The 57,671-nt window shown below is 53.7% G+C and carries 41 protein-coding genes and 1 pseudogene (1 of these 42 running past the window's edge); 20 read left to right on the plus strand and 22 right to left on the minus strand.

What is annotated here, in order from left to right; genetic code table 11:
- Positions 1–261: 261 nt before the first annotated feature.
- On the minus strand, positions 262–2,787 hold the full coding sequence (gene priA, locus CLV58_RS06650; RefSeq protein ID WP_106137018.1) for a replication restart helicase PriA: 2,526 nt from the start codon (positions 2,785–2,787) through the stop codon (positions 262–264).
- Between the two features lie 282 nt (positions 2,788–3,069).
- Between priA and CLV58_RS06655 the strand changes: the two genes are divergently transcribed.
- Together CLV58_RS06655 and CLV58_RS06660 are read left to right on the plus strand one after the other, a co-directional pair.
- Positions 3,070–4,083, plus strand: a complete 1,014-nt coding sequence (locus CLV58_RS06655; RefSeq protein WP_106137019.1) for a YpdA family putative bacillithiol disulfide reductase — start codon at positions 3,070–3,072, stop codon at positions 4,081–4,083.
- Positions 4,084–4,268: 185 nt separating this feature from the next.
- Positions 4,269–6,644 carry a family 78 glycoside hydrolase catalytic domain gene (locus tag CLV58_RS06660; protein ID WP_106137020.1) on the plus strand — a complete coding sequence of 792 codons (2,376 nt, stop codon included), beginning with the start codon at positions 4,269–4,271 and terminating at the stop codon, positions 6,642–6,644.
- 655 nt (positions 6,645–7,299) lie between these two features.
- Here CLV58_RS06660 and CLV58_RS06670 read toward each other — a convergent pair.
- From CLV58_RS06670 to CLV58_RS06680, 3 genes are all read right to left on the minus strand, one after another.
- The gene (locus tag CLV58_RS06670; protein WP_106137022.1) at positions 7,300–8,865 is read right to left on the minus strand and encodes an ADP-ribosylglycohydrolase family protein; all 1,566 of its coding nucleotides are present in this window, start codon (positions 8,863–8,865) and stop codon (positions 7,300–7,302) included.
- 519 nt (positions 8,866–9,384) lie between these two features.
- Entirely contained in the window at positions 9,385–10,185 is an 801-nt protein-coding gene (locus CLV58_RS06675) for a molybdopterin-dependent oxidoreductase (RefSeq protein ID WP_106137023.1), read from the minus strand.
- Positions 10,182–10,919, minus strand: coding sequence for a cytochrome b/b6 domain-containing protein (locus CLV58_RS06680; RefSeq protein ID WP_106137024.1), 738 nt, complete (start codon positions 10,917–10,919; stop codon positions 10,182–10,184). The genes CLV58_RS06675 and CLV58_RS06680 overlap by 4 nt, the downstream gene beginning before the upstream one ends.
- Before the next feature lie 124 nt (positions 10,920–11,043).
- Between CLV58_RS06680 and CLV58_RS06685 the strand changes: the two genes are divergently transcribed.
- From CLV58_RS06685 to CLV58_RS06745, 13 genes are all read left to right on the plus strand, one after another.
- Entirely contained in the window at positions 11,044–11,889 is an 846-nt protein-coding gene (locus CLV58_RS06685) for an MBL fold metallo-hydrolase (RefSeq protein WP_106137025.1), read from the plus strand.
- 42 nt (positions 11,890–11,931) lie between these two features.
- Positions 11,932–12,702, plus strand: coding sequence for a patatin-like phospholipase family protein (locus tag CLV58_RS06690; RefSeq protein ID WP_106137026.1), 771 nt, complete (start codon positions 11,932–11,934; stop codon positions 12,700–12,702).
- A gap of 289 nt (positions 12,703–12,991) precedes the next feature.
- Positions 12,992–16,279 carry a SusC/RagA family TonB-linked outer membrane protein gene (locus CLV58_RS06695; protein ID WP_106137027.1) on the plus strand — a complete coding sequence of 1,096 codons (3,288 nt, stop codon included), beginning with the start codon at positions 12,992–12,994 and terminating at the stop codon, positions 16,277–16,279.
- A gap of 38 nt (positions 16,280–16,317) precedes the next feature.
- Entirely contained in the window at positions 16,318–18,039 is a 1,722-nt protein-coding gene (locus CLV58_RS06700) for a SusD/RagB family nutrient-binding outer membrane lipoprotein (RefSeq protein ID WP_106137028.1), read from the plus strand.
- 59 nt (positions 18,040–18,098) lie between these two features.
- Positions 18,099–18,764 carry a hypothetical protein gene (locus CLV58_RS06705; RefSeq protein WP_106137029.1) on the plus strand — a complete coding sequence of 222 codons (666 nt, stop codon included), beginning with the start codon at positions 18,099–18,101 and terminating at the stop codon, positions 18,762–18,764.
- Positions 18,765–18,850: 86 nt separating this feature from the next.
- Positions 18,851–20,098, plus strand: coding sequence for a hypothetical protein (locus tag CLV58_RS06710; RefSeq protein ID WP_106137245.1), 1,248 nt, complete (start codon positions 18,851–18,853; stop codon positions 20,096–20,098).
- A 227-nt stretch (positions 20,099–20,325) separates the two neighbouring features.
- Positions 20,326–20,961: a hypothetical protein gene (locus CLV58_RS06715; protein ID WP_106137030.1), complete on the plus strand. Its 636-nt coding sequence runs from the start codon at positions 20,326–20,328 to the stop codon at positions 20,959–20,961.
- A gap of 439 nt (positions 20,962–21,400) precedes the next feature.
- Positions 21,401–24,661 (plus strand): SusC/RagA family TonB-linked outer membrane protein, encoded by a 3,261-nt coding sequence (locus CLV58_RS06720; protein WP_106137031.1) that lies wholly within the window; start codon positions 21,401–21,403, stop codon positions 24,659–24,661.
- Between the two features lie 19 nt (positions 24,662–24,680).
- A complete protein-coding gene (locus tag CLV58_RS06725; RefSeq protein ID WP_106137032.1) occupies positions 24,681–26,363 on the plus strand; it encodes a RagB/SusD family nutrient uptake outer membrane protein in 1,683 nt (560 codons plus the stop codon).
- A gap of 202 nt (positions 26,364–26,565) precedes the next feature.
- Positions 26,566–29,652 (plus strand): SusC/RagA family TonB-linked outer membrane protein, encoded by a 3,087-nt coding sequence (locus CLV58_RS06730; protein ID WP_106137033.1) that lies wholly within the window; start codon positions 26,566–26,568, stop codon positions 29,650–29,652.
- 21 nt (positions 29,653–29,673) lie between these two features.
- Positions 29,674–31,047 carry a RagB/SusD family nutrient uptake outer membrane protein gene (locus CLV58_RS06735; RefSeq protein ID WP_106137034.1) on the plus strand — a complete coding sequence of 458 codons (1,374 nt, stop codon included), beginning with the start codon at positions 29,674–29,676 and terminating at the stop codon, positions 31,045–31,047.
- 139 nt (positions 31,048–31,186) lie between these two features.
- Positions 31,187–32,437 (plus strand): OmpA family protein, encoded by a 1,251-nt coding sequence (locus CLV58_RS06740; RefSeq protein ID WP_106137246.1) that lies wholly within the window; start codon positions 31,187–31,189, stop codon positions 32,435–32,437.
- 45 nt (positions 32,438–32,482) lie between these two features.
- Positions 32,483–33,145, plus strand: coding sequence for an endonuclease III domain-containing protein (locus CLV58_RS06745; protein WP_106137035.1), 663 nt, complete (start codon positions 32,483–32,485; stop codon positions 33,143–33,145).
- A 249-nt stretch (positions 33,146–33,394) separates the two neighbouring features.
- Here CLV58_RS06745 and CLV58_RS06750 read toward each other — a convergent pair whose 3' ends face one another.
- From CLV58_RS06750 to CLV58_RS06775, 6 genes are all read right to left on the minus strand, one after another.
- Positions 33,395–34,276 (minus strand): flavin reductase family protein, encoded by an 882-nt coding sequence (locus CLV58_RS06750; protein WP_106137036.1) that lies wholly within the window; start codon positions 34,274–34,276, stop codon positions 33,395–33,397.
- Between the two features lie 9 nt (positions 34,277–34,285).
- Complete coding sequence (gene fahA / locus CLV58_RS06755) at positions 34,286–35,467, minus strand: fumarylacetoacetase (RefSeq protein ID WP_106137037.1); 1,182 nt, start codon at positions 35,465–35,467, stop codon at positions 34,286–34,288.
- 120 nt (positions 35,468–35,587) lie between these two features.
- Positions 35,588–36,025: a MarR family winged helix-turn-helix transcriptional regulator gene (locus tag CLV58_RS06760; RefSeq protein ID WP_106137038.1), complete on the minus strand. Its 438-nt coding sequence runs from the start codon at positions 36,023–36,025 to the stop codon at positions 35,588–35,590.
- Between the two features lie 47 nt (positions 36,026–36,072).
- Positions 36,073–36,867, minus strand: coding sequence for a phenylalanine 4-monooxygenase (locus CLV58_RS06765; RefSeq protein ID WP_281257892.1), 795 nt, complete (start codon positions 36,865–36,867; stop codon positions 36,073–36,075).
- 37 nt (positions 36,868–36,904) lie between these two features.
- Positions 36,905–38,026, minus strand: a complete 1,122-nt coding sequence (hppD, locus tag CLV58_RS06770) for a 4-hydroxyphenylpyruvate dioxygenase (protein WP_106137040.1) — start codon at positions 38,024–38,026, stop codon at positions 36,905–36,907.
- Between the two features lie 151 nt (positions 38,027–38,177).
- Positions 38,178–39,353 (minus strand): homogentisate 1,2-dioxygenase, encoded by a 1,176-nt coding sequence (locus CLV58_RS06775; RefSeq protein WP_106137041.1) that lies wholly within the window; start codon positions 39,351–39,353, stop codon positions 38,178–38,180.
- A gap of 313 nt (positions 39,354–39,666) precedes the next feature.
- On the opposite strand from CLV58_RS06775, the gene CLV58_RS06780 reads away from it, so the two are divergent.
- Positions 39,667–40,578 (plus strand): nucleotidyltransferase family protein, encoded by a 912-nt coding sequence (locus CLV58_RS06780; RefSeq protein WP_106137042.1) that lies wholly within the window; start codon positions 39,667–39,669, stop codon positions 40,576–40,578.
- 194 nt (positions 40,579–40,772) lie between these two features.
- On the opposite strand, the gene CLV58_RS06785 is transcribed toward CLV58_RS06780, so the two are convergent.
- From CLV58_RS06785 to CLV58_RS06800, 4 genes are all read right to left on the minus strand, one after another.
- On the minus strand, positions 40,773–41,345 hold the full coding sequence (locus tag CLV58_RS06785; RefSeq protein WP_106137043.1) for a DUF4136 domain-containing protein: 573 nt from the start codon (positions 41,343–41,345) through the stop codon (positions 40,773–40,775).
- A 75-nt stretch (positions 41,346–41,420) separates the two neighbouring features.
- Positions 41,421–43,091: an amidase gene (locus CLV58_RS06790; protein ID WP_106137044.1), complete on the minus strand. Its 1,671-nt coding sequence runs from the start codon at positions 43,089–43,091 to the stop codon at positions 41,421–41,423.
- Between the two features lie 103 nt (positions 43,092–43,194).
- Positions 43,195–43,809, minus strand: a complete 615-nt coding sequence (coaE, locus tag CLV58_RS06795; protein ID WP_106137247.1) for a dephospho-CoA kinase — start codon at positions 43,807–43,809, stop codon at positions 43,195–43,197.
- Between the two features lie 103 nt (positions 43,810–43,912).
- Positions 43,913–45,340, minus strand: a complete 1,428-nt coding sequence (locus CLV58_RS06800) for a TlpA family protein disulfide reductase (RefSeq protein WP_106137045.1) — start codon at positions 45,338–45,340, stop codon at positions 43,913–43,915.
- 512 nt (positions 45,341–45,852) lie between these two features.
- Here CLV58_RS06800 and CLV58_RS06805 point away from each other — a divergent pair.
- Positions 45,853–47,184, plus strand: coding sequence for a WG repeat-containing protein (locus CLV58_RS06805; RefSeq protein ID WP_106137248.1), 1,332 nt, complete (start codon positions 45,853–45,855; stop codon positions 47,182–47,184).
- Between the two features lie 41 nt (positions 47,185–47,225).
- On the opposite strand, the gene CLV58_RS06810 is transcribed toward CLV58_RS06805, so the two are convergent.
- Positions 47,226–48,071 carry an alpha/beta hydrolase gene (locus CLV58_RS06810; protein WP_106137046.1) on the minus strand — a complete coding sequence of 282 codons (846 nt, stop codon included), beginning with the start codon at positions 48,069–48,071 and terminating at the stop codon, positions 47,226–47,228.
- Between the two features lie 34 nt (positions 48,072–48,105).
- Positions 48,106–48,153 (minus strand): annotated as a pseudogene (locus tag CLV58_RS29100) (H-X9-DG-CTERM domain-containing protein); the annotation flags it as partial.
- A 201-nt stretch (positions 48,154–48,354) separates the two neighbouring features.
- Between CLV58_RS29100 and CLV58_RS06815 the strand changes: the two are divergent.
- Positions 48,355–48,966, plus strand: a complete 612-nt coding sequence (locus CLV58_RS06815; protein ID WP_106137047.1) for a trimeric intracellular cation channel family protein — start codon at positions 48,355–48,357, stop codon at positions 48,964–48,966.
- A gap of 9 nt (positions 48,967–48,975) precedes the next feature.
- On the opposite strand, the gene CLV58_RS06820 is transcribed toward CLV58_RS06815, so the two are convergent.
- The 5 genes from CLV58_RS06820 to nusB form a co-directional block, all read right to left on the minus strand.
- The gene (locus tag CLV58_RS06820; RefSeq protein ID WP_106137048.1) at positions 48,976–49,683 is read right to left on the minus strand and encodes a YbbR-like domain-containing protein; all 708 of its coding nucleotides are present in this window, start codon (positions 49,681–49,683) and stop codon (positions 48,976–48,978) included.
- A gap of 23 nt (positions 49,684–49,706) precedes the next feature.
- Positions 49,707–50,027, minus strand: a complete 321-nt coding sequence (gene yajC, locus CLV58_RS06825) for a preprotein translocase subunit YajC (protein ID WP_106137049.1) — start codon at positions 50,025–50,027, stop codon at positions 49,707–49,709.
- Between the two features lie 14 nt (positions 50,028–50,041).
- On the minus strand, positions 50,042–50,491 hold the full coding sequence (locus tag CLV58_RS06830; RefSeq protein ID WP_106137050.1) for a DUF1573 domain-containing protein: 450 nt from the start codon (positions 50,489–50,491) through the stop codon (positions 50,042–50,044).
- 59 nt (positions 50,492–50,550) lie between these two features.
- Complete coding sequence (locus tag CLV58_RS06835; protein WP_106137051.1) at positions 50,551–50,853, minus strand: YtxH domain-containing protein; 303 nt, start codon at positions 50,851–50,853, stop codon at positions 50,551–50,553.
- Between the two features lie 93 nt (positions 50,854–50,946).
- The gene (gene nusB / locus CLV58_RS06840) at positions 50,947–52,083 is read right to left on the minus strand and encodes a transcription antitermination factor NusB (RefSeq protein WP_106137052.1); all 1,137 of its coding nucleotides are present in this window, start codon (positions 52,081–52,083) and stop codon (positions 50,947–50,949) included.
- 330 nt (positions 52,084–52,413) lie between these two features.
- Between nusB and CLV58_RS06845 the strand changes: the two genes are divergently transcribed.
- Positions 52,414–54,195 (plus strand): ABC transporter ATP-binding protein, encoded by a 1,782-nt coding sequence (locus CLV58_RS06845; RefSeq protein WP_106137053.1) that lies wholly within the window; start codon positions 52,414–52,416, stop codon positions 54,193–54,195.
- Positions 54,196–54,321: 126 nt separating this feature from the next.
- Here CLV58_RS06845 and CLV58_RS06850 read toward each other — a convergent pair whose 3' ends face one another.
- Positions 54,322–54,861 (minus strand): transposase, encoded by a 540-nt coding sequence (locus CLV58_RS06850; protein WP_211300823.1) that lies wholly within the window; start codon positions 54,859–54,861, stop codon positions 54,322–54,324.
- Positions 54,862–55,096: 235 nt separating this feature from the next.
- Here CLV58_RS06850 and uvrA point away from each other — a divergent pair, with 235 nt between their 5' ends.
- Positions 55,097–57,671: the 5' portion of an excinuclease ABC subunit UvrA gene (gene uvrA / locus CLV58_RS06855; protein ID WP_106137054.1), read on the plus strand. The gene runs 287 nt beyond the window's last position; only the first 2,575 of its 2,862 coding nucleotides appear in the window; its start codon is at positions 55,097–55,099; its stop codon lies beyond the right edge, outside the window.

Genomic DNA, 57,671 nt, shown 5'->3' on the forward strand with positions numbered 1-57,671 from the left:
GCAGCGGCCGACCGCCCTTCAGGGGATTTAGGGGTAAAAAAGCTCCTTTGCGAAGTGCTCGGTTTTGAAGGCTCAAAACCCCTACAAGGTTAGCCTTTAGGGGGCGGGGGGTATTGTTAGCCGAAGGAAATTTGGCTTCTGGTAGTATTAAATCAAGAACTTAACAACTCTGCCCTTTAGAGGATTTAGGGGTGGAAGTGGCCTGCAAATTACACGAGCAAGACCCGGAAAAAGCAGTCCCAACGCGCTGCCGTGGGGTTATTACAGACAATCAACATCGGCGACGATACTGACCTGGCGTAAGCCTTTGTCTGTCAGAATGTCGTTGATGCGTTCCTGGATGAAGGCTTTCACCGCTTTGACGTTCACTTTGTCGCGTTCGAGCTTGATCAGAATGTCGTACAGAAACTGGTTTCGGATACGCTCGATCAGTGGCTCTTCCGGGCCTAGTACACGACTACTGCCGAGCGCGTCGGTTAGTTCGGCCGCGAGCCGGTCGGCGGCCTGCTGACTGATGCGCTTGTCGGTATGCCGAATCGTGAGTTTGATTAATCTGGAGAAGGGCGGGTAATTGAAATTCTGTCGCTCCTGAATCTCTTCTTCGTACAGCCCGATGTAGTCGTTCTGAATGATGCGCTGCAGTATCGACTGCTGCGGATTGGCCGTCTGAATCAGTACGGTTCCCTGCCGCCCCGCCCGACGCCCCGCCCGGCCACTGACCTGCGTGAGCATCTGAAACGAGCGCTCTGTTGCCCGGAAATCGGGGAAACGAATCAGCCGGTCGGCGTCGAAAATACCGACCAGACTCACGTTGTCGAAGTCGAGTCCTTTGGTAATCATCTGCGTACCGACCAGAATATCGATGCCCCCCGTTTCGAACTCCTGAATGATCTGCTGGTAGGCGTTCTTGGCGCGGGTGGTGTCGAGGTCCATCCGCAGAATTTTTGAGTCGGGAAAGAAAATCTGGAGTTGATCTTCCAGCTTCTCGGTGCCGAACCCAATCGTTTTCACCTTCGTAGAGCCGCAGGCCGGGCAGGTGCGCGGTACCTGTTCCTTGTGGCCGCAGTAATGGCACCGCAGTTCGGCGTCGCGTTGGTGGTAGGTCAGGCTGACGGCACAGTTGTCACATTCGGCGGTCCAGTCGCAGTCTTCGCATTGCATGTAGGGCGAATAACCCCGGCGGTTCTGAAACAGAATACTCTGCTCCCGACGCTCCATGTTCTGGCCCAGCGATTCCAGCAGCACCGACGAAAACTCCTGTTTCATGCTTTTCTGCTGCTTCTCCCGCTTCGTGTCGACCAGCCGGATGTCGGGTAGGGTCGCGTTGCCGAAGCGATTGAATAGCTCAACCAGTCCATAGCGCCCCTGTTTGGCCTGGTAGTAGGTTTCCAGCGCGGGCGTGGCCGAGCCCAGCAGTACCTTGGCCTGTTGCCAGTGCGCCAGCATAATCGCCACGTCGCGGGCGTGGTAGCGGGGGGCGGGGTCGTGCTGCTTGTAGGACGTCTCGTGTTCTTCGTCGACGATAAGCAGGCCCAGGTTGTCGAACGGCAGAAACACCGACGACCGAACCCCGACCACAAACTGATAGCGGCCCGATATGACACCTTTCCAGACTTCGACGCGTTCGTTGTCGGAAAACTTGGAGTGGTAAATGCCCATCTTGTCGCCGAATACGCGTTGCAACCGCACGACGATCTGCGTGGTCAGGGCAATTTCGGGCAGGAGGTAGAGTACCTGCGAACCCCCGCTCAGCGCCTGCTGAATGAGGTTGATGTACACCTCTGTTTTACCGCTACCCGTGATACCATGCAGCAAGACAACATTGCGGCTTTCGAACTGGGCCATGATGTCGTCCGACGCGCGCTGCTGGTATTCCGTCAGGCGGATTTCGGCTTGCGGTACGTGGGCGTCGGCGAAGCGCGGCTGGATGACCTCGAACGTTTCGAAGACCTGGTTTTTGACGAGCGTCGCCAGCGATGACTGCGACAGTTCGTCGTCCTGATTCAGAATCGTTTTGTCGAGTCCTTTCTGGTTCAATTCGGGGCTGCGCTGCATCGGTACGTGGCTGAGGTACCGCATCACTACTTCCTGCTGCTTCGGCAGTTTTTCGAGCCGTTGCAGCAGTACCAGCAGTTGCTCGCGCTCTTCGTAGTTGCGGTGCAGCCGGATCTTGCGCACCATTTTCGGGATGTACTTTTCCTTGACTTCCTCGAATACGATCACGGCCTGCTTCCCAACCAGCGACTTGATCAGCGCCGGTACGTTGGTGCCTTCGCCCGCCAGTCGACCCAGTTCGTCGTAGGAGAGGGCGGGCTGTTTTTTTAGCTCGGCCAGCAACACGGCTTCGAAGTCGGTGAGCAGTTCGGGATAATCGAAATCGGGGTTGTACTGCACCTTCGACTGACTCGAAATTTTCAGGCCCGACGGTAGCGCGATGTTCATCACCTCGCCAATCGTGCACATATAGTACTCGGCCATCCACCGAAACAGCTCGAGCTGATACCCCGTCACGAGCGGATATTCGTCGAGCACTTCGCTGATGTAGCGGGCCTGATAGGCGGTCGGGGGCGAATTGTGCAGTTTGGCAACGATCGCGGTCAGGACGCGGCTGTTCTTCTTGCCGAACGGTACGATTACCCGCGCGCCGATGCGGAGCAGGTCGGCCATGCCGCGTGGGACGCGGTAGGTAAACAGCCGGGGAACGGGTATCGGCAGAATCAGGTCGGCGAAAACCGTGACTTCGTCGGTATCTAGGGTTGAAAAAAGTGAGTAATCGGCGGTTTCCACAAGTTGAGTGCGGGCGGTACGTCAGGTAAATATACAAAACCCCATCCGCCCCCCGCTAATTCCGATCCGTAGAAAAAAGGCGAGGTTGTAGCCCGAACCAGCCTGTAGCCCAGACGTCCACGTCTGGTAGCCGTTAGGCTAGCTTCTGTATGCGGCAGCTGTGTTGGCCTGACGGCCTCCAGACGTAGACGTCTGGGTTACAAAATTTACGCCTTGAAAAACCTTTGTAAATAGACCGACTGTTATCAGTTTGTAGAATGACGCGAATGCGCTGAATTGACCATGGAAAACGAGCAACTATACGACGTACTAATTGTGGGGGGAGGCCCCTGCGGCCTGGCTGCGGGCATCGAAGCGCAGAAGGCAGGCCTGTCGCATCTGATTCTGGAAATGGGTAGCCTGACCGAGTCGATTCGGCAGTACCCGCGTCGGATGCGTTTTTTCTCGACGGCCGAAAACATCGAAATCGGTGGATTGCCGTTCCCTATTTCGGGCGTAAAAGCCGGGCGCGACGAAGCCCTGCAATACTACCGCAAAGTGGCGGCTTACTATAAACTGAACTTCAAGCTGTTCCAGAAGGTCGACACCGTCACGAAAGAAGGTGATGTTTTTACCGTGACGACAGCGATGGGCGACTCGTTTCTTGCCCGTAAGGTCATCATGGCGACGGGCTATTTTACCCGTCCCCGCTGGCTGGGTATTCCCGGCGAAGAGCAGGACCACGTATCGCATTACTACGACGAGCCGTTTAAATACTCGTTCACAAACGTAGTGATCATTGGCGCGTCGAACTCGGCGGTCGAAGCGGCCCTGGAGCTGTATCGGCACGACGTCAACATCACGGTTGTACACCGGGGGGAAGACTTCCGTAGCACGGTAAAATACTGGCTGGTACCCGACGTGAAAAACCGAGTGAAGGAAGGCAAGATCAAGACGATGTTCGACTCGGTCGTGACGGCGATCGGAACGGATACGGTAACGGTTAACAACCTGAAAACGGGCGACGAAACCCAACTCCCCGCCGATTTCGTGCTGGTCCTGACGGGGTACATCCCCGACGCAGATCTGTTGCGCCGATGCGGTATCGAACTGGACCCCGACACGCAGGTACCGGTTTACAACAAAGAAACCTTTGAGACAACCGTGCCGGGGCTGTACGTCTGCGGAACGGTGATGGCGGGAATTCACACGGAGAAGGTGTTTATCGAGAACGGTCGCGAACATGCGCAGGCCATCATCGACCATATCGTCGGCCGCGAAATTCACCAGGTCAAAGAGCTGATCCAGCGGATTTAATTGTCGACGGGATTATCATTTTTTTGACAGGATTACAGGATTAGCCTGATTTCGATTGGCTGCACAAACCGATAAGACGGATATTGCAGTGTCAAGCGAGGTTTTGATAGTCGGATCGAAACGTCAGTTTGATCCGATATAGCGGAAAAGAGAAATCCCGTCAATCCTGTAATCCTGTCAAAAAAATGCCCATTCGCCTGCTTGTTGCCTGCCTGCTGCTGTCGCTGACCACGTTTGCTCAAACGCCCGCCAACGACTGGACAAACCGCTACTGGACAGCAAAATGGATTGCCTGTCCGGGGGCACCTGCCAGGCAGTACGGCGTCTATCACTTTCGCAAGACGATCAGCTTGCCGCAGAAGCCGACACGTTTTCTGGTGCACGTATCGGCCGACAACCGGTATCAGCTATTCGTCAACGGCAAACGCGTAGCCCTCGGTCCGGCCCGCAGCGACCCGCAACACTGGTACTATGACAGCATCGATCTGGCTCCCTTCTTACAGGCGGGGTCGAACACGCTGGCGGCACTGGTCTGGAACATGGGCGAGGGAATGCCGGTGTCGCAGACAAGCTACCAGACGGGTTTTATCGTGCAGGGCGATACCGATGCGGAGAAGCTGGTTAACACCGACAACAGTTGGAAAAGCTACCAGAACCGGGCCTACGCACCCATCAAAAACGACATACCCAAACTGCGGACCTATATCGTCGTTGGCGAGGGTGATCGGGTCGATGCCGTGCAGTATCCGTGGGGCTGGGAACAGGCTACGTACAGCGATGCGGACTGGAAACCGGCGCAGCAACTGTGGTTTCAGGCTAAACCGCGTGGCTTCGGTACCGACGGTAACTGGCAGTTGATGCCCCGCCCGATTCCGATGATGGCCGAGCGGCCGATTCGTCTGCAAACCGTCCGGCGCACAGCGGGCGTAGCGATGACAAACGCTTTTTTACAGGGCAAGGCCCCCGTTACCGTCCCCGCCAGTACGACGGCGACCTTCCTGCTCGATCAGGACCACCTGACCAACGCCTATCCCGAACTGACGGTCAGCGGTGGGAAAGGCGCTACCGTGACGCTATCGTATGCCGAAGCCCTGATCGATCAGGCGGGTAAGAAAGGAAATCGCAATGAGGTCGACGGGCGGCATGTGCTGGGTTTCGACGATCAGTTTATCGCCGATGGGTCGGCCCGCCGTATGTTCCGGCCGGTTTGGTTTCGCACGTATCGCTATGTGCAGCTAACGGTCGAAACAAAGGAGGAGCCGCTGGTGCTGGAAGACTTGAGCGGCCAGTTTACGGGCTACCCGTTTGTCGAGAACGCACAGGTGACGACCAGTGATTCGACGCTGAAGACTATCTGGAACGTCGGCTGGCGTACGGCCCAGCTATGTGCCGGCGAAACCTACTACGACTGCCCCTACTACGAGCAACTACAATACACCGGTGACACCCGCATTCAGGCGCTGATTTCGCTCTACGTGTCGGGCGACGACCGGCTGATGCGCAAGGCGATTACCGACTACGATAACAGCCGGTTTAGCGACGGACTGACGCAGAGTCGCTACCCCTCGTCGGACTTTCAGGTGATTCCGACCTTCTCTCTGTTCTGGGTTTGTATGCTGCACGACTACTGGATGCACCGCCCCGACGATGCCTTCGTGAAATCGATGCTGCCGGGGATGATGGCCGTGCTGAACTGGCACGAACAGCGGCTGGCGAAAACCGGTATGAACGGTCCACTGTCCTGGTGGAATTTCGTCGACTGGTCGGACTGGAAGGGAGCTACCAACGAAGCGTCTGGTGGTGTGCCTAACGGTGCGCGCACAGGCGGATCAAGCATTCTGACCCTGCAACAGGCGTACACCTACCTGCGGGCGGGCGACCTGCTGGCGCATTTCGGGCAAAACGAGCGTGCCGAACACTACCGCGAACTGGCCCGTCGGCTGAACAAAGCCACTGTTGCGCAGTGCTACGACGCGGGCCGGGGGCTGTTTGCCGATACACCCGCCAAAATAAGCTTTAGTCAGCATGCCAACATCCTGGCCGTATTAACCGATGCCGTACCCGTTGCCCAACAGGCCGCGCTCCTGCAAAAGACAGTCAGCGACACCAGTCTGACCCAGGCTACATTTTACTTCAAGTTTTACCTGTTCGAAGCACTACGCAAATCAGGTTTGGGCGACCAATTCATTCCCCAACTGAGACCCTGGCGCGATATGCTGGCGATGGGTCTGACGACGTTCGCCGAAAATCCCGAGCCGACGCGGTCGGACTGTCACGCGTGGAGTGCCTCGCCCCTGTACGAACTGCTGGCGACAACCTGCGGTATCCGTCCCGCCGAACCGAACTTCAAAACCGTCCGTATCGAACCCAGCTTCGGCCCGCTGACCAGCATTACGGGGAAAATGCCGCATCCGAAAGGCGAGATTGCCGTGCAGTTCCAGAAGTCCGCCACGGGCGGCCTGTCGGGTACCGTCACCCTACCCGCCGGCCTGACCGGTACGCTGCGGTGGAAAGGCAAGTCACTACCCCTGAAAGCCGGTACCCAATCCGTGAGTTTGTAGATGCGTAACGGGCAGAATGGGCGATTGATTTGGTCCCGCGCAGCGAATGGTCGGATGTGTCGGGGTAACTCGTCTGGTCTTGGCCCGCGCTCAATAGGGTTTGAGCGCGGGCCCACAGCTATGAAGCATCAACGCGTCGTAATTACTGTCAGCGTGGTTAACTCCGCTGGAAATACGGTTAGCTTCCTGCGAACGGTTTGGAGTGGTGGGATGCATGCTCTTATAAGTGCTTGCAAAAAAGCTATTTGTCGATTTAGCGCTGGTATTCTTCCAGACGTTTAATTACTACTATCGAACCCTGAAAATCGCCCCTATTTATGCTCGATCTGCTGTAAACGGCTATAGAGTATGTATTCAATTTTAGAACATTGGTAACGAGACAACGGCAGGTATCGGTGCCTTTCAAAAACAGGATGCTATGAGAAAATGGCATCCTAATCCGGCTCTTCCCACGCCGGGTACCACACTGGCTGTTCACGATATTGCCGAAGCAACGATGCTGGTTAATCCCAAACCAACCCACAACTACGAAAAAAAGACGCAAGGTAAACGGACTTTGCCAAAGCTAGAGGTGGCCCACTTCCACACGTGTCTAGCCGTGGGCAAATCGATACAAGGTGATTGCTGTTCGATGCTGGTAGCGGTCTACAACCAGCTATTTCCTTTTATCAGTTGGTAACTCGGCGGGTTTGTCTGAATAGACAACGTAGTCCCAGGTGCGAAGTTCATAATCAGGGTTGGGGGTTTTCACCACTATCCGAACCAAGTGTTTTTTATTCGGCAACTCGTACTTCCAGCATAGATCGTATCGCCGGGTGAGGAAGCTGGTCGGTAACCGGACTGTTTCCTGCTTGATATCATCGATGTAGACATCTGCTTCCAGCGTGGCTTCAGGTAAGTCAGTACGTTTTTTGGCCGCTACCCCGCGCAATGAAAAGCCGGTGCCAGTGAAGTCGAAGCTAAACTCGGTTTTGCCACTTCCCTGACTAAAAGGCGTTTTGGCAACAGGAAACAGACCTGTAAAGCTCTGTTCGAACCGTACCATTTTAAGGGGAACCCGTCTAATTGTCACTCCCTGGTCGTCAACCTGTCCGCCGTTGCGCTTGATCATCTCAAGGGCATGCTTATAACTGATCGTATACACCTTATTGAGTGACATGCTCGTATGCTTGAAAGGCATGTCTTCGATAGATGAGAAGCCCATCTTGAAAAACGCAGGGATCTTCCGATAGCCCAGCATTGTCCCCAGAATACCACCTGCCGACGACGGATTACAATCAGAGTCCTGACCGGCGCGGGTCGCTATGTCCAGCGTCTTTCTGAAATCGCCCTCGCCGTATAACAGGCCTAGCACGATATACGCTGCGTTCAATTTTGCGTCAATATCCAGAGCGGCAAAGGTGCCCTCCGGACAGCCAATGTCTTCGGACCATTTTTTCTGAATCTCCATCCAGGTCTGCTTCCAATCGGCTGGGTACTTCTTATGCCAGGCAATGACATCGGCAATGCACTGGTAAAACTGGCTTTGGGGCGGAATAGCGCCAAGCGCTTGGCTTACTACCGATGGAATATCGGTCGATGTAAAGGCCAGCGAGTACATCGCTCCGACATAGACCCCGCCGTACCAGCCGTCGCCATAGTTCATAATGTGCCCGATCTTATCGCCGATCAGGATGGCCGCATTAGGCATCCCCGGTGCCATAAGTCCAGAGAAGTCCGCTTCAATCTGAAAGTCAATATCATCAGCATGGGGGTTATTGCGCCAATGGCCCGACAGCGGTGGATTGATGCCGTTGAGGATGTTGTAACGGGCGGCTTGATTGGCGTGCCACAGGTTATACCCTGCCTGCGCAAAAGCATGGGCAAACGAATCGACTGGCGCATCCAGCCCCACCCGATCAAGTACTTCCACAAACGTGAGGTCCATGTAAGTATCATCGTACAGGTCGGGGTTCGCGAGCATAGTCTTTTTCAAATAGCCGTCGTACCAGACGATGGGCTGGTAATCCTGGATAAATGTGCCATTGTATCTGAATTCTGTAGGCCCACCAAACGTAACGCCTATAGTTTGCCCGGCCCACCCTCCTTTTATCTTGTCTTTCAGCGCGTCTGTAGTCAGCCTTATCGTCTGGTTTGCTAATGGCATGCGCTTCTTCTGGGCGAAGGTGCTGAAGCCCGAAAGCAAAAATAAATAGATGGTCAGCTTTGATAGTAGTGGCATGGATGAGGGCAGTTTAGTAAAAAATGAGCACGCGTTTTTGGCGAATGAAGCAGACTATTTTAATGGGTCATCAGCCCTGACCTAACCGCATTGTAGGAAAACTGGGTATATATGTTTCGCCACGTTGTAAATGCACATACACATCCACGCCAGACTACAGCTGCGATCATGGTCCTGCCCCAGTCTGTGAGCCATGACAGAGCTTGTTTGACTACAGGCAAGGATGCTAGTTCTCACTCCTGTAAAGTATACGACATTACACACGGTAGTCATCAGATGAGTACTACCGTGCGTCGACAAACAGGTTGTCAGGCAAAGCAACATGGCCAAAAAAAACTACTGAGGCTGTCTGGATACGACAACAGACTTTCGATGAATTATAAGCTGGACCTTTGTTAGATCCGCTAGTTGGCTACAGCCCTGTACGCAAACAAGTATTTTGCTGTAAAGCATCGTAACGATGTCTTTTTGTGTCAGTCTTCAGCTGTGAACCCTGGCGGCAACCGGCCTGCGCTAAAACTACAGGCCTACGTAATAGTCGTAGCCGCGCTCGGCCCAGAAATCGCGGGGGCGTTCGTCGGAGAAGAAAATCCGGCCGATGCGTTTGAGATTCTTGACGCCGTACTTCACCGGAATAATCAGGCGGAGGGGCGCACCGTGTTGTGCGTTGATGGGTTGTCCGTTGTTCTCGTACGCCAGCAGCGTCTGTGGGTGCAGGGCACTCTCAATGTCGATACCTACGTAATAGCCTTTGTCGGGTGTTTCCATGCCGACGTGTTTGAACAGATCGTCGGGCTGATCGGGGTTGGGCGCGTTACCACTACGGGTGCCGAGCTTGTAAGCGGCCAGAAAATCCGATAGCCGCGCACCAGCCCAGTTCTGCTTCTGACTCCAGCCTTCGATGCATTTGAACTCGTACGTAATCTCGTGTTTTGGTAACGCCTTGATCGCGTCCATCGACAGGAGCAGCGGTTCGGCATTGGCCCGGTCGACTTGCAGTTGCCAGTCGTCGGTAACGGGTTTTTTGATGCCCTCGTAGCCGTTGACGCGGGCCGGGCGGGCCGCCTGTTTCGGGTCGAACGTGGGGACAAGGTGTGCGTTGCTGAAATAAGTTTTGGCAACCGTTTCGTTTTCGTTCAGCACCAGCCGGAGCGGGCGCTTCACACCCATCGCGTTTTTGCTGTCAGCAATATACTTGTACAGTCCTGCTGAACCGGCGGCTGCCAGGGCAAATACGCCAAACGAAATCAGCGTTTTCCGGCGTGTAACCGATTCGGGAACGTCTTCTTCGGGAAGTTTAGGCTCAGTTGACTGGCTCATGACAGGGCGGGTTGAGTAGGGGAAGCTGGATCGGACGGGTGGACGGGCGCAACCGGCTGACTGGCTGGTCGTTCGGGATCGCCGGGTTTAACGACTTCGAATCCCGTTATCATCGACTGGAAATTGTGCCAGCCGGCGCGGGCCACCTGAATCACGTGAACAACGAAAAACAGCACGAAGCCTACGGTCAGTGTGAAATGCTCCAGACGGGCGGCTTCGTAGCCACCCAGCAGTGTTGTCAGCCAGGCAATCTGCACGGGTTTGTAAATGGCGAAGCCCGTCAGTACGGAGCCAATGCCCATCAGCATGACGGTGAAATACGCAATCTTCTGCGCGCCGTTGTACTTCACGAAAGGCGGTTGGGTTTTGCGCAGGCCGAGGTCATACAACACAACCTGCCCCGCTTCCCGAAACGAGTTTCGGTCGGGTACCAGATGTCGCCATTCGCCAGAGATGAACGTGTAGGCTACGTACAGGATACCGTTCAGAATGAACACCCACATAAACACCCAGTGCCAGGCCATGCCTTCAGCCAGTCGGAAGGGCACCTTCAGGGCTTTGTAGAAGCTATCGGGGAAAAACGACAGCAGCACATAGTCGCCGATCTGAATCTTGTACGGGTCGTAGGCCCAATAGATGAGCAGACCGCTCCAGATCATCACGAACAAGACCGGGAAGTTGATCCAGTGGAACCACCGGATCGCCAGCGGATGCTTATGCACAATGCGTTTCATACTAATCGTGTCGATGAAAACTCGTCTACTACCAATACGATAGATTGCGGGCAAAGGTTTGGCCGGGGGAAATTTGTTATACTTACAACCGCCCGGTGTATCGGGCCACCTGATTCCTTATCCTATGCAACTCAAAACCATTGACGTCGGACCGTTCAAACTCGACGGGGGCGCCATGTTCGGCGTCGTGCCGAAAACGATCTGGCAACGAACCAACCCGGCCGACGATCGTAACCTGTGCGAATGGGCGCTGCGCTGCCTGCTGATCGAAGACGATAACCGACTGATGCTGGTCGATACCGGCACCGGTGATAAACAGAACGATCGCTTTTTTGCTTTTTACGACCTACCCAACGGCAAAACACTGACGAGTGAAATTGAACGGGCGGGCTACGCGGCCAGCGACGTGACCGATGTCCTGCTGACGCACCTGCATTTCGACCATGCCGGGGGCGCGGTTCATTACGCCGACACCGACCGAACCATACTGGCACCGACCTTCGCCAATGCTACTTATTGGGTGCATGGCGAGCAGTGGCACTGGGCCATGACCCCCAACCCACGTGAGCGGGCAACTTACCTGCGCGAAAACCTGCTGCCCCTCCAGGAAAGCGGACAGCTTGCGTTTACGAATGAGCGCGATCATGGACTTAGCGGACTGGAACTGCTGTACGTCGACGGGCATACCGAAAAGATGACGCTGCCGAAAATCCAGTATGCCGGTCGGACGTTGTTATTCTGCGCCGACCTGATTCCGTCGGCTTCGCACGTTCCCATTCCATATGTGATGGGCTACGACATCCGGCCGCTGGTAGCGATGAGTGAAAAGGAACACTACCTGGAGCAGGCCGTCGACGGCGACTGGATCCTGGTGTTCGACCACGACCCCTACGTCGAAGCGGCTGTGCTGGAGCGAACCGAAAAAGGAATCCGGGTTAAACAGAGCGGTAGGCTGGCCGAGTTGTTATAGTCGCGGGCCTGCTTGTCGGGTGCAGCCACTAGTTTGTTTGTTATGAAAATTGGATTGGTATTGTCGGGGGGCGGTGCCCGTGGTATTGCTCACCTGGGTGTTATCAAGGCGCTTCAGGAGATGGGACTGACGTTCGATCAGATCTCGGGAACGAGTGCCGGTGCTATCGTGGGGGCCCTGATTGCACAGGGCTACACACCCGACGAAAGCTTGAAGCTGTTCGAGTCGTCGTCGTTTATGAAGCACCTGCGTCCGGCCTGGAACCGCATGGGTTTACTCCGGCTCGATACCGCCACCGAGCTGTTTCGTACCTATATCCCGCACGACTCGTTCGAGGGGTTACACATTCCCTTACACGTCGTCGCTGTTGATCTGCTCGATGGCGTACAGGTGCTGTTCGAGAAGGGCGAACTGATTCGGCCGGTGCTGGCGTCCTGCTGCCTGCCGGGTATTTTCGAACCCATGCTCATCAACAAACGGCAATACATCGACGGTGGCGTATTGAACAACCTGCCTATCGAACCCATTGAGCAGAAGGTCGACCGGGTGATTGCCTCACACTGTAATCCGTTTGGTATGTCGCGGCCGATCCGGTCGGTGCGGGGCGTTATCGAACGCAGCCTGATTCTGGCCGTACAGAGCAAAACCCGCGACAAATTCAACCGCTGCAACGTACTCATCGAACCTACCGATCTGGTCGGCTTCGGTCCAACTGACATCAGCAAGGCAAGGGACGTATTTCGGATCGGCTATCGACATACAATCGCCATGCGTGCCGACATTGAACAGATGCTTCAGGAAGGGTGCGGCTGACCCGTACCACACTCTGTACGATGCAAACCGCTGGATATACCGTCCAGCGGTTTTTTATTCTATAGGGAAACTACTCAGCGATAATGATTGAAAAATAGCCGGAAGTAGGCAGTTGTTATTATATGGTACTAATCTAAGTTGAACTATAATCAAAATAAAATTCTGATTTGAAAGTGTGTAGTGGAATTTTGATAACACATTTTATTGTGAAGCAATATTATGTATGGTAACTAATATTTTTTAGTTTTGTTCAAACCGTATTGTAGGTCTAATCTAAACTAACTGATGTATGAGGATAATTCTACTGGTGAGTGTGCTGTTCGTGTGCTCATTGGCCGGCCCTGTCTGGGCTCAGGATCGAACCGTCACGGGCAAGGTAACCGCTTCGGAAGACGGTAGTTCAATACCGGGTGTATCGGTCGTTGTAAAAGGAACCACGCGTGGGGCAAACACCGATGCGAATGGGGCTTACTCGATCAGCGTACCGACCAATGGTGGCGTTTTGGTGTTTAGTTTCGTCGGCTCTACGTCGCAGGAAGTACAAGTTGGTAACCGGTCGGTTATTGATGTAAAGCTGGCCAATGACTCCAAACAACTGGGCGAAGTAGTCGTAACGGCGTTAGGTATTCAGCGTGAGAAAAAAGCGCTGGCCTATGCCACAACAAATCTAAAAGGCGACGCGCTGCAGCAGCGGTCGGAGCCCGATCCACTCCGTGCGCTGTCGGGTAAGGTTCCGGGTGTCAACATCACGTCGGGTGGTGGGGCACCGGGGCAGGGTACCAAGATCAACATTCGGGGGAATACCTCCTTTACCGGAAACAACCAGCCGCTATTCGTCGTCGATGGTATTCCGTTCGATAACTCGTCGAACAGTGCCGGGTCCAGCTATGCGAATAACAGCGTCGTTTCGAACCGGGCTTATGACATCGATCCGAATAACATCGAGACGATGACCGTTCTGAAAGGAGCGGCTGCTTCGGCTCTGTACGGCTCGCGGGGAGCCAACGGCGTTATCGTTATCACAACGAAATCGGGTAGCAAAAGCGCCAAACGTGGTCTGGAGGTAACCTACAACGGGTCGTATTCAACCGAAAAAATTTCGACCATTCCCGACTACCAGAACACGTACTCGCAGGGATCGAACCAAACGTACAATGGTGGCTTTATCGGTAACTGGGGTACGGTGATGCCGTCGGAAGTCGACCGGATCAATGCCGCCCTCGGCTTTGAGCGCTATTCGAAAACCATCGTCAGTGGCTACCCGGAAGGAACCGTGCCGAACCCGATCGTCGGTGTGCCGTATACGGCTGCCCGCTACAAATCGGTGTTCCCCGAACTGCTCGACGCCAACGGTAACGCACTGCCCGTTCCGCTACAGTCGTACGACATTATCGGTGGTTTCTTCAAGACGGGTAACGTTATCGAAAACAGCGTCAATATCAGTTCGACGGGTGACAAGACATCACTGAACGCCGGCGTATCGCGCACGACCAACAACGGGATTATTCCCAACTCGTTCTCGAAACGTACGTCGCTGAATTTCGGTGGTAGCGCTACGCTGAACAACGGCCTGCACATTGCCGGTAACGTAAACTACGTCAATACCGATCAGCAGAGCCCACAATCGGGTGCATCGTTCTTTACTGATTATAGCTCAGGGTCGAGCAGCTCGATTTACGACCGCTTGTTCTACCTGCCCCGTAACTACAACCTCAACGGCTATCCGTTCGAGAACCCTGTCGATGGCTCGAACGTATTTTATCGGGCACTCGACAACCCGCTCTGGATTGCCAAATACAACCTGTACACGTCGGACGTAAACCGCATATTCGGTAATATGACCTTGAATTACGACGTGAAGCCCTGGCTTAATCTGACCGCACGCGGTGGGGTGAATACGTACCACGAAACGCGCCACAACAACCTGCGGCCGGGTGGTACGGTTTATCCGCTGGGGCAGGTATCCCGTACGGAGCTGACGAAGACCGAAACTGACTTCACTTTTCTGGCAACGGCAACCCACGATTTCAGTGAGCGGTTCAACGCGCACCTGCTGGTAGGGTTCAATGCCAACGAGCGGAACTATGCGCAGGCGGTCATGATCGGTACGCAGGTCATCGATGCCAACGTGATGAACGTAGGCAGTACGCTGACACAGACAGCGGGCGAATACAACGAGAAGCGTCGGATATATGGCGTATTCGGCGAACTGGGTCTGTCGTACAACAACTTTGCGTTCCTGACGGCTACGCTCCGCAACGACCATTCATCCACACTGTCGGCGTCGGCCCGTAGCTACTACTACCCGGCTGTTTCGGGTTCGTTTGTGTTCACCGATGCATTCCATCTGCCCAAGAATATCCTGAACATGGGTAAGATCCGGGCGAACTACGCGATGGTGGGTAAAGACGCCGATCCGTACCAGGTGTACACCCAGTACTACCTGAGCCGGCAGTACGTCAATGGTACCGCTATTTCGGTAACGGGACTGCCGTCGACGCTGAACAACCTGAACCTGAAGCCGGAGTTCACGACCGAAACAGAGATCGGTACCGAGTTACAGTTTTTCAACAACCGGATCAACCTCGACCTCGCTTACTTCTACCGTAAGTCGACGGATCTGATTGTGCCGCGCCGGATCGCTACGTCGACGGGTTTCTACAACGAAATCACCAATGCCGGCCGGATCGACAACAAAGGATTGGAAATCGGTCTGACACTGGTACCGGTGCGGCTACAGAATGGCTTCGAGTGGTCATCGACGTTTGCCTTCACACGGCTGCGTTCCAACGTAGTTGATGCGGGTCCGTCGGGCGAAATTTTTCTTGGCGGTACAGGGCTGTCATCGCTCGGAACGATGCACCGTGTCGGCAACCCGTTCGGTATGATCTATGGTACGGTAAACGCGCGTGACGATAATGGCAAGCTGCTCATCAACTCCAGTACGGGGTTGCCGTTTACCCTGCCTCAATCCCAATTGCTGGGTAATCCGGCTCCGAACTTCACGCTGGGTTGGACGAACTCGATCTCGTTTAAAGGCTTCAATCTGTCGGCGCTGATCGATTACCGTCAGGGGGGCAAAATCTTCTCGGCAACGGCGGCTTCGCTGCTGCTGCGTGGTCAGCTGAAAGGTACCGAAGACCGGGAAGGTATGCGCGTGATTCCGGGTGTGCTGGGTGATCCGGCTACCTATAAACCGATTCTGGACGAGAACGGTAGTGAAATTCGGAATACTATTCCGATGTCGGCTTTCCAGTATCACTTCTCCAGTGGTTTCGGTGCGTACGGTGCCGACGAAACCAACGTCTACGACGCTACCGTGATCCGGCTGCGTGAAGTAACGCTGGGCTACAACGTACCCAAAGCGTTCCTGAATCGCTATCTGAGGGTATTCGGTAGCCTGCGTGCGTCCGTATCGGGCCGTAACCTGTGGTTCAAAGCGCCCAACATGCTGAAAGGACTCAACTTCGATCCGGAAGTGCTGGCCAGTTATCCCGACGCCAACATCCAGGGCTTCGACCTGGGCGCAGCGCCGTCGACCCGCCGGTATGGTGTCAACCTGACGGCCACCTTCTAATCATTCCGTCCATCTCATTACTCTTTCTGATTGGATCAATGAAACGACAATATATACCATTAAAAAAGTGTCTGTTAGCGGGGGCGCTGCTCTGGATGAGTTCGTGCCAGCTGACAAATCTCGACATCAATACCAACCCTAACCTGCCGGCTTCGGGCTCGCTGAAACTGCTGTTGCCGAACGCCGAACTGGCCGCTGTCAATGCCGCAACGCAGGTGATGGGTAGCGCTTCGGGTTTTTCCGGCCTGATGAGCAGTTCAGACGACTACGACCTGAACAACAACTCCTTCAACGGTACCTGGGATAATTTTTATCTACAGATGCAAAGCGTCGAGCAGATGCTACGGGCAACCGAAGACGGCGCAAATCCGTACTATCGGGGTATCGCCATGGTACTGAAAGCCTACGCCGTAGGCAACATGGTCGACACGTTCGGCGATATTCCGTACTTCAACGCTTGGAAAGGTAATGTCGATGGTACCGATCGGTCGGTGAAGTTTGACAAGGACTCGGAGATATACGAAGACCTGCTCAAACTGTGTGATCAGGCTGTCGCTGAATTTGCCAAAAATCAGGCGGTAGCCGTGCAGGGTGATTTCATCAACAACGGTAGCGCAACGTCCTGGATTCGGCTGGCAAAAACGGTAAAGCTGCGTCTGTTGATGAACTCGCGCAAAGGCCGGTCGACGGGTAATGCCGATCTGAAAGCTGCCTTTGCCGCTGGCGGGTATATCACCAGCTCTAGTCAGGATTTTTATTACCAGTATTCGACCCAGATTTCACCGGTCGACAACCGGCACCCCTGGTTTCGTAGCGCGTACCTGTCCGACAACGGTTTTACGTATATCAACCATCAGCTGATGGGCGAAATGATTCTGAATAAAGATCCGCGTATGCCGTTCTATTTCTATCGGCAAACCTCGCGCGTGCTGAATCAGTCGGACCCGACAGACCGGGGTACTACGCCGTACGGAGGAACCTACATGCCGCTTCGGGCTTCCTTCCTGGCGGAGTACAAGAGCGTATTCTACAACAATCAGCAGGATCTGACGTCCGACGACATCGCGTATATCGCGGGGATCTTCGGTCGTGACCGGGGCGACAATACCGGTGCTGCGGCCGATACGCCGTTACGGACAGCACCCGGCGCTTATCCGGCTGGTGGCTTGTATTCGGGTCGCGAAATTGCAGCCAAAGCCCTGACCGGGGGAACGGGCAATGGTAACGGTATCTGGCCCCTGATTACGAGCTGGAACGTGAAGTTCTACCAGATCGAAGCGATTCTTGACGGAACCGGCGTGTCGGGCGACCCACGGTCGCTGTTCGAGTCGGCCATGCGCGAACAGATTGCCCTGGTTGTCAATACAGCCCTGAAGGTCGACTCGAAGTCAGTGGCTCCGTCGACGTCTAGCATCACGGATTACGTAAATGCCTGGCTGAAACTATACGACGCTGCACCGAGCGATCAAAGTAAGCTGAACGTTGTAGCGAAGCAAATCTGGTTTTCAAGCTGGGGGCAGGGGCAGGAAATCTGGAACCTGATGCGCCGGACGGGCTACCCGCTACAGGGGCAGTTCAAGCAGTTCTCCACAACGATTGAGGCTCCCATTCTCAAGCCGAAACGTCAGTACGCGTTGCGCCTGCCTTATCCGTCGCAGGAAGGTAGCCTGAATGCCAACGCAGCCCCGTACATCCAGAACGTCGTGTTCGATCGTGATCCCATTTTCTGGGATAAAACCAAGGTTACGTGGAGCTTCTAAACTAATCGACCGGGCCGGCCGGCACGCCCTGCCGGCTGGCCCATCAAGTGAAATTGACCATGAAAAAATTAGTTACTTACGCACTTTCGTTTAGTCTGCTGGTCCTGCTGGGTTGCCGCGATGAGTCGCTCAACCCGCTACCCGGCTGGGACCCCGGTGTTCATGCCTTCGGCGTATTCGATGGCGTAGCTGAGTCCGGCAAAGCTAATATCGTCAGCTACGCAAAGAATTTTCCGAAAACCGGTCAGGATCAGTCGTCGGCTGCCATTCCGTTCAAGATTCGCTGGGTGTCGCTCGACAATAAGCTGACCGTGAACAAGATCGAGATCTACGTTGACATGATCGAGAACTACACCGACGCCGACGGAAACCCAAAGTCGGTGTCGCTCGGCAACGGTGGCAAGCTGGTGAAAACGATCAGCCCATCGGCTGCTAACCGGGAGTGGAATTCGTTCAGTCTGGCACCCGTCGACATTTACAACCTGTACAAGGATGCGACGGTGAAGTACGACAAAGTCAACGCGGTAAGCGTGTTCAACAACCCGGCCAATGCTCGCCCTACGGGTAAGTGGTTCAACGGAACGGAATACTTTGTCATGGTGTGGCGGCTCTATACGACCGACGGACAGGTATTCAAGACGTGGAATCCCGACAGTATCTGTGGTGATCCAACGCCCGTTTCGCAGGCCAATGCCAACTGTAGCCTGACCTGGGACGTGAAATAATCAACTTGTATCTGACTAAGTAATGCGGAACAGCAGGCCATCTTTGGTCTGCTGTTTTTGTTCGATAAGCGAGGCTGATTATGGCGATGACATCCGTAAAAAAAGCAGTGGCTCTGGCTCTGTGGCTGCTCGTCTGGCGCAGTCTGGTCAGTTATAGCCAGACACCAACCTACTACGCCGATGTGCAGCCGATCATCAGTCGGCACTGTGTGGCCTGTCACCAGCCGGGTGGGGTGGGGCCGTTCAGCCTGCTGACATACACTGACGTCAGGAAGCGGGGTACTTTCATCGGTAACGTAACGCAGAGCCGATACATGCCCCCCTTCCCGGCCGACCGGACGTTTCAGCATTACGCCAACGAACGCGGTCTGTCGGAGCAGGAAATCGGGACGATTCAGCGGTGGGTAACGGCCGGAATGCCCGATGGAAATGCCAAAACCAGTAACGCCACCGCACAACAACCGACTGCAACTGCCGACGCCCGCAAACCCGACGTAGTGCTCAGGATGAAGCCCTACGCCATCAAAGGCGATGGACGCGAAGATTTTCGCTATTTCCACGTACCTATGCAACTGGCCAAAGACATCTGGGTCGAAGCTATCGAGTTTGTGCCGGGTAACCGGAAGCTGTTGCACCACAGTCGGCTGATGATTGACTCGACAGGTACTATGGCGGGTATAAATGAGATCAGCGAAGATGATCCCAGACTGCGCGATTTTCAGCGTACGCCGTTGGCCGACGAGTTCCTGTACGGCTGGGTGCCGGGCAACGACCGGGTTACGTTTCCGGCAGGTACGGCCAAGCGAATCCGGGCAGGTAGTGACCTGATTCTCAATATTCACTATGCGCCTTCTGCCAAACCGGATACCGATCAATCAGAGGTGCGGCTGTACCTGAGTCACGACGCTAACCCCCGGCCGGTTCATACGCTGACACTGACCGAACGGACGATTACCAATCAGCCGTTTGTGCTAACCGCCAACACGAAGCCGACCTTCTACATGAATTATGGACCGTTGCCCGATAGTATCCAACTGTTATCGGTGTTACCGCACCTGCATCGATTAGGCCGCTCGGTGCGGGCATTTGCCGTTACGCCCGACGGTGATGCGATCAATCTGATTTCCATTCCCGACTGGGACTACAACTGGCAGTTGTCGTATTTTTTTCGGAACCCCCTGCTGCTGCCAAAAGGAGCGACGCTGATCGCTGAAGCGATGTATGATAACACCGATCAGAATCCGCTCAACCCGAATCGCCCTGCCCGTGACGTGCGTTACGGCTGGAACGCTACCGATGAAATGATGAACCTTGTCTTTTACTACGTCCGCTAGGGGTACAGTCCCAGCGCGTATAGGGTACTTTCGGAACTAGCCTTTCAGACCAATTTATAGGACAAGTAAGCCACAGCAGCATTTCACGCCTTCTGCCCAGCGGAGTTTCTACACTTTTTCATAACATAGCCGGTTATCAACGATTTCGCGAAGGTGAATCAGCATTTTTTTTACACATCAACTTGATACTCAAATTGAGCCAAACGTGAATACTGTATCGGTATGCTATGCTCCAAGCGCAGCCGGAAATTGAATTTAATCGACAATCGATTAACAGTATGCGTAGTATAAAGCAAGGTTTATTAGTTGTAGTTGTCGGATTGTGCGTTGCCAGTAGTATTAGCTTCAGCCAACACTACAGCACCCGACTGCAACACGTACAATTCAAGGACAAGATCTTGGCGACGAACCTTGGCAGCTTCGCCCGGGAATCTGGTGCTAAGGTCGTCCGCGTTCAAATTCGGAAGCAGCCAGATGGGTATTTATACCAACTCGCCCGCGTCTATTATTTGGATTTTGTTGAAGATCGACTGACTGTAAATTGGGCGCAGTGGAACAACAAACTCATTCTGTTCTACGACGATGGCGCACTACCTGATGTGTGCACTATAACCGATACCGCCACGATTGCAGACTTGCTCCAGTACGCCAGAACACTGCTACCCAAAATAGCAGTTCCTAAAAGGACTGCGCCTATAACCAAAGACGCCATACCAGTAAATCTCAAGTCAGTAATGATCGATGGTACAGAGTGGACGTTTAAGGTAGCTAATGGTCGAGAGCTATTTTTTAACAGCAGTACGAGCTATGATGGAAGCGATGCGCAGGTTGACTTACCTGCTGTGCCGGAGCAGCATAACTAGTCATTACAGAGCAGCTTGCTCGGTGCTATAAGAAAAGGCTTACCTATCTCAGCGCTAATCGACAAATAGAAAATACCAGTGGAAAGCCGCCGGATAAGTCATCTGGCGGCTTTTTCATAATTCTTCGACACTTGCCACGTATACGGCGGCTTAGGTCCACAAGTATAGCCTGGAAATCAGCGAACGTATGCACTGCCTGCTTGTCCCGGTCTACTACGCATTGTTTGCTCAATTATAAGTATAATCCTGTATTGTGATAAGCAGTAGTATAGTCAGTATAGAGCGAAAATTTATGGTATACCGGTAGAATATTCTGCACAAGTTTCTACTGGTAGAATGAATTATAAATAGGTTAAAATAGATCGGAATATAATACTGCGAGTATGTACACGAATATATTTGTAATTGTACTTATTGCTTACCTAACACAAAATACTTTATGAGAAAAGTTCTATGGCTGAGTATGCTCCTAGTGTGCTCACTATTGCGTGTTGTGCAGGCCCAGGATCGTAGGGTTGTCGGCAAGGTGACAGCAGCCGAAGATGGGGCTGCCATACCGGGTGTATCGGTCGTGATTAAAGGGACAAGCCGGGGAACAACGACCGATGCGGGTGGTACATACTCGTTGTCGGTACCTCAGAAGAAGGGTACGGTTTTAATATTTAGCTTCGTAGGTTTTAAAACGCAGGAGCTTACCCTAGAAGGCGATACAGAATTGAATGTCAGCCTGGCATCTGATTCTAAACTGCTAACCGAGGTTGTTGTGACGGGTAGTGGTATCGCGACCAGCAAGGCTAAACTCGGTATTTCAGTAGAAAGCATATCGTCGAAAAATCTCCCCCAGACCCCAACAGCATCTATCGACCAGGCGCTGATTGGTAAAATTCCGGGAGCGCAGATTTCGTCGGTTAGTGGTAACCCCGGTGCGCCTGTCAATATTTTATTACGTGGTATCAACTCGGTGCAGGGTAGTACCAGCCCACTAATCATGGTTGATGGTGTACAGGTGGCGGGTACGGACATAAACTCGCTCGACCTGAGCAACGTCGATCGGGTCGAAGTCGTGCAGGGAGCTGCTTCATCGTCGATTTACGGTGCCCAGGGGGCTAACGGCGTAATCCAGGTCTTTACCAAAAAGGGTAAGAAAGGTCGTACATCCGTCAGCTTCTCCAGCAGCTACTCGACCAACCAGTTTCTGAACACGGGTAACGTACACAAGGCCGACAAGCACTCCTGGCTGACTGATGCCAACAACAACATCATCAGCGCAACCACAGGTCAGCCGCTGGCTTACAACGAAAACGGCTCCATCGTTGGGCTGTCGTATCAATACGGGGGTGCTACGCGCTACGCCATTCAGAACATCAACAACGATAATAACAAAGCGTATGATGCTAATCTGAAATACTACGATCACTTCAAGCAGGTATTCCAGACAGGTAGCACGAGCAACAACAGCATTACCATTTCGGGTGGTGGCGAAAAGAGTGATTACAGCATTACGGCGTCGAATAACCATACCGTAACGCCGATCCTGAAAAATGGCTATCTGGACCGTAATAACCTGTCGGCTAATATTGGCACGGAAGTATTCAAAAACTTTACGATCCGCTCCAGTACGCAGCTGATTTATACGAAAAATACGCTGCATCCGGGTCTGGGTGCTACTTACGCGGTTGGAACAAACGGTAGTACAGGACCGGGTACCGGGGCTGTATACGGCTTCCTGAACACGTCGCCGTTCTTCGATCTGACCCGTCCGCTGGCTGATGGTACGTACGCGGTTCACCCACTAGCCGACTTCGTCAGTGTAAACTCCAGCAATCCGTATTATGTGCAGGAGTATACCGACGGGTTGAACAACAAGATTGAAGTACTTCAGAATTTCGACGCGAACTACAAAGTCAACAAATTTGTCGAACTGGACGCTAAGTACGGGATCAACTATCGGAATGAAGCTGCCCGCTGGACCTATTATAACCAGTCGGCTAACGTCAGCTCGAACTATTACAACAACTGGTCGGGTAACAACGCGTCGGATAACAAGGGAGAAATAGACAACTTCCAGTACACGAATACCTTCCAGAACTTCCTGGGTACGGCTTACATCCGCACGAACTTTCAGGAAGATTTTCGGAGTAAACTGCCCATCGAAACCAGTACGCAGGTATCGTTCGACTATCGTAAAAATCGGTCGACGGATTACCGTACCTACGGTTTAGGGCTGGGTATGGCTCCGCCGTACAACATTCAGGCAACATCGTCGCAGGCCGTTTCGTATGATTATGTTACGCCCTTCATCACGTACGGCTATCTGGTCAATCAGAAAATTACGTATGGCGATCTGTTTGGCGTAACGGGTGGCTTCCGCAGCGACTGGTCATCGGCCTTTGGTGGTGGTTCAAAGCCCTTCACGTTCCCGCATGCCGATGCGTTCATCAACCCGCTGTCGTTCTTTAAGAACAGTAGTATCGCCAACGCGCTGCCGTATTTCAAGCTGCGGGCAGCCTACGGTGAAGCGGGTATTCAGCCGGGTGCATTCGACCGGTATCCGGTATTGGGTCAGCAGAATTTGGGTTCCGGGCTGGTGTATACGGTGCCAACCACCACCAACAACCCCAATCTACAGGTTGAAGTATCGAAAGAACTGGAATTTGGTACGGACTTTACCGTTGGCGGAACGGCTGGTCGGTCGTGGCTGAACTCGATTACGGGGTCGTTTACGTACTGGAAGCGCAAGAGCGAAAACGTGATCTACTCAGTGAGCGTACCACCTTCGCTGGGATCAACGGGGCAGCTAACCAACGCCATCAATATGTCGTCGAATGGGGTGCAGTTCTCGCTGACGTTACCCGTATATAACTCACGCGGCCTGAAATGGGATTTCACGACCAACTTCGGTCATCAGCTCTCGATGATCGATAAAATTTCAGGTGGTGCCGACATTATTCTAAGCACGAGTGCCGGTAGTACTGCGCTGGTACTGACCCCTGGTCAGCCAATTGGTCAGGTATACGGTTACAAGGCACTGACCAGTCTCGATTACGTCAATCAGGAAGGGCAGCGGTACATTACCCCGGCCAATGAGGGGCAGTACCAGATCGTTGACGGGCGCGTCGTAAACAAATCGACTTACCAGATGCAGTTCACCAACGAGACGTACCCGCTGATGAACCCGAATCCGAAATTCAATATGTCGTTCATCAATGGCGTTTCGTTCAAAGATTTTCTGACGCTGAATTTCCAGTTCGACTGGGTGTATGGCAGCCATCTGTATAATCAGACGAAAGAGTGGATGTATCGCGACGGCATCAGCGGGGACTTCACCAAACAGGTGACTATCGACGGTAAGACGGGGGCTTTCCCGGCCTACTGGTCGAGTGCGTATTATAACCTGTGGGGAAGTCTGCGCGGAGCGGGTAACAACGCTACTAAAGACTTCTTCGTGGAAGATGCTTCGTTTGTACGGCTGCGTAATATCTCGCTGGCTTTCGACATCGCCAAAGTGGTGAAGATTCCGTACCTGAGTCGGGCACAGATCGTCTTTACGGGTCGTAATATCCTAACGTTCACGAAGTACACAGGCTACGATCCTGAAATTAGCTCGGGAGCCTCGAACTCCTCGTTCGACCGGGGCGTCGACCATAGCACGCTGCCCAACATCAAATCGTACCAGGTGGGTCTGAACATTGGCTTCTAATCTTCAAACGTCGTCACACATGAACTTTATTTCTAAACATACATTAGTAGCAACTGCCTGCCTGACTATAGCCTTATTGGCAGGAAGTGGTTGTAAGGACCAACTGGATGTAGGGAACCCCAACGCGCCAACGCTTTCCGCCAACGTCAATACCGAAGCCGGACTGATTTCGTTTGCACAGGGTGGGGTGTACATCAACGGTTTCGCCAACGGCGATGGCTGGCTGGGCGATAGCTACTTTTCGCTGCCCTGGGGTTACAGTGCTTTGATGGCTGACATCGTCGGCGCGGACGCGTCGAACAATCAGGTCACGACGATTGGCGTACCTGACTACATCATTCTGGATGATGGTACCAAGCAGACTAACCCGGCTCCGCAAATCGGTATCATCCGGGCGTACAACAACCGGGCGTCTTCGGGGGCTGGTAACAACCCACTTTATTACCAGTGGCTGAATATGTACGCGCTCAACAACGCCTGTAATCAGGTGTTGGCTACCGTCGACAAGATTTCATTCTCGGGCGACGCAAGCTCGAAAAAGAACACGGTGAAAGCCTGGTGTTACTGGTGGAAGGGCTACGCCTACGCGTCGATTGGATCGATGTACTACGCGGGATTGATCGAAGATCAGGCAGGCGCAACGAACGGTAATTACGTGTTGCACGATGCCGTCATTACGCAGTCGAACAATTACCTGAACCTGGCCGCGACCACGCTGAGCAGCATCACGAGTACAAGTGACTATCAGTCGATGCTGGGTCAGCTGATACCGGCGGTGAATCAGGTAGGGCTGGGTGGTGTGCCAACGGTAGAGGTGTGGAAGCGAAACATCAACACGATGCTGGCCCGGAACATTATTGCCAACAAACTGGCTCCGTTCGTCAACGGGAATACCAGCGCGACCATCGCCAAATCATCGACCTCGGCCATGACCGCTGCCGATTGGAACAGCGTGCTGACGCTGGCGACAAATGGTATCCAGAAAAACGACATCGTGTTCACTGGTCGTAGTACGGCACAGAATTACTTTTTCTCGCCCACCGGTGGTACCGTATCGGCGCTGACGACAAACCCGAACACGGCGTCGACGTTCAAGATCAGCGAACGCTTCATTCAGTCGTTCAACTCGGGCGATAAGCGGCTGTCGAACAACTTCGACACAAAAACTATGTACAAGAATAACTACACCTACACCACGCGTTACAGCATGGTAAACGGCGGTAACGGCGCGTCGGGGGTGTATGTATATGGCAACCGGACGGCTGGTGCCTATGAACTGTACATTGCCGGTAGCTACGAAGAAAACGCACTGATGCTAGCCGAAGCCAACCTGCGACTGGGTAACATCGAGAAGGGGCTGGCTTATATCGATGACGTTCGTAACTATCAGGGAGCTGGTGTTGCAGCCGTAGCCGGTACGGGCCTGACGCTGGCCAAAGCCATGACCGAGTTAACGAAAGAACGGCGTGTTGCGCTGTTCAGTCGGGGTCTCTCATACTACGACAGTCGTCGGTGGGGCTGGATTTACGACATTGCCAACGGTGGTGGTAGCTACGGTAACACGGTTGTAACGACAGCCGGAGTCGTTAATAAAAACGTGACTATCAGCTACAATTTCCTCGACTATTGGGACGTGCCGGCTGATGAATCGGTGCTAAACCCATCGACGTCGGGTGTTGCCACACAAAACCCGAACTTCTAGGTACAGACTACATTTGTAGAATTTAGTCAACCGGGGGGCTACGCTACGTAGCCCCCCGGTTTTTTGTTTCGCCAATTCGTAAGTGATAAGTTAAAAATTGACTTTATCCGTATGTGGGATTGTATGATTTTGTGGTTATTGCTGTTAACCAAATTTTAAGCCGTACTTTGTTGTATAAACAGACTAATAACGTCGCTCATTTATGAGACTACTTTTATCGAAACTGACAGTCCTGCTCCTTGTCCTGCTGGCGTTGCCGGCACTGGCGCAGAGTCGGCGCGTAACCGGGCAGGTTACGTCGGCCGAAGACGGAACCCCACTACCGGGCGTCTCGATTATTGCGAAAGGTACCAGCCGGGGAACCCAGTCGGATGCCAACGGGAACTACTCGCTTGAATTACCCCCCAACATCAATACGCTGGTCTTTAGCTTCGTCGGTGTGACCACGCAGGAGATCTCGGTGGGTAACCGGGCAACCGTAAACGTGGCGATGAGCAACGACACCCGTGCGCTGGACGAAGTCGTCGTAACGGGGTATGGGGCGCAGTCGAAGCGGAACCTGACTGGTAATATTGCGCAGGTATCGTCTCGCGAGGTGGCAAACATTCCGGTACCCAGTGCTGAACAGGCGCTTGCCGGGCGCGTTGCCGGGGTGCAGATCACGTCGCTGAACGGTAAAGTGGGGCAGGGCCTGCAAATCCGGGTGCGCGGTGCCGCTTCGCTGACGGCCAGCAGCCAGCCGCTTTACGTTGTCGACGGTATTCCCGTGACATCGTCGGATCAGTCGTCGACAACGGCACCGACGAACCCCATTGCCGACCTGAACCCGAACGACATCGAGTCGATCGAAATTCTGAAAGATGCGTCGGCCGGAGCCATCTACGGATCACGGGCGGCCAACGGTGTCGTGCTGATTACGACCAAGAAAGGAAAAGCTGGTAAGACTACCTTCGAGGTAGGGGCGCAGTACGGTATCAGCAATCCGACTCACCTACGTACGTGGCTTAACACCAATCAATATGTCGAGTTGCTTCAGGAAGCCCTGACAAATTCGATCAATCTCGGCTATCTGGCCCCCGGTACATCGTTGAATAACCGGTTTACGCGGTATGCCGCTGGTGATGCGACGGGCTGGCAGGCACCTAACCCGAAGTACAACACCGACTGGCAAAAGGAGGCCTTCCAGAAAGCACCCACGCAGCAGTACGATTTCAACGCGCGCGGTGGCGATGCCAAAACCCGATTCTACGTGTCGGGTCAGTATTTCGACCAGAACGGTATCCTGATCAAAAACCGGTTCCGTCGGTTGAGTGGGCTGGCTAACCTTGACCACACGGCTTCGGAAAAGCTGACGATCGGCGTTAAACTCAACCTGATTAACTCGATCAACGACCGGGTATCGAACGATAACGCATTCTCGACTCCCATGCAGATTGTGGCGTTGCCGCCTATGACGCCGGTAATCGACCCCCGGACGAATCAGTTGAGCGGTAACTACACGCTGTACTACAACCCACTGCTCAACCGCGATTTTGCGGCCTTGCAGACACGCGTGTTTCGGGTGCTGACGAATTCCTACGCCGAGTACAAGATCGTTCCCGGCCTGACGTTTCATACCGACTTCGGTACCGATATCATCGGTCAGCAGGAGGAGGAATACTATGGGCAGGAAACCGCCCGGAACACGGGAGCCCCCAATGGCTTAGGGATTAATAGCTTCCGGCAGGTAGTCAACTACACGACCAATAACTACCTCTCATTCGGCCGGACGTTCGCTGAAAAGCACGACGTGGATGCTACGCTGGGTATGTCGTATCAACAGTCACGGAGCAACTTTGCGTCGGTAACGGGACAACAGTTTCCCAGTGATGCGTACAAGCAAATTACGTCGGCAGCTCGTATTACTGGGGGCGCAGGCAACGAAACCGGTTACAGCTTCCTATCGTACTTCGCTCGTGTAAACTATCGCTTCGATAACAAATACATTCTCGGCGCGTCGGCGCGGGTCGATGGATCGAGCCGATTCGGTGCTAACAACCGGTATGGTGTATTCCCTTCGATATCGGCGGGCTGGATCATCTCGGATGAATCGTTCATGCAGTCGGTACCGGTAATCAGCCTGCTTAAACTGCGGGCCAGCTACGGACTGACGGGTAATGCTGAAATTGGTAATTTCAATTCGCAGGCGTTGTACGGGGCGGCTAGCGCAACAGGCGTATCATACGGCTATGCAGGCGTACCGGGTCAGGCACCGATTCAAATCGCCAATCCAAACCTGACCTGGGAGAAAACGTTACAGGCTGATTTCGGACTTGAATTTGGCCTGTTCAACAACCGGCTGTCGGGCGAAATCGACTACTACCAGAAGAACACGACGGCGCTGTTGCTAAACGTCAACGTACCGGGCTCGACAGGCTACCGGACGCAGCTTCGTAACGTAGGTAAGCTTGATAACAAAGGCGTTGAGGTTGTGCTGAGTTCGCAGAATCTTACGGGTGCTCTCAAGTGGAACACCTCATTCAATATTGCCTACAACACCAACCGTGTAACCGATCTGGGTGGTACGACCATTACGGGTTCGTTCCTGAACCGGGCGCAGGAAGGGCAGCCGTTAGGCGTGTTCTACGGTCCTGAATATGCGGGCGTCGATCCGCAGAACGGCGATGCGCTCTACCGGATTACAACGACGAATGCAGACGGTACCACCAATCGTAACGCGACGACCAACGATTACAACGTGGCCAGCAGTCCGGAAAATCTGGTGGCGCTGGGTAGCCCAACGCCGAAATTTATCGGTGGTCTGACGAACACGTTCAGTTATGCCGGTGTCGATCTCAGCGTACTCTTTCAGGGGCAGGCTGGTAACTACATCTACAACGGTGGTGGCAAATTCCAGTCGGCCAACGGCGATTACTTCGATAACCAGTCGGTCGATCAGCTGAACCGCTGGCGTAAGCCCGGTGATATTACCAACGTACCACAAGCCCGACTGTTGGGGGGCAATGGTACCGGTGAATCATCGCGCTATCTACAGCGGGGCGATTATGTCCGGCTGCGTACCGTGACACTGGGCTACACGTTGCCTCAGTCGATCGTGAATCGGGTGAAACTGAATAAGGTTCGTGTGTACGTGACGGGCTTCAACCTGCTGACATTCACCAACTACACGGGCTGGGACCCAGAAGTTAATTCAGATGCTTATACAGGCAACCCGGTCAATCTGGGTGTTGATTTCTACTCGGCTCCGCAGGCGCGTACGATTACGGGCGGCATACAAATCGGTTTCTAACGGTATTCTTATCAGACATTCATGAAAACTAATTCTATACTGCTGGCATCGGTACTGGCGACGGGGCTTTGGCTTGCGTCCTGTACAGGTAAGCTGGATATTAAGCCGGTAACGAGCATATCGGCCGGACAAGCGCTGACGACGGCTTCCGATCTGAACGCCCTGCTCGTCGGTGCCTACGACGCTATTGGTAGCGGCAACGTCTACGGGGGGAATCTGCAACGTGATGCCGAATTGCTCGGTGACAACGGCGACGTTACCTGGACGGGGACATTCGTGGCTCCGCAGCAGATGTACACCAAGCGTATTCTGGTTAATAACGATCAGATTGATATAACCTGGACTGACGCGTACCGGGCTATTAATATTGCCAACACGGTGCTAGCCAACCTGAATTTGGCTGCTTCGTCCGATCAGAGTCGGATCGAGGGCGAAGCTAAATTCATTCGGGCGTCGATGTATTTCGAACTGGTGCGGGTGTATGGAAAATCATGGGGTGATGGCGATAACAACGCTAATCTCGGTGTGCCTATCGTACTGACGCCTACCACAGCTATCGATGCCAGTACGAACGTTCCCCGGAGTACAGTTGCCGCAGTGTATACGCAGGTTATCCAGGACCTGACCGATGCGGAGTCGAAATTGCCAAGCACTAACGGATTCTTTGCTACGAAAGGAGCGGCAGCTGCCCAGCTGTCGCGGGTCTACCTTCAGAAACTGGATTACACCAACGCTGCTGCTGCCGCTAACCGGGTTATTGCGGGCGGTCAGTATTCCCTCGTGGCTATCGAACAGGTATTCGACTTGCGAACGAACATCAGTGGTGTCAATACCAGTGAAACAATCTTTGCGATTCAGATCACTGATCAGGACGGAACAAATAACCTGAATACGTTCTACGGCGCGTCGGAATACGGCGGTAGGGGCGACATCGAGATCAACGAATCGTTTCTGTCGAATTTTGAAACGAATGATGTTCGGGGGCAGCTTTTCTACCCGGATGAGATTGGCGCGATACGTACGGCCAAATACATCAATCAGTACGGTAATATTCAGGTGCTGCGACTGGCTGAGATGTATCTGACTCGTGCCGAAGCGAACTTCCGGGCGGGTACGTCGGTAGGGGCTACCCCGTTGGAGGATATCAACAAGGTTCGGTCGCGGGCCAAAGCAACGGCCTTGACGTCGGCCGATCTGACGCTAGCCACCATTCTACAGGAACGCCGTCGGGAACTGGCCTTTGAAGGGACGCTCCTGCATGACGTCAAGCGGACCCGGCAGAGCATCGTTTCGGGGACTACGACCTTGCCCTGGAACAGCACCCGGCTGACTTATCCAATCCCCCTGCGGGAAATCAACACGAACCCTGCACTGGTACAAAATCAGGGCTATTGATGCCGATCGATTGTGTTTATTATGCGTGCGCCGGGTTTATACCCGGCGCATTTTTTTTGCGGATTCCTACGTTGTTAAACCTGAACCGGGTAGCGCCATCCAACGTTTTGGGGACATAAATCCCTATCCGACAAATACCATGAACCGCCGACTTCTCTTTATTTTCCTCAGTTGTTTATTGGCTGCTTCTGCCTTGCGTGTACAGGCGCAATACGTAACGGTAGCCCCCCGCGTCGACGATGTAAACGACGAAGACGTATCCATCCGCCGAGTTGAGTTGACCAGTGAGTACACGATCATTTACATGACCCACATCTCACCGGTTGGTAGCGGCTCGACTAGTCGGCGCAGAAGTCCGTTACTGGACGAAAATAGTAGCACCATTAGCTTTGTTCCGTCATCACGGTTGTATGTTAATCAGGGTGAGCGATCGTATAAATTCATTCGAGCTGAAAATATTCCGACTACATCCCGCCGGATCGTTGAGTCGGGCGAGCGGGTTGATTTTGTCGCCTATTTCGAACGAATTGATCCTGGGTACACAGTATTTGACCTATTCGAATGCAAGGATAGATTGAGCGAAATATGTTTTAACTTCTGGGGCGTACACATCATCAATCCGAAGAAACAGGTTTACGCCAAACGGAATCCGACAAAGCCCGTACCCCCCCGTGTCCAGCCAAAAACGCAGACAAAACCACAATCGGCTCCACCGGTAGTTACCAAACCCGTACCCGAACAGCCTGCCGAAACGACGACACCTGAAGCGGTGGCTATTTCCGGTCTGACTCGCGATGCCAAGACGCGCAAACTGATCGGTGCTACGCTAACGTATCAACTGCTGTCAGGCGCAGAAACAGACGCTAGTTCCGTAGCCGATTCTACGCAAAGTGGCGACCTGACGGGGGCCTATACCATTCCGGTTGATATGCTCGGGCGGTATGTCGTCACAGCATCGAAGCAGGGCTATCTGAGTCAGACAGATACGCTGAATGCCAGCAGCCGCAGTGTAGCGCGCGACTTTGATCTGGTGCCAATAACGGCCGGTACGAAGGTGACGCTGAAGAACATCTATTTCAACGCCCAGCGGTTTGAACTTAAAGCTGAATCGTACCCCGAGCTCGATCGGCTGGTAACGCTGATGCAAAGTAATCCGACGATGAACATCCGGCTGGAAGGCCATACCGACATTGTCGGCGAGTTCGATGCGAACGTCGAACTGTCGCGCAACCGGGTCAACGAAGTAAAGAAATACCTGGTGTCGAAGGGAATCAGCGCCGGGCGTATCGACACGGTTGGTTACGGCCCATCGCGAGCCATCAACACCAATCGCACGCTGAAAGAACGGCCCGAAAACCGGCGCGTCGAGATGGTCATTACCAAGGTTTAAACAGTTTGGTTGATCTTGGTGTCAGGCTACCATAGTCTAACACCAATGAAACCCAACTTCGACCTTGATGTGGTGCTGGACCGCGTTGCCGACGCCGTTCAGCCCTTTCCGAAAGCAGCCATGTTCGAACTGGCCGAACGTGGTTACAACACGCTGTTCGAGCAGTTGATCTCCTGCATCGTTTCGATTCGTACGCTCGATGAAACGACGATTCCTGTTTCGCTGCGTCTGTTCGAGAAAGCCCGTACGCCCGAACAACTGCTCGCGCTCGACATCCCAACGCTGACCGATCTGCTCTACGGTACGACCTATCCCGATCAGAAAGCGTACACCATGCACGGCATAGCCGAACGCATCGTCAATGAGTTTGGCGGTGAACTGCCGGCCACCTACGACGTGCTGACTTCGCTGAAAGGTGTCGGGCCGAAGTGTGCCAACCTCTCGCTTGGCGTAGCGACAGGACAGGCTGCGATCAGCGTCGATGTGCATGTACACCGGGTTGTCAACCGTTGGGGCTATGTGCAGGCCAGTCAGCCGGAGCGGACGTTGAAAGCCCTGGAAAAACAGGTGCCGCAAGCGCGCTGGGTCGACATCAACCGGCTGCTGATGCCGTTCGGGAAGCACATCTGCACCGGCACGTTGCCGCATTGCTCAACCTGCCCCGTTCTCGGCTTTTGCGAACAGGTCGGCGTTGAAAAGCACCGGTAATACTAGCTCGTAGCTGTATATCCACAGCCACCTTCGCGTCAGCCAACTTCCTGCCGGAGAGCGGTGGCTGAGTCTCCACAGCCACGGAAAGATACGCTTGCTTTCGCGTCAGCAATAGTCAATCGGAGAGCGGTGTTTGTGTATCTCCGTAGCTGTGAAAACACAGCTACGGGGGCGTCGGCAAGAGCTAATCGGCGGTGTGGCTGTGCAGACACAGCTACAGGAAGGGACAGTTGCAGAAATATAGAATTACGCCTGTAATAGCGTCAGCCAGGCTTCCTCGACTTTGTTCTCGGCAAGGAGTTGTTTCGCCCTTACGTGGAGCAGGTCGGGGAGGTACTGGCAACCATGACGCGCTTCGGCAAACATGCCGTTCAGTACGCCCGACTGCCGGTAATGCTGCACTGCCTCATTGGACGGCAGGGCTTTGAAACTTCCCAGTTTACCCAGGTCATTTCCCGTCAGAATGTTGCTGGTGCGAATGGCGTCCGGGATCTGATCGACGCCGATACCCACCTGCGGACGGGCCAGTGAAAACAGGGCATCCCCGCTGGCACGGCAGTACCAGTCGCCCCCCAGTCGGCCAATGAGGTCGACGCAGTGCGGATCAATAACCCCCTTACTGTCGAAGATGTCGTCGCGAAAATGGCCACGGACCACCTCGCAGATGAGTAGGTTTCCCGCCCCCGGTTCCGTGCCCGTTTCGATAATCTGCTTCACCACGCACTCAAACGAAGCCGGTGCTTCGGCAACGCCGGGCGGACGTACCACTTCCGATGGTCGTTCGGTAAAACCCGCTTTCACAAACTCATTGACGCCTTTGTCGAATTCGGCACTCGCCAGCGACATCTGCTCGACCATGCTGTAGCTGACCACGCTGATCGTAATTTCGGCCACCTCGCGCACATTTTGCAGCGTATGCTTCTGGGTGCCCTGACGGGTTACGGCCGTGGAGAGAATCAGCGTCGGTGGGTTGGAACCAAAGACATTGAAAAAGCTGAACGGACTCAGGTTTACGCGGCCGGCTGCGTCGACGGTGCTGGCAAAGGCAATGGGGCGCGGGCCGATCGTGGCCGTCAGCAGTTTGTAGAAGTCGGGGGCCGGTACGTTTGCCGGGTCAATCGTTTTCATAAAGAAGCGTTAGGTGTTCGGCTGTATCGTACCGCTGACATCACCCAGTGTTAGCTGATGCCCGTCGGTCTGGCCGAAGCCGCGTAGGGTAATGGTGTCGCCGTCGTGTAAAAACGTCCGGGTCGAACTGTCGGCCAATGTCAACGGACGGGCACCATTCCAACTCAGTTCGAGTAAGGAACCGTACGAATCGCGTTGCGTGCCGGAAATCGTGCCCGTTGCCAATACATCGCCAACACATAGATTACAGCCGCTGATCGTATGATGAGCAATCATCTGAGCGAACGACCAGTACAGGTGCTGCGTATTCGTATGACTGATGCGCTGCGGAGGCAGGTCGCCGGTTTGCAGCCAGACTTCCAGATTCAGATCGAAATGGCTGGGTTTGCTGGATTGCAAATAAGGCAACAGCGTTGGTTCCTGTATTGGGCCGGCAGTGCGGAATGGCTCCAGTTCATCGAACGGAACGACCCAGGCGGCCAAACTCGACGCGAAGTTCTTGCCCAGAAATGGCCCCAGTGGCTGGTATTCCCACCGCTGAATGTCGCGGGCTGACCAGTCGTTGAACAGTGCCACACCAAAAATGTAGTCTTCGGCTTCCGCGACCGGTACCGGCTCTCCCTGTCGGTTTGCCTTGCCGATAATCAGCCCGAGTTCCAGTTCCAGATCGAGCGCCTGTGTTGGCCCGAAGACGGGTTGCTGATCGGGCCCCAGAAAGGGCCCTGCTGGCCGGTGGATGGGTGTTCCCGACACGACAATCGACGAGGCTCGACCGTGGTAGGCAACGGGCAGGTGGCGGTAGTTGGGCAGCAGGGGCTCCGCGTTGGGTCGGAACAATTTACCGACGTTTTCGGCGTGGTGAATACCCGCGTAGAAGTCGGTGTAGTTCCCGATCTGAACAGGCAGGTGCATCGTTACGCGTTCCAGCGGCAACAACACCTGATCGTGCACCCGTAACAAAGTTGCTTCACTATCCGCCAGCAAGTCACGGACGCGCTGACCAACCTGCCGGTGCACAGTCCGACCGAGAGCCATGAACGCGTTGAGCGATGGCTGGGCAAACACGGACGTGTCGATGTCGAGATCATTGAAGAACCCCAGCAGGGCAACTACTTCGAGATCAAGCACCGCGTTGTGATGACGATACCCCAGCCGGGGCAATCCAATATCGTAACTGAATATGCCGTACATACGGTTTTCGGTTCAACGTTTTCGGTTTACGGATAAGCTTGAGAGATGGTAGCGCACGAATGGTCCAAGTCGGCGACAGAACACCGTGAACTGTAAACCGAGAACCGGAAACTTGTTCACTCACTCGCTCATATTCTGGTAGATCGAGTCCATGATCTTGACGAAATGCTGGTAGTCGTCGTCGCTGAGGTTACCCCAGCCTTTCCGGCGCATCGCCGACACAACGGGCAGTACGTCGTTGTACTTGGTCTGCCCGGCGTCGGTCAGAAAAACCAGAAATTTACGTCGGTCGGTATCGGCCATGCGCCGTTCGGCCAGCCCTTTCTGACTGAGCAGATCGATGATGCGCGTAACCGTCGGCGCATCTTTGGTCGTGATTTCCGACAGCGTATTCTGGCTGATGCCGGGGTTGCGCGCGATATGGTCGAGCACTACCCACTGATCGACGGTCAGGTCGAAACCCGCATCGTTGAACTGCTTTTGCAGCGCATTGCGGATCTTCTTGATCGTGGTATCAATCTTGAAAAAATAAGCCCTTGCGTCCGAAGGATGCGTCATATACAGAAGGTCAACAGCCGGTTAACCGGCAAGTTAACGCCTGCCGCTCAACTAACCAGCAGGGCATCGAGCCGGGCTTCGATTTCGGGTACTGATCGGTACAGCTGCTCGTAGGTGTCGACCACGAAATACTGCTCCTGAAACCGGTCGATTACGTACGGTGTCTGTAGCAGCGTGTCGACGTCGTATGGGCGTCGCTGTACTTGTGTGTCGTACAGGCTATGGCTCGTTTCACCCGCCGAAGAGAGAATACCCCCGCCGTAGATTCGTAGCTGTGGTTGTCCGGCGTCGTCGGCTTCCCGAATCAACCCAAACTCAACCGTGTACCAGTACAAGCGTGAAATCATGGCAATGGCGTCTTCGCTGTCGATATGGTTCAGGGCAATGCGACTCAGCGACGCCAGAAAATCACAGAATGCCTGATTCGACAGCAGCGGTACGTGGCCGAACGTGTCGTGAAACATATCGGGCTCGGGTAGGTAATCGAGTTGGTCGCGCCGACGGAGCCAGGTTGTTGCCGGGAAATTCCGGTTCGCCATCAGTTCGAAGAACTGCCGGTTGTCGATCAACCCTGGTACAGACACCACCTGCCAGCCCGTCAACGCCCGAAGCCGTGGATTTATGTCCTGCGCAAAGTCGGGAATACGGTCTTCGCGAAAGCCCGTCGCCGGAATGCCCGCCAGATACGCTTCACTGGCCATACCCGGTAGCTGCGTCATCTGCCGCCGAAACAACATCGTCCACATCGCCTGATCCTCAGCCGTATAGTGGGAATAGGATTGATGCATGGGTGAAAAGCGAAAGAGTGAAAGAGTGAAAGAGTGAAAGCGTAGTTGGCGCAGGAATCGCTCTTTCGCTCTTTCACTCTTTCGCAATTGATTACAACGTCCCCCGGAGTGCCTGTTCGCGTTCGATGGCTTCGAAGAGTGCTTTGAAATTTCCCTTCCCGAACGAGCGGGCTCCTTTCCGCTGAATAATCTCGAAAAACAAGGTCGGGCGGGGACAGACCGGACGGGTGAAGATTTGCAGCAGATACCCTTCCTCGTCGCGGTCGACCAGTACGCCCAGCGAACGCAGGGTCGTGATTTCCTCGTCGATCTGACCGATGCGATCTGTCAGGGTATCGTAATACGCCGGTGGTACGGTCAGGAATTCGACACCCCGATCGCGTAGGGCCATCACCGTTTCCACGATGTTGTCGGTCGCGACGGCAATGTGCTGCACGCCGGGCCCGCCGTAGAAGTCGAGGTATTCTTCGATCTGCGATTTTTTCTTGCCCTCAGCTGGTTCGTTGATCGGAAATTTCACGCGCCCGTTACCGTTGCTCATGACTTTGCTCATCAGTGCCGTGTACTCGGTCGAAATGTCTTTGTCATCGAACGAGACCAGTTGCTGAAAACCCATAACGTCGCGGTAGAAGTCCATCCACGGGTTCATTTCGTTCCAGCCAACATTACCGACCATATGGTCGACGTAGTTCAGGCCGGTATCGGCGGGTTTATAGACCGGATTCCACGGCTTATAACCGGGGAGGAAGACACCCGAATAATCATTCCGCTCCACAAATACGTGTACAGTGTCGCCATAGGTATGAATACCCGACCGCCAGACGTAACCGCTGTCGTCGGCTTCGCGAACGGGCTCCATGAATGGTTTCGCCCCCCGACGGGTTGTTTCGTCAAACGCCCGCCGGGCATCATCAACCCACAGGGCCACCACCCGAACGCCGTCGCCGTGCTGATCGAGGTGTTGCCCAATCGCGGAGCCACCATGCAGCGGGGATGTCAGCACCAGCCGAATCTTACCCTGTACGACAACGTACGATTCCCGATCCCGCAAACCGGTTTCCAGGCCAGCGTGGGCCAGCGGCTGGAAGCCAAAGGCCGTCTGGAAATAGTGTGCCGACTGCCGGGCGTTACCCACATATAATTCGAGGTAATCGGTGCCGTTCAGCGGCAGAAAATCAGTGGTCTCAGTTTGATACCGTTCAAGCGTTTCCATGTTTGTTGCTGTTTTGTAAGCAATTGGAGATGGCCTGTGTAGCCTGGACCTCCACGTCCGGGTGGACGCGATAGCGGCCTAAAAAGCTGCCGCCTTACGTAGTTGGCCTGACGGCCACCCGGACGTGGACGTCCAGGCTACTTCCAGTCTACTAGTACACATCCAGCCACGATTGGTAATACACGCCATCGTCCAGTTTCAGGGCCTGTTCCGTCAGCATGAGCGGGCGGAACGTATCGACCATGACCGCATATTCAACGGTTTCTTTCTTGCCGATGCTGCGCTCCATCGCGCCGGGGGCCGGTCCGTGTGGGATGCCGCCCGGATGCAGCGTAATATGGCCCGGCTTGATGTCGTTGCGACTCATAAAATCACCGTCGACGTAGTAGATAACCTCGTCGGAGTCGATGTTCGAGTGGTTGTACGGGGCCGGGATGGCTAGCGGATGATAATCGAACAGCCGGGGGACAAACGAACAGACGACAAACGATTCGGTCTGAAACGTCTGGTGGACCGGTGGTGGCTGATGCACGCGCCCCGTTATCGGCTCGAAGTCCTGAATATTGAATACGTACGGGTAATTGTAACCATCCCAGCCCACCACGTCGAACGGGTGGCTGGCATAGACCAGCGAATGAAGCGCTCCCTGCTTCTTAATCTTGATCAGGAAATCGCCCGTTTCGTCGTGCGTTTCCAGGTCCTGTGGTCGGCGAAGGTCGCGCTCACAGAAAGGCGACTGTTCCAGCAGTTGCCCGAAGTGATTGCGATACCGTTTGGGCGTGTAAATCGGCGCGTGTGACTCGACATACAGCAACCGGTTCTCGTCGCCTGGAGCCGGGGTATCAAACTCGATCTGGTAAATTACTCCACGGGGAATGACGAGGTAGTCGCCGTAGCCAAACGGTAGCGTCCCGAATAGTGTACGCAGGCGTCCTGTACCCCGGTGAACAAACAGCAGTTCGTCGGCGTCGGCATTCTTGTAGAAGTAGTCGGCCATCGACTGACGCGGAGACGCCAGTCCAACGATCAGATCATTGTTGACAAGTAAAGGCGTGCGGCTATCGAGAAAATCATCGGCGGGTGGTACCTGAAATCCGAGCAGCTTGCGCGACAGCATGTTTTTGTCGACAGCGACGCGGGGAGTCATGTCAACGCTTTCCAGCACGTGCCGGACCATCGTTGGTCGATGTACGTGGTACAGCAACGACGACATCCCGTCGAAGCCGATAGTGCCGAACAACTGCTCGTAATACAGCCCCCCACCCGGTTTGGCAAACTGCGTGTGGCGTTTGTGCGGTAGCTGACCTAACGTGTGGTAGAATGGCATACGCTATGCCGCAGCGCCGGAGCCGGTGAGACCCGGCGCTGCGGACTTTTTGTTGATGAAGTGTTAGTTGCTTTAGCAACTATTGTTTTGCCTACAATTATAAGAACAACAGCTGTAAATAGAATATTGTTGAGAAAATTTTTTTATAATCGATGTTAAGTAAGTATCAACTGTGGTATGGCTAGTCTTTACCGGATGGTAAGCTACCCGGTAAGTGGGTATTTTGCGTATGAATAAATGGACGCTACCGTTTTTGGCTACTTTTGGGTGGCTGAACACATCTGTGTAGCGCAGCCCAACCAACTACATTCCTATGAAACCAACACTTCTCCTGCTGGCAGCCGGCATGGGTAGCCGATACGGGGGTATTAAGCAACTCGATCAGTTCGGGCCTAACGGCGAGACCATCATGGATTACTCGCTGTTCGACGCCATCCGGGCAGGCTTTGGCAAAGTCGTTTTCATTATTCGCGAAGAGCTGAAAGCTGATTTCGAAGAAATTTTCGGTGCGAAACTGGCCGGGAAAATCGAAGTCGACTACGCGATACAGGCGCTCAATTCATACGTACCAGCCGATATGGGTTCGGTTGAGCGGACAAAGCCGTGGGGAACGGGTCATGCCATGCTTTGTGCGTGGGAACAGACACAAACGCCGTTTGCCGTTATCAATGCCGATGACTTTTACGGGCCTGAGTCGTTTCGGGTGCTGGGCGAATTTCTGCAAAACGACCCCAGCCCGGGCCTGCACGCGATGGTCGGCTACGAGGTGAAAAATACGCTGTCGGAGTTCGGTTCAGTATCACGCGGGGTGTGTACCGTCGATGAGCAGGAAAACCTGACGTCGGTTGTGGAGCGCACCAAGATTTACCGGAAAGAAGCCGGACTGACAGGCAGTATAATTGGGTTCGAAGAGGGCGACGTGTTTGAGCCGCTCGATCCCGAAACGCCGGTGTCGATGAATTTCTGGGGCTTCAAACCCGAGGTGTTCCCGCTGTTGAAAGAGCAGTTTGAAGACTACGCCCGTGCCAATTTCGATAAGCCCAAAGCGGAGTTCTACATACCGTCGGTCATGGAAAAACTGATTCAGCGCGGACAAGGGCGGTGCCGCGTGTTCCGGAGTCAGTCGGAGTGGTTTGGTGTGACCTATCCCGACGATAAACCTACCGTTCAGGCGTCGCTACGTCGACTGCACGAACAGGGTGTGTACCCGGAAAAACTGTGGTAACAACGTAATTCACGCATGAAAAAGGGGACGCCGACTCATCAGCGTCCCCTTTTTCATGGTGTAGTCTCAAGCAGCAGGCTAATGCTTTTTGTCATCCCGAGCCTGCGAGGGATCTTCTGAAGCAGTCATTTGTCCATCTCCGAAGATCCCTCGCAGGCTCGGGATGACAAAAAACTACCTGTGACTTACACTACCTAGCTATTGCGGTCCGGGAATTTGTCGACAATCTCCTGTACCTGCTTGGTAAGCCTGTTGGAGATATTCGCCGGGTTGTTAATCGCGTCCTCAATCGAGCCGCGCCATACCAGCTTTTTCGTATCAGCATCGACCATGTCTACGACCACCGTTCCCGATTTGTACTGCTCCTGATACTGTTGCTGACCACCCCAGCCCCAGTATCCCGGTCCCCAGCCGCCCCAGCCCCAGCGACCCCAGCCCATGTACGGACCGTAGAAGGCTGAGTTGGGCGATGTGACCGTGCGGGTCTTGTCTTCCACGAAAAAGTGGTACCCAATCAGCAAATCCGGATTTTTGTCGTTTTCCTTCAGGCCTTTTCCTTTCATGACCTGCCCAACCGTGTTCTCCACATTGTCGGTAGCGATCTGATTGTAATACAATGGATTCTGACCCGCTTTTATGTCCGAATCCATCCAGGTGAATGTTCGGTACTTGCTATAGTCGATTTTGTTGTTGTAGTCGACGGCTACCCGTGGTGCGCAGGCGTAGAGCAGCGGAAACAGGGCCATCAAAAGCATCAAGCGTTTCATACCGTAGTTGTTGTTAGTTGTGGCTATAAAACGCGTTGTACGAGCAAAGGTTTGCGCCGATACAGACCTAACTGGTTACAACGATGGATGCTGCTTATGCCACCGTGTCGCCTGTTGGTAAGCCCCCGCGACCGCAAGCACATCGCCCTCCGCGAATAACTGCCCCATGAACGTAATGCTCGACGGGGTTTGCTGCGCGTTAAAGCCATTCGGAACGACGACGCAGGGGTGACCCGTCAGGTTGGTCAGTGTCAGGTTACCGCCGGCGTAGGTCGGGCTGATGTACACGGTCAGGCGCTCTTTTTTCAGCAAAGCAGCCATGTCGTTGATGAGTCGGGTGCGGGCGCGGTTTGCCTGTACGTATTCGACGGCCGGTACGAAGCGCGACGAGCGAAATTCGTTGGGCCAGGCATTCTTAACCTGCCGGACCATCTCGTCGTCGCGCCCGGAGCGGGTTAGTTCATCGAAGGCGGCAGCCGCTTCAACACCCAGAATAAAACCGATTCGGCTGGGTGAAATCGTCGTCGGCAAGTCGATGGGTACCAGTTCCGCACCAAGCGAGCGCAGGGTTTGCAACGTCAGCGAGTCGTTGCTGCGGGTGGGGTAGTTGCTCTCGAACGCTTTCTTTACGTAGCCAATGCGCATGCCTTTGAGCGAAGCCGTCGGCGTATAACGAAATGGCGCGGCCATCACGGTTGGGTCCAGTCCGTCGGGCCCCTGAATGGCGTTGAAGACCAGTGCGCAATCGTTGACCGACCGGGTGATTGGTCCGATTTTATCCATGCTCCAGCTCAACGCCATAGCCCCGTGTCGACTTACCCGCCCGAATGTCGGGCGCAGACCCGTCGTGCCGCAAACGGTGGATGGCGACACGATAGACCCCAGTGTTTCGGTACCGATGGCGAAGGGCAACAATCCCGCCGAGACGGCCGACGCCGAACCTGCCGATGAGCCACTGGAACCTGTTTCGGGCTTCCACGGGTTGCGGGTCATACCACCAAACCAGACGTCGCCCCAGGCCAGTTCACCAACCGACATTTTGGCGCACAGTACGGCCCCGGCTGCTTCCAGCCTGCGGATTACCGTTGCGTCGTCGGTCAGCGTCTGATTTTTGTAGGGTACCGAACCCCAGGTCGTCTTGTAGCCCCGTTTGGTAAGCAGGTCTTTAGCGCCGTACGGAATGCCGTGCAATGGCCCCCGGTACTTGCCGGCTTTCAACTCCGCGTCGGCTTGTCGGGCCTGCTGCATGGCCAGGGAGTCGGTAAACGTGATGACGCAGTGCAGCGTGGTGTTGTGCTGATGCAGGCGGTCGAGAAAGAAATGGGTCAGCTCAACCGAACTGATCTGCCGGGTTCGAAGCAGCTCGCCCAACTGCGCGACGGTGTAAAACGCAAGATCATTCGACCGGGCCGGACGCTTAAGCCCCGTTGACGCCACCGCAGGCAGCACAGAGGAACCCGTAGGTAATTTGAACCCAGTGGGTAGTGGGTTGAAATACAGGGCCGGTGCTACGTCATTGGGCAGGTCGACTTTGCGCAGGGCTTCATAGTCGGGACGAAACTCGTTCAGGTTGTCGAGCATGGAATCGCGCTCGGCAGTGGTGAACGATAGCCCAAACACGCGCGATGCCACATCGGCCATATCGCTGGTAATCGGTTTCTTCGGATCGTCGGGTGCCATAATGAACGCACCCAACAGGAAACTGCCCGCACAGGCCAGTAGCAGACGTGTAGTCGTTTTTTGCATAGGATCGATGAACGTGTAAGCCGATAAAAATACGCGACAAATGCGATTCTACACGATCGATTTCAGGCCGACTGCCCGTTTTGGCTAACGGAATGCCCCCGCTTTACCCCTCCGACTGTACACGCGCCAGAAATTGCTGATGCAGTGACCAGATTTGCGGCAGCAGCAGTTGCGATTCGTCGTTGAGCAGTATGTGATCGGCGAATTGACGGCGCTGCTCATCGCTGATCTGATTGGCGATGATACGCTGAATATCGTCGACCGACCGATGCGGATCGCGCTGCCGAATACGCTCGATACGCAGGGCCAGCGGTGACTCGACAACGACGACCTGATCGATGCCGACTTCCGGGCTGGCAGCTTTCATCAGCGCGGCTTCCTTGATCACATACGGCGTATGCGTTTGCTGCGCTACCCAGTCGGCTGTGTCGGCCCAGACGCGCGGATGAATAACGGCGTTGAGCCGTTGCAGCAGGTCGGGATTCGAAAACACCTGACTGGCAACCCAACTCCGGTTGTAGCGACCCAGCGTGTCGTAGGCCATTGTGCCCAGCACCCGCATGATGTCGGCTTTCAGAATGGGGTCGTTTTCGGTAAGCCACTTGGCACGATCGTCGGCCATGTACACCGGTATGCCCAGTGAGGCAAACACCCGGCAAACCAGACTCTTTCCCGACCCGATTCCCCCCGTAACCCCTATGCGCAGCATTGCTTTCATCTGTAACGTGCTGTCAGTCAACATCGCTTCTGGCATCGACTGACTGACTATGTTAGACCAGTAAAACTAGCGTTTTATCGAATGGTATTTGGGTAAACGTTCGTTAGCGCGTTAGGTCAACCAACAGGGTTTTTGTCCGCTCTTCGCTTGGCCTTGGGCCATCAGTTGCGTAAATGCGATTATTTTTGCTAATGACTATGTATGCAGGGATGGTTCCTTTGGTGAGTGACTCAGCAAGTTTACTGTCAGGGTCCAGTCGGTAATGCTGCGCAGCGGCTATCGGCATTTTTAAGGCTTTCAAGGCCGCTAGCCATTTGGAACGGTCGCTGTCAATTGAGATATACACAAATTTGACCGATTTGCCTTTGAGCTGATTAGACAGGCGAATTGAATTTGGCATCTCCTGTCGGCAGGGAACACACCAGCTTGCCCACATATCCAGATAAACTACGTTTGCTTTATTCGCTGCTAAGATCTGCTTCCAGGTTATTTTCTCGCCAGTTGCCGTTTCTAATTGCTGATTGACAAGCTTGGCAGTAGTGACCAACTCATTTCGCTCCCGTTCCTTGCTGGCGATGGTAGCCTCCAGATTTTTTACGTAGGCTTTATCCTGTATATCCTCACTATACTGGTTGAGCAAACTGCTTTTTTCGATCGATGCACCGGTCTCTCTGAGATATAGTTTCACGATTGAGAAAAGGGCAAAATCTCTGTGTTTTCCGGTTAGTTGTTGACGTGCTGTTTTATAGTAGCCTTCCTGATTATTTGGTTGCTTACTTTGAAAAGATAAGTAGTGCACATAGCTGTTTAAGCAGTATCGGTACGCCAACGAACTACCTGTCAATAAGTCGTCATGGGTAAAAAAAGATTTATATCGGCTAAGTGTGTCTAAATACCATGTGGGTAAGTCATTGACAGTGAATCCGTTCGTGTGAGGTTTAACGAAGGGCAGTAGCAGGGCCTGGATGTAGGCACTCTGGATCTCAGTGGCTGCCTGCTGATGAAATTTTGCTGATAATTGAGCCACATCGCGTAGACTATCAGCGATAGCCAAGCGCCGATCCCTGAGCCGCTTGAATTCATCAATCAAGAGATCGAATTTTAGCTTCGGTGTCCAGTCAATCGACCAGAAATCAGGTATTGCCATACTGACCTGTTGCTTTTCCAGGAAGGGGTAGAAGTTTAATTCCTGGCCCATTCCTCCGATGATACGCCCTTGAAGAGGCTCAATAGTTAAGGTATCATTAGGCTTTATCAGCACGGGTAATTGATCATCATTACCCGAGAATCGAATCAGCACGGGTTTATCAAGTGGTAAAACGATAGTATGCTTGCTTTTTGTCTTGTCGCTAAGATTAAAGGAAGTATCGCGTTGATCCAGGAAGTCGTCTTGATAGTATAGAAAATAGGGCGTAGTGCCCGTATAGTGAATAACGGCAGGGCTGCTTGCGCTTTGCGCGATCAGGAAATGGGAGAGCAACGTGGTTAAGCTTACCAACAATGCCTGCGTAAACAGTATACTACGTTTCATACAATGTCATTAAGCGAATAATCGTAGGGTAAATCGTTTGATAGATGTAGGCTGTACAAGTAATATTTGTGTTAGCAAGAGTATAAAAAATCTCGTATAAATACTATTTGAAAACATATGCATGCAGCGAGAAGCTAGTAACAAACTATCGCAGTCACTAGCTTACGGCTACGTAGTGTAGTATCGCTGGTTGCTATCCGCTTCGGCAATCGGCCTAAAAGTCAACGGCTTAAATCGGGCTGTGTGGTTGCGTATGATATACAAGTCAACTTACTAATTTTAGTGAGTTGTGCAGACAGGTACCAGTCGTTTATTAGTTTGCATGAGCAGGTGTGAACGACCGGACTAGTTTACGCAAACAGCTCGCTTGGTCTGGCATCTACACCGCAGAACCTGTCCGTTGTTCTGCCTGGACCGCAAGTAAACTAGCTATATTGCTTAGCTTCCAGTTTATGGAAAAGGTAAAAGCAGATCATCCAAGGAGGAACGTTATACGCTGATAATTGATGGGTATGGGTTTACCAACTTTTCGAAACATTGTATTACTGTCGTTGCTGCTGCGATCGGTCTGGACGTTTGCCCAGACGAAGCCCGAACCGTGGCTGAAGGAATACGATGAATGTCGGGAGTATGGGGATGTCTACGTTGTCAAAAAGATCAACAAGCCGTGTCGCGCCTACGAAACCTTTCTGACTAACAAACAGGGGCGGAAACTAACGCCTGCCTACCGCGACATTGGCGATTTCGAAGAAGGACTGGCGGAGTTTGTACCCATGGCGCACAGTCGGGAGGGGCAGGGACTGCACGGGTTTATCGACAAACAGGGTAAGGTTGTCATTGAACCCCGGTATGTCTCAACGGATCGGTTTTACAACGGTAGAACCTGGGTCATTTATCGGGCCGAGCCACACTACGGGCTTTCCTACATCGATAAGACCGGGAAAGAGCTTTACAGAATCCCCATCGAGCACTTTGCAAATGATTATCTCATTCGTGACGCAGAAGTCAAACACCAGTGTAATAACGACACGAAGGAAGATGTGCTGTGGTGGCGAAACGGTGAGCCGCTCGTCCTCAATTTCAATTTTACTCCCTTTGTTGAACGAGAAATTCGGCAAGCAAAAGGCATCGTTCCGTTCAATTACTTGGGTAAGTTTGGTGTTATCGACCAGAATTTTATCCTGAAAGTGCCGGTTGCGCTTGATGAGATCGACGTCAACTATACCTATTCGGGGCAGGGGCTGACACGCGTACGATACGGTGATAAATACGGGTACATTAATCCACTGACCGGCGACCTTGTCGTTCCTTGCGATTATACGGACACGCGCAAGCCGACCAACGGTTTATTCTGGGTTAAGAAGAACGGGAAATGGGGCTGCATCGACAAAACGGGTACGCTGCGTATCCCGCACCTGTATGACGAAGCCACCGGTTTTACCGCCGAAAACCGGTCGGCCGTTGCGATCAATGGCAAGTTCGGGCATATCGACAGGTCCGGTACCGTACGAACCCCGTTGACCTACGATTTCGCGTCGTATTACAACCACGGCATTTCGATGGTGCGTGTCGATGATAAATACGGCTATATCGATACGACTGGTCGCTTCGTTACTCAACTCATCTACGACGAGGCCTTCCCGTTCGATCACCCGACAACGCACGTTGAGCGCTCGTGGCTTCGGTTTGAACTCACGCAGGATGGTAAAGAGGAGTTTATCGGCTTCTCGTACAAGCTGAAAGGACTATTCATCATCATTGGTACGCTGATCTTTATCTGGCTTAACAGTTTATTTTACCGAATACGAGACAAGGTTCGGTGGAATAAACGCCGAATGAGTTAACAGCAACACTGGTAAGATCAATAGATTGGTGAGTTTATCTGTCAGGGCGATTGATAGAAATACTGTAGGCCTTTTACAAAACTCAGTTGTCCCGTGTCCATGTGCCCTAGCTGGTTGTAAACGCCCCCTGCTAGCCCGACGTTGCCTGTTTGCCCGATAGCGGTGGTCAGGTTCTGAACAGGCTTGACGTCCCACTGTGCGTTTTCCTGACCGCCAACCGTTATGAACAGCCGAACCGAATCGGCTCTGTTAACTGTGTTCAGTTGGGTTGGCAGTTGATTCAGATAGAAGTTGTGGTACCACACCGATGGACTCGCGGCTACGAAATTCTGGAAGTCGCGGGTTTTGCGGTTCGCCTGATTTAGCAAGGTATACAAGGCAAAATAACCACCGAACGAATGGCCAAGGAGTGTTCTGTTTTGGGTCGTGGTTCGGTAGGTCGAGTCAATCGAGGGTAGTAACTCCCGGCTTAGAAACTGCCTGAACAACTCCCCACCACCGGTCGCTTTTAATTCGTCGGAAGGTAAGGCGGCCGGGTACAGATAGTCCCGCACGCGAAGCGAATCCATCGTCGCAAGCGATTTATAGCCAACGCCTATCACGATAAGGGGTGGTAATAAACCGGCTTTTTCGTATTGGCGGATGCTGGCTGCCAGCATGGGAAAGTGAAAGTTACCGTCCAGAACAACAACGACCGGATAGCGCTTGCTGCTGCTGTCGCCATACTCCAGCGGAAGCTGGGTCTGTACATACAGCGAATCCTTAACGGCTTTTGAATAAACGGCTCGTGGAGTCGTGTCCGTCGCGGGATGGTTGATGAGACTAGTCTTCGGCTGACAACTGTACAGCGCCAGACCGAACACGTAAATGATTAGTTTCGACTGCATACCGGTGATAAATAAGGTACTAGCTCATTGATCATCAAAGAAATACCGAGCCGTCGAATAAGGCTGCCTGTACACCGCCGGTTTAAGTTAGTTTAACAGAAATCCATTCCTGAAGTAAAAGCTACGATCGAACTGGGGTGGCGCGTCTGTAAATAATACCTTGTATTCGGAAAAGCGTTGGTAGGGAAGGCCGTTAACAGGTGCACTAACCAAATGGTGTAGCCACTACGAGCCGAAGCGACGCCATCATACCTTTGTAGCTGGCTAACGAAACAACGAAAACGTGGTAAACTGGTATTGGATCGACCTGCTTGGTACGGGTGTGTTCGCCGTGTCAGGGGCACTGTCGGCGCTTGGTAAGAAGATGTACCACGACCTGTTCGGTATTTTCTTCGTCGGCTTCCTCACGGCGGTAGGGGGCGGTACGCTGCGCGACATCATCATGGGGGCATACCCCATTGCCTGGATACGTGATCCCAACTACTTGCTGACTATTATCGGGTCGGTGGGCATCGCCCTGGCCGGGCGTCGCTGGTGGTTCGGGCGACTGCGTCGGCCCCTGCTGGTGTTCGACACCATCGGTATTGGCCTGTATACCATTCTGGGGATGCAGAAAGCGCTGTCGTTTGCTGTCAACGACTGGGCCGCGATGTTGCTGGGGGTAATGTCGGCGATTTTCGGAGGGGTTATCCGTGATACACTGGTCAACGACCTGCCGCTTATTTTCGACCGACAAGTTTATGCGACGGCTTGTCTGGCAGGGGCTATTCTTTTCTGGGTCGGCCGCTCGGCGGGTGTTGATCCTACCGTAAACTTCTGGCTGGCAAGCAGTATCATCACGATCATTCGCCTGGTGGCCATCCGCTACGGCTGGGCATTGCCCCGGATCAATTAAGTACTATGCTTATTTTGCGGAGGCCGACGCTGGTACTGACAGCAATTGACCGACTTCAAAACTGACAAGCGCGCGGTTGGTGGAAAACTGGAGCTGCGGGTGACGAAACTGCGTCAGCGGAAGTTCTTCGTCGTAATTGTCGGTGATACGCTTACGGGGAATACGGAGTTGGAGCGTATCCGGTAAGCCACGTACAAGCCGCTGTGGGCCTGATACGCTTAAGCTACCTGGCGTTACGTTGATAACGCTGGAGACTGCGTAGCCGGGTGCCAGATTAAGGCCTGTGCTATCGACCCGTAAGCGAATGGTTTTCGTAATTCGACGATCGAATGCAATGTCGAGCGTATCGGCAATCACGTAGTTGATATGCAGTCGCTTCACCTGTTCCTCCAGCGCAGCCGTCAGCGATGTGGTGTTGATTACCGATGCACGGAGTGGCTGCGGGACAGGATAATCCACCGGGTCTACCTGAAAGGGAAGCCACGAATGGCGCAACAGCCCCCAGCCATCACCCGATACGTTGACCCGCACCGTGCGGGGCAGCGGTGTAACAGGCACATAGGCCGAATCGTTGTACACGAAGTGAATCGGGTACTCGATATTCAGCGAATAGCCGGTTTTGTTCAGCGCGTTGAGCAGCCAGAACAAAGCGGCCGCCAGCAGACAAAGCAGCGCTTTGGTCGGCTGAAACGAAGCCGAGTCGGGTGAGTTTGCCAAGGATGGACGGAGCTAGAACAGCCTTACTTTTTTTCTTCTTCGACCGGCTTAGCGGTCGCTTCGCGCGAAATAGCCGACTTTTCGAAGGTCAGTTTCAGACCCCGGTCGACGTCGATCTGGACGGTGGTGCTATCGACAGCTGCGATCCGGCCGTGTAAGCCGCCGATCGTAACGACGTTATCGCCTTTTTTGAGGTTGTCGACAAAGTTCTTCTGGTCCTTCTGCTTTTTCTGTTGCGGACGAATCATGAAAAAGTAGAAAACGACGATGATACCGCCCCAGAGCAGGACGTTCGCCAGCATCGACGAGTTACCGCCCGACAATTGTAGTAATAGTGTGTACATAGTAAGTGACTGGATTAGTGTTGGGCCGCAACCGCTTTCGGATTAACCAGTGCCTTAAATTGCAGGTCAGTCATCGACGGTTCGGTGTTGGCAAATATCGTAACCGTTTTGTTTTGTTCTCCGCTCTTACCCCGGCTGTTGAACCGGACGCGGATCGAGGAACTGGCACCGGGCGAAATAGGCTCGCGGGGCCACTCGGGCGTCGTACAGCCGCAGGACGCCGTAATGTTATTGATGATGAGCGGAAATTCACCCGTGTTCGTAAACGGGAACACGTGCTCGACGGTATCGCCCTCGGTCAGGGTACCAAAATCAAAAACCCCTTTTTGAGCGAACGAAATTTTGGGCATCTTTCCCGAAACGCTGGCCTGCGCTTTTTCGGCCTGCTGCCGATTGTCGCAACTGCCCAACCCGAAACCCAGTCCGGCAACGGCCAGTATAAAAACCCAGTTTGGTACGCACATTGGCAATGATACGGATAGGATGTAAGAGAGCCGGACGCAAACGTCCGGCTCCCGGTCAATCAGGCGTTTTGCTGTTTGATCTGTGCCATCAGCCGGTCGACGTCAGCCAACAGGCGCTCGGCTTTTTCGCGGGCATCGGTGACCACCCGCTCGCCTTCGTTGCGCGAATCGTTGGCTGGTTGCTCGCTGGCGTGCAACAGATCGTTGATCATCAGTTCAATCTGTTCCCGGTATTTCGACAGCCGGTAGGTCAGTCGATCGCGGGTTACTTTACCCTGGTCTGGAGCGTACAGAAGGCCGACGGCAGTGCCGACAGCCGCCCCAATGACGAGGAACGTTAAGTCGCGGCTTACTTTGCTCATTGGTTAAGAGTTTTTGCGGTTATTGATCGCAGTAGCGTTGGATAAACGAACGGCCTACCCAAAACTGACACGCCAACCGGCAGAACTAACAAACTATTTATTGTCCAGCAATCCCCGTCCGCTCTTGCGCAGGCGACCCGACGCCATGAGCTTTTCGGATAGATTATCCAGAATTCCGTTGACAAACTTACCGCTTTTGGGCGTACTGTACGCTTTGGCCAATTCGATATATTCGTTGATCGTGACCTTGACGGGAATGTTCGGAAAACTAAGCAGTTCGCAGACAGCCAGTTTCAGGATGATCCGGTCGAGTATCGCTACCCGTTCAACGTCCCAGTTCTGCAATTGTTCGGCCAATAGCTGCTCGTAGTCGTCGTCGTTTTGCAGCGATTGCTGGTAGAGTGTCGTCAGGAATAGTTCGTCTTCTTCCCAGTCGTCGGTGAGTGGTTCGAGTTGCAGGCCAGTAACACTCTGCGCTGATTTTAGCGTCCGAATGGCCAGTCCCCGCACTACTTCGCTGTTTTCGGCCCAGCTCAGATCGATTTCGGCCAGATGGTCGCGGATAATCTCGTGTTTGAAGATCAGCGTCCGCAGCACGTATTGTATCAGAGCCTGATCTTCGTCGGGGGTATGCGTCCGCTGTGCGCAGTAGGCCCGATAGGTTTCGTCGTTTTTGAAAACTTCCTTCAGCGCCTTCCGAACGAAGGCCATGTCGTCGGTCCACGAAATGCTGTGCCGAACGGCTTCATCCTGTAACGGCTGATGCGCGGCCAACGCCTGCACGATGCTGTTCTCGCTAAAGTCTGATTCGAAAGGAAATGGTGCTTCGTCGACGTCGCGGTACCGGCGATCGCGGTCCGTACGGGACGCCTGCCCCAGGGCCACGAGCAAGGTCATGACGCGCAGGTAATCGTCATAAATGCCGTTTACTTGCCGGATCATAAGCTGAGCCAGGTGCTGACGGTCTTTTTGCGTACGAATGCGGTAGAAAACAAGGCCGTCGTTGGCGGCTTTCAGCACGGCTGAGGGCGCGTCGTCGTCCCGTGCCGGCTGATTGGTCTTAATCGCTTCGTCGAAGAGGAGCGTAGCCAGTTGGCGATTTCCTTCGAGCTGCCGCTTATCCTGCGGGAGCATTGAGTTAAGGTCGGGTAGGAACAAGTCAGCAATACCGTCGTGGGCCAATTGCTGATTGGAAAATTCGGCCTGTCGAAGCGCATACAACGCCTGCATGACCTTGATTCGGAGTAGTCGCCGATTAAGCATACCGCCAGAAGAGATTAAGCACCAATAAAGTAAAGAACGGCTGTTTCAAACCACAAATTTACGAAATTATGGACAGGATTACAGGATTGACCGGATTTTAGTCGCAGGTATCATGCCGGTTTACAGCCTGTCAGTATTCGCTATCAATGTCAGCAAGCGGAGAGGGAGTGGTCATTTTAGCGTCAATCCAGCAACTGGCTACAAAAAATCCTGTCAATCCCGCAATCCTGTCCATCCCCTTATCTGCAACTTTTCGCCGGGGGGTGGGGTTAAAAACCTGACGCGAACCGGTTTCCTGTGAAAGCTCTTTCTTACCTCAACAAATACCTCCTCAAGTATAAATGGTACCTGATCTGGGGCACGGTCTTTACGGCCATCTCCAACCTGTTCGGGATTTTTCCTGCCCAGCTTGTTCGGTATGCCCTCGACCTGGTTCGCGAAACGCTCGACATCTATCACCTCTACGATGGTATGCCGGTGCAGACATCGCTCTACAACGTCTTTGCGTTCAGTCTGTTGCTATTCGCGGGTGGTACGCTGGTGCTGGCGCTGCTGAAAGGGTTTTTCCTGTTCCTGGTCCGGCAGACGCTTATCGTGATGTCGCGGCACATCGAATACGACCTCAAAAACGAGATTTACGACCACTACCAGACGCTACCGCTGAGCTTTTACCGGCAGCACAATACCGGTGATTTGATGGCGCGTATTTCGGAAGACGTTAGCAAAGTGCGGATGTACGTCGGGCCAAGTATCATGTACGGCGTCAACCTGATTGTGCTGTTCATACTGGTCATCACATACATGGTCAGCATCAACGCCCGGCTGTCGGCGTATGTGCTCCTGCCGTTGCCGATTCTGTCGGTGCTGATCTACCTGGTCAACAACATTATTATTCGTAAATCGGAAGAGATCCAGCGTAGCCTGTCGCAGATGTCGACGTACGTGCAGGAAGCCTTTTCGGGCATCCGGGTACTGAAAGCATTCGTGCAGGAAAAACAGTCGGCAGCCCGTTTCGAGACGGAAAGCGACCGGTACCGGGAGAAGTCACTGAGCCTGACAAAAGTCGACTCGCTGTTCTTCCCCATCGTGGCCATTCTGGTCGGCCTGAGCAACATTCTGGTCGTGTACATCGGTGGACAGGAAATTATCGCCGGTCGACTGACGCCGGGTAACATCACCGAGTTTATCCTGTATGTCAATATGCTGACCTGGCCGGTGATGGCCTTGGGCTGGACGACAAGTCAGACGCAACGGGCGGCTGCGTCGCAGGCCCGCATCAACGAGTTTCTGAACATCAAGACGAACATCGTATCGGCGAAAGACGTTAACCGAACGATTCAGGGCGAAATCGAATTCCGCAACGTCCGGTTCGTGTACCCCGATTCGGGTATCGTCGCGCTGCACGATTTTTCCATGCATGTGAAGGCCGGCGAAACCGTTGCCATCCTGGGTACAACCGGTTCCGGAAAAACGACGCTGGCTAACCTGCTGACCCGTATGTACGACGTGTCATCGGGTGAAATTCGGATCGACAACACCCCCATCGTTGATTACAACCTGACCTCGTTACGGAGTCAGATGGGGTATGTGCCGCAGGATGTTTTCCTGTTCTCGGAAACGATCAGCAACAATGTCCGTTTTGGTCGCCCGGACCTGCCGCAGGCGCGTGTCGAACAGGCCGTGCGCGACGCTGATCTGTACCAGAACGTGATCGATTTTCCGGAAGGTTTCGATACAGCCGTGGGTGAACGGGGCGTCACGCTGTCGGGTGGACAGAAACAGCGACTCAGCATTGCCCGCGCCATCGCCCGTGACCCGCGCATTCTGATTCTGGACGACTGTCTGTCGGCGGTCGATACCAACACGGAGAACATCATTCTGAACAACTTGCGCCGGATCATGGCCGATCGCACGTCGGTAATCATCTCGCACCGCGTATCATCGGCCAAACTTGCTGATTACATTATCATGCTCGATGAGGGAACAATCGTCGAAGAGGGCACGCAGGCTGAACTGATGGCCCGCAACGGGGCTTTCCGCGAACTCTACGAGAAGCAGTTGCAGACAGAAGAGGTGTAACTTTTTATAGACCACCGCATATAACATATAAATGGTGGGAAGACCGGATGGTTTTAGTCGAAAACCATCCGGTCTGTGTAGAGACGCAAGATCTTGCGTCTCTACTCTACGTCATGCGACAGCCTGTTACATAAACAGACCAATCTCATTGATTCGCTCATGGTGCCAATTGGCAGGATTTTGAGCAATGTAATGTCGAATACGGCTCAATTCGTCTGCATTGCGAACGACTCGGTCATGGTAACGAGATTGCCAACCAAAGTCGATTCCTAACCGGCTGGCAAATGTTGTTACGCCGATTTTGTAGCCCCGGATGATAGCTGCCAGATTCCTGCTCTGCGGACCAAACGTATTGGGCTGCCAGTCATGATCGTCCGATCGGTCAATGCATAGCAGACCATGAATGTGGTTCGGCATAACCTGAAATTCATCAAGCAACATGAACGGATAATGGTGAGGAATCGCCAGCCAGCAATCGATAGCTTGCTGGCCAATAGGTGTCGTTTGTAGAGACGCGATATCTTGCGTTTCTATAATTTCGCCGAAAAAGCATTCTTTCTGCCGAGTACAGATCGTTACGAAATAGATGCCGTTTGCGCTGTAGTCGTAGCCCGCAAGTCGAGCCGAGCTAATACGATATTTGTTTCTGTAGTGTGTCTCGCTCATTGGTGTGGGGGGTAATCGATAAATAACGAATTACAGTGTCGAGACGAGATAATAAGCGCTTAGTTACGTATATAAAACCATCCGGTTTGTGTAGAGACGCAAGATCTTGCGTCTCTACGGGACGCGTCAGCCAGCACGCGTCAACTATACCTAATACCCCCTAAATCGAGTTGGGTTTGAGGAAACTACGCGGGGGCCGTTTACGTTGTTTTTTAGAATAAGCCAACCCCAACGCGTGACGACAGAAGAAACGACTCAACTGAACGATATTGACCTGACAGGCTACGAGCAAATCGAAGTGCTGGGGGCTCGCGAACATAACTTAAAGAACATTGACGTAACGATTCCCCGCAACAAGCTGGTGGTCGTTACGGGGATCAGCGGGAGCGGCAAATCGTCGCTGGCGTTCGATACCATTTACGCCGAAGGCCAACGCCGGTACATGGAAAGCTTTTCGGCTTACGCCCGCTCATTCATCGGCGATATGGAACGGCCCGATGTCGACAAGATCAACGGCCTGAGTCCGGTGATTTCGATCGAGCAGAAGACGACTTCGAAAAACCCGCGTTCGACGGTCGGTACGACTACCGAGATATACGATTTCCTGCGACTACTCTACGCCCGCGCTGGCGAAGCGTTTTCGTACATAACCGGCCGGAAGATGGAGCGGCAGTCGCAGGATCAGATCATCGACACGATTCTGGACCAGTACGCCGGGCAGAAACTCACCCTGCTGGCACCGGTCATCAAAGGGCGTAAGGGGCACTACCGCGAACTGTTTGTGCAGATCGCCAAGATGGGGTATACCAAAGTGCGTGTCGACGGAACGGTACAGGACATCGTACCGAAAATGCAGCTCGACCGCTACAAAATCCACGACATTGAAATTGTCATCGACCGGATCGTTCCGAAAGCGGAAGACAGGTATCGGCTGAGTCAGTCGGTGCAGACGGCGCTGAAGCAGGGCAAAGGGGCCATGCAGATGCTCGACGGCAGTGGTCAGCTGGTGTACTTCTCGCAGAACCTGATGGACCCGGAGTCGGGTATCAGCTACGACGAGCCTTCGCCAAACTCCTTTTCGTTCAACTCGCCCTATGGTGCCTGTCCGGTTTGCAACGGGCTAGGCGTGATCGAAGAAATCACGGAAGAGTCGGTTATTCCCGATAAATCACTGAGCGTGAGCCGGGGGGCGATTGCCCCGCTGGGCGAATACCGCGAGCTGTGGATATTCAAGGAAATTGAAGCGATTCTGAAGAAGTACAAGTTGAGCCTGAGTACGCCCGTCAGCAAGTACCCCGACGATCTGCTGTATGCGTTGATGTACGGTACGGAAGCGGACACGGTCGACCCATCGAAGAAGAAGTACGAGGCCGATCATTTCAACTTCAAATTCGAGGGCATTGTCAACTTTCTGAAGCGGCAGCAGGAAAACTCCACCGACAAGATTCAGGAGTGGATCAAAGATTTCATGGTCGTCAAGACCTGTCCGGAATGCCACGGTGCCCGGCTGAAGAAGGAGTCGCTATTTTTCAAAATCGACCAGAAAAACATCTCCGAACTGGCCCGCATGGACATTTCGGAACTGACCGCCTGGTTCGATGGACTGGAAGGTCGCATGAGCGACCGGCAAAACGTCATCGGCAAAGAGATCCTGAAAGAAATTCGCAAGCGCATCGGCTTTCTGGTCGACATCGGGCTGGATTACCTGACGCTCGACCGGTCGTTGCGTACATTGTCGGGTGGTGAAGCGCAGCGGATACGACTGGCCACGCAGATCGGTACGCAGCTTGTCGGGGTGTTGTACATCATGGATGAGCCGAGTATTGGTCTGCATCAGCGCGATAACGTGAAGCTGATCGACTCGCTGAAAAACCTGCGTGATCTGGGCAACACCGTGTTGGTCGTGGAGCACGATAAGGACATGATGCTTGAGTCCGACTTTATTCTCGACATCGGCCCCGGAGCCGGTCGACATGGCGGGCAGGTTGTTGGCATCGGTACGCCCGACGAATTTATTCAGAACGGCAGCACAACCGCCGACTACCTGAGCGGACGTCGGGCTATTGCTGTGCCGACCGAACGGCGGAAAGGTAACGGCAAGTTTCTGCTGATCAAAAACGCGACGGGGCACAACCTGAAAAACGTGACGCTGAAGCTGCCGCTTGGCCGGATGATTAGCATTACGGGAGTATCGGGTAGTGGAAAGTCGTCGCTGATTCACGAGACGCTGTTTCCTATTCTGAACCGTCATTTCTACAAGTCGAAACGGGAGCCCCTGGCGTTCAAAACCGTCGACGGGCTGGAGCATCTGGACAAGGTAATCGAGGTCGATCAGTCGCCGATCGGTCGGACGCCCCGCTCGAATCCGGCTACGTACACGGGGATGTTCTCTGACATTCGCACGCTGTTTGCCGAGTTACCGGAAGCCAAAATCCGGGGCTACAAACCCGGTCGGTTCTCGTTCAACGTGAAAGGCGGCCGGTGCGAAGACTGCGAAGGCGCCGGCATGAAGAAAGTCGAGATGGAATTCCTGCCCGACGTACACGTGTTGTGCGAAACCTGCAAGGGTAAGCGGTTCAACCGCGAAACGCTGGAGGTACGTTTCAAAGGCAAATCGATCGCCGACGTGCTCGACATGACCGTTGAACAAGGATTGGAGTTCTTCGCCAGTCAGCCGAAAATTCTGCGAAAAATTCAGACACTGAACGATGTTGGGTTGGGCTATATTACGCTGGGTCAACATGCCACGACGCTGTCAGGTGGCGAAGCGCAGCGGGTGAAACTGGCCGAAGAACTATCGAAGAAAGATA

The sequence above is a fragment of the Spirosoma oryzae genome (genome assembly GCF_003002825.1).
GTDB lineage: Bacteria > Bacteroidota > Bacteroidia > Cytophagales > Spirosomataceae > Spirosoma > Spirosoma oryzae.

Excerpts from the sequence above, each read along its gene's own strand:
- CLV58_RS06655 (WP_106137019.1), top strand. The coding sequence starts at position 3,070 with ATGGAAAACGAGCAACTATACGACGTACTAATTGTGGGGGGAGGCCCC.
- CLV58_RS06660 (WP_106137020.1), top strand. The coding sequence starts at position 4,269 with ATGCCCATTCGCCTGCTTGTTGCCTGCCTGCTGCTGTCGCTGACCACG.
- CLV58_RS06670 (WP_106137022.1), bottom strand. The coding sequence starts at position 8,865 with ATGCCACTACTATCAAAGCTGACCATCTATTTATTTTTGCTTTCGGGC.
- CLV58_RS06675 (WP_106137023.1), bottom strand. The coding sequence starts at position 10,185 with ATGAGCCAGTCAACTGAGCCTAAACTTCCCGAAGAAGACGTTCCCGAA.
- CLV58_RS06680 (WP_106137024.1), bottom strand. The coding sequence starts at position 10,919 with ATGAAACGCATTGTGCATAAGCATCCGCTGGCGATCCGGTGGTTCCAC.
- CLV58_RS06685 (WP_106137025.1), top strand. The coding sequence starts at position 11,044 with ATGCAACTCAAAACCATTGACGTCGGACCGTTCAAACTCGACGGGGGC.
- CLV58_RS06690 (WP_106137026.1), top strand. The coding sequence starts at position 11,932 with ATGAAAATTGGATTGGTATTGTCGGGGGGCGGTGCCCGTGGTATTGCT.
- CLV58_RS06695 (WP_106137027.1), top strand. The coding sequence starts at position 12,992 with ATGAGGATAATTCTACTGGTGAGTGTGCTGTTCGTGTGCTCATTGGCC.
- CLV58_RS06700 (WP_106137028.1), top strand. The coding sequence starts at position 16,318 with ATGAAACGACAATATATACCATTAAAAAAGTGTCTGTTAGCGGGGGCG.
- CLV58_RS06705 (WP_106137029.1), top strand. The coding sequence starts at position 18,099 with ATGAAAAAATTAGTTACTTACGCACTTTCGTTTAGTCTGCTGGTCCTG.
- CLV58_RS06710 (WP_106137245.1), top strand. The coding sequence starts at position 18,851 with ATGACATCCGTAAAAAAAGCAGTGGCTCTGGCTCTGTGGCTGCTCGTC.
- CLV58_RS06715 (WP_106137030.1), top strand. The coding sequence starts at position 20,326 with ATGCTCCAAGCGCAGCCGGAAATTGAATTTAATCGACAATCGATTAAC.
- CLV58_RS06720 (WP_106137031.1), top strand. The coding sequence starts at position 21,401 with ATGAGAAAAGTTCTATGGCTGAGTATGCTCCTAGTGTGCTCACTATTG.
- CLV58_RS06725 (WP_106137032.1), top strand. The coding sequence starts at position 24,681 with ATGAACTTTATTTCTAAACATACATTAGTAGCAACTGCCTGCCTGACT.
- CLV58_RS06730 (WP_106137033.1), top strand. The coding sequence starts at position 26,566 with ATGAGACTACTTTTATCGAAACTGACAGTCCTGCTCCTTGTCCTGCTG.
- CLV58_RS06735 (WP_106137034.1), top strand. The coding sequence starts at position 29,674 with ATGAAAACTAATTCTATACTGCTGGCATCGGTACTGGCGACGGGGCTT.
- CLV58_RS06740 (WP_106137246.1), top strand. The coding sequence starts at position 31,187 with ATGAACCGCCGACTTCTCTTTATTTTCCTCAGTTGTTTATTGGCTGCT.
- CLV58_RS06745 (WP_106137035.1), top strand. The coding sequence starts at position 32,483 with ATGAAACCCAACTTCGACCTTGATGTGGTGCTGGACCGCGTTGCCGAC.
- CLV58_RS06750 (WP_106137036.1), bottom strand. The coding sequence starts at position 34,276 with ATGAAAACGATTGACCCGGCAAACGTACCGGCCCCCGACTTCTACAAA.
- fahA (WP_106137037.1), bottom strand. The coding sequence starts at position 35,467 with ATGTACGGCATATTCAGTTACGATATTGGATTGCCCCGGCTGGGGTAT.
- CLV58_RS06760 (WP_106137038.1), bottom strand. The coding sequence starts at position 36,025 with ATGACGCATCCTTCGGACGCAAGGGCTTATTTTTTCAAGATTGATACC.
- hppD (WP_106137040.1), bottom strand. The coding sequence starts at position 38,026 with ATGGAAACGCTTGAACGGTATCAAACTGAGACCACTGATTTTCTGCCG.
- CLV58_RS06775 (WP_106137041.1), bottom strand. The coding sequence starts at position 39,353 with ATGCCATTCTACCACACGTTAGGTCAGCTACCGCACAAACGCCACACG.
- CLV58_RS06780 (WP_106137042.1), top strand. The coding sequence starts at position 39,667 with ATGAAACCAACACTTCTCCTGCTGGCAGCCGGCATGGGTAGCCGATAC.
- CLV58_RS06785 (WP_106137043.1), bottom strand. The coding sequence starts at position 41,345 with ATGAAACGCTTGATGCTTTTGATGGCCCTGTTTCCGCTGCTCTACGCC.
- CLV58_RS06790 (WP_106137044.1), bottom strand. The coding sequence starts at position 43,091 with ATGCAAAAAACGACTACACGTCTGCTACTGGCCTGTGCGGGCAGTTTC.
- coaE (WP_106137247.1), bottom strand. The coding sequence starts at position 43,809 with ATGAAAGCAATGCTGCGCATAGGGGTTACGGGGGGAATCGGGTCGGGA.
- CLV58_RS06800 (WP_106137045.1), bottom strand. The coding sequence starts at position 45,340 with ATGAAACGTAGTATACTGTTTACGCAGGCATTGTTGGTAAGCTTAACC.
- CLV58_RS06805 (WP_106137248.1), top strand. The coding sequence starts at position 45,853 with ATGGGTTTACCAACTTTTCGAAACATTGTATTACTGTCGTTGCTGCTG.
- CLV58_RS06810 (WP_106137046.1), bottom strand. The coding sequence starts at position 48,071 with ATGCAGTCGAAACTAATCATTTACGTGTTCGGTCTGGCGCTGTACAGT.
- yajC (WP_106137049.1), bottom strand. The coding sequence starts at position 50,027 with ATGTACACACTATTACTACAATTGTCGGGCGGTAACTCGTCGATGCTG.
- CLV58_RS06830 (WP_106137050.1), bottom strand. The coding sequence starts at position 50,491 with ATGTGCGTACCAAACTGGGTTTTTATACTGGCCGTTGCCGGACTGGGT.
- CLV58_RS06835 (WP_106137051.1), bottom strand. The coding sequence starts at position 50,853 with ATGAGCAAAGTAAGCCGCGACTTAACGTTCCTCGTCATTGGGGCGGCT.
- nusB (WP_106137052.1), bottom strand. The coding sequence starts at position 52,083 with ATGCAGGCGTTGTATGCGCTTCGACAGGCCGAATTTTCCAATCAGCAA.
- CLV58_RS06850 (WP_211300823.1), bottom strand. The coding sequence starts at position 54,861 with ATGAGCGAGACACACTACAGAAACAAATATCGTATTAGCTCGGCTCGA.